The 57,671-nt window shown below is 37.9% G+C and carries 47 protein-coding genes (2 of these 47 running past the window's edge); 26 read left to right on the forward strand and 21 right to left on the reverse strand.

Annotation, left to right across the window (positions count from 1 at the left end):
• The 4 genes from H5122_RS08385 to H5122_RS08400 form a co-directional block, all read right to left on the reverse strand.
• On the reverse strand, positions 1–405 hold the 5' portion of the coding sequence (locus tag H5122_RS08385; RefSeq protein ID WP_182681572.1) for a superoxide dismutase. The gene continues 207 nt to the left of window position 1, outside the view; 405 of the gene's 612 nt are visible here — the first part of the coding sequence; the start codon lies at positions 403–405; its stop codon lies off the left edge, out of view.
• A 22-nt stretch (positions 406–427) separates the two neighbouring features.
• Positions 428–934: a hypothetical protein gene (locus tag H5122_RS08390; RefSeq protein ID WP_182681571.1), complete on the reverse strand. Its 507-nt coding sequence runs from the start codon at positions 932–934 to the stop codon at positions 428–430.
• 79 nt (positions 935–1,013) lie between these two features.
• Positions 1,014–1,496, reverse strand: a complete 483-nt coding sequence (locus tag H5122_RS08395) for a GNAT family N-acetyltransferase (protein ID WP_002958990.1) — start codon at positions 1,494–1,496, stop codon at positions 1,014–1,016.
• Between the two features lie 12 nt (positions 1,497–1,508).
• Positions 1,509–6,272 (reverse strand): PAS domain-containing protein, encoded by a 4,764-nt coding sequence (locus tag H5122_RS08400; RefSeq protein ID WP_182681570.1) that lies wholly within the window; start codon positions 6,270–6,272, stop codon positions 1,509–1,511.
• 251 nt (positions 6,273–6,523) lie between these two features.
• Between H5122_RS08400 and H5122_RS08405 the strand changes: the two genes are divergently transcribed.
• From H5122_RS08405 to bfr (H5122_RS08425), 5 genes are all read left to right on the forward strand, one after another.
• Positions 6,524–7,402, forward strand: a complete 879-nt coding sequence (locus tag H5122_RS08405) for a cation diffusion facilitator family transporter (RefSeq protein WP_182671091.1) — start codon at positions 6,524–6,526, stop codon at positions 7,400–7,402.
• Positions 7,403–7,504: 102 nt separating this feature from the next.
• Positions 7,505–8,575 (forward strand): PepSY domain-containing protein, encoded by a 1,071-nt coding sequence (locus H5122_RS08410; RefSeq protein WP_182681569.1) that lies wholly within the window; start codon positions 7,505–7,507, stop codon positions 8,573–8,575.
• A 72-nt stretch (positions 8,576–8,647) separates the two neighbouring features.
• Positions 8,648–10,783 carry a TonB-dependent receptor gene (locus H5122_RS08415; RefSeq protein ID WP_182681568.1) on the forward strand — a complete coding sequence of 712 codons (2,136 nt, stop codon included), beginning with the start codon at positions 8,648–8,650 and terminating at the stop codon, positions 10,781–10,783.
• A gap of 272 nt (positions 10,784–11,055) precedes the next feature.
• Entirely contained in the window at positions 11,056–11,526 is a 471-nt protein-coding gene (bfr, locus tag H5122_RS08420) for a bacterioferritin (RefSeq protein ID WP_002958985.1), read from the forward strand.
• Between the two features lie 12 nt (positions 11,527–11,538).
• Positions 11,539–12,003 carry a bacterioferritin gene (gene bfr / locus H5122_RS08425; protein WP_182681567.1) on the forward strand — a complete coding sequence of 155 codons (465 nt, stop codon included), beginning with the start codon at positions 11,539–11,541 and terminating at the stop codon, positions 12,001–12,003.
• 66 nt (positions 12,004–12,069) lie between these two features.
• Here the strand turns inward: bfr (H5122_RS08425) and H5122_RS08430 are convergent, their stop codons facing one another.
• The 3 genes from H5122_RS08430 to H5122_RS08440 all read right to left on the reverse strand — a co-directional run bounded on the left by H5122_RS08430 (position 12,070) and on the right by H5122_RS08440 (position 14,561).
• Positions 12,070–12,264, reverse strand: a complete 195-nt coding sequence (locus H5122_RS08430) for a (2Fe-2S)-binding protein (protein WP_002960627.1) — start codon at positions 12,262–12,264, stop codon at positions 12,070–12,072.
• A 573-nt stretch (positions 12,265–12,837) separates the two neighbouring features.
• The gene (locus tag H5122_RS08435; protein ID WP_182681566.1) at positions 12,838–13,611 is read right to left on the reverse strand and encodes a hypothetical protein; all 774 of its coding nucleotides are present in this window, start codon (positions 13,609–13,611) and stop codon (positions 12,838–12,840) included.
• 98 nt (positions 13,612–13,709) lie between these two features.
• A complete protein-coding gene (locus H5122_RS08440; RefSeq protein ID WP_182681565.1) occupies positions 13,710–14,561 on the reverse strand; it encodes a hypothetical protein in 852 nt (283 codons plus the stop codon).
• Positions 14,562–15,109: 548 nt separating this feature from the next.
• Here H5122_RS08440 and H5122_RS08445 point away from each other — a divergent pair.
• A complete protein-coding gene (locus H5122_RS08445; protein WP_182681564.1) occupies positions 15,110–15,667 on the forward strand; it encodes a TMEM165/GDT1 family protein in 558 nt (185 codons plus the stop codon).
• Positions 15,668–15,727: 60 nt separating this feature from the next.
• Here H5122_RS08445 and H5122_RS08450 read toward each other — a convergent pair whose 3' ends face one another.
• The 3 genes from H5122_RS08450 to H5122_RS08460 form a co-directional block, all read right to left on the reverse strand.
• Positions 15,728–16,252 (reverse strand): DUF6436 domain-containing protein, encoded by a 525-nt coding sequence (locus H5122_RS08450; protein WP_182681563.1) that lies wholly within the window; start codon positions 16,250–16,252, stop codon positions 15,728–15,730.
• Positions 16,236–17,702, reverse strand: coding sequence for a methyl-accepting chemotaxis protein (locus H5122_RS08455; protein WP_182681562.1), 1,467 nt, complete (start codon positions 17,700–17,702; stop codon positions 16,236–16,238). Before H5122_RS08455 ends, H5122_RS08450 begins: the two co-directional genes overlap by 17 nt.
• 147 nt (positions 17,703–17,849) lie before the next feature.
• A complete protein-coding gene (locus H5122_RS08460; protein ID WP_182671085.1) occupies positions 17,850–18,401 on the reverse strand; it encodes an isochorismatase family protein in 552 nt (183 codons plus the stop codon).
• A 166-nt stretch (positions 18,402–18,567) separates the two neighbouring features.
• Here H5122_RS08460 and H5122_RS08465 point away from each other — a divergent pair, with 166 nt between their 5' ends.
• Complete coding sequence (locus H5122_RS08465; protein ID WP_182681561.1) at positions 18,568–23,067, forward strand: EAL domain-containing protein; 4,500 nt, start codon at positions 18,568–18,570, stop codon at positions 23,065–23,067.
• A gap of 64 nt (positions 23,068–23,131) precedes the next feature.
• Here the strand turns inward: H5122_RS08465 and H5122_RS08470 are convergent, their stop codons facing one another.
• Positions 23,132–24,025 carry a cation diffusion facilitator family transporter gene (locus H5122_RS08470; protein WP_182671083.1) on the reverse strand — a complete coding sequence of 298 codons (894 nt, stop codon included), beginning with the start codon at positions 24,023–24,025 and terminating at the stop codon, positions 23,132–23,134.
• A gap of 197 nt (positions 24,026–24,222) precedes the next feature.
• Between H5122_RS08470 and H5122_RS08475 the strand changes: the two genes are divergently transcribed.
• Positions 24,223–25,662, forward strand: a complete 1,440-nt coding sequence (locus H5122_RS08475; protein WP_182681560.1) for a diguanylate cyclase domain-containing protein — start codon at positions 24,223–24,225, stop codon at positions 25,660–25,662.
• Positions 25,663–25,900: 238 nt separating this feature from the next.
• Here H5122_RS08475 and H5122_RS08480 read toward each other — a convergent pair whose 3' ends face one another.
• Positions 25,901–26,773 (reverse strand): SMP-30/gluconolactonase/LRE family protein, encoded by an 873-nt coding sequence (locus tag H5122_RS08480; RefSeq protein ID WP_182681559.1) that lies wholly within the window; start codon positions 26,771–26,773, stop codon positions 25,901–25,903.
• 167 nt (positions 26,774–26,940) lie between these two features.
• Between H5122_RS08480 and H5122_RS08485 the strand changes: the two genes are divergently transcribed.
• A complete protein-coding gene (locus H5122_RS08485) occupies positions 26,941–27,777 on the forward strand; it encodes a patatin family protein (RefSeq protein ID WP_182671080.1) in 837 nt (278 codons plus the stop codon).
• A 9-nt stretch (positions 27,778–27,786) separates the two neighbouring features.
• On the opposite strand, the gene H5122_RS08490 is transcribed toward H5122_RS08485, so the two are convergent.
• Genes H5122_RS08490 through H5122_RS08500 form a run of 3 tightly spaced genes read right to left on the reverse strand, consistent with a single transcriptional unit; the run spans position 27,787 to position 29,908 of the window.
• On the reverse strand, positions 27,787–28,032 hold the full coding sequence (locus tag H5122_RS08490; RefSeq protein WP_024597364.1) for a hypothetical protein: 246 nt from the start codon (positions 28,030–28,032) through the stop codon (positions 27,787–27,789).
• On the reverse strand, positions 28,029–29,624 hold the full coding sequence (locus H5122_RS08495) for a PepSY domain-containing protein (RefSeq protein ID WP_182681558.1): 1,596 nt from the start codon (positions 29,622–29,624) through the stop codon (positions 28,029–28,031). Before H5122_RS08495 ends, H5122_RS08490 begins: the two co-directional genes overlap by 4 nt.
• Positions 29,621–29,908: a hypothetical protein gene (locus tag H5122_RS08500; RefSeq protein WP_182671078.1), complete on the reverse strand. Its 288-nt coding sequence runs from the start codon at positions 29,906–29,908 to the stop codon at positions 29,621–29,623. The genes H5122_RS08495 and H5122_RS08500 overlap by 4 nt, the downstream gene beginning before the upstream one ends.
• Before the next feature lie 236 nt (positions 29,909–30,144).
• On the opposite strand from H5122_RS08500, the gene H5122_RS08505 reads away from it, so the two are divergent.
• The 4 genes from H5122_RS08505 to H5122_RS08520 all read left to right on the forward strand — a co-directional run bounded on the left by H5122_RS08505 (position 30,145) and on the right by H5122_RS08520 (position 33,856).
• The gene (locus tag H5122_RS08505; protein ID WP_182681557.1) at positions 30,145–30,918 is read left to right on the forward strand and encodes an undecaprenyl-diphosphate phosphatase; all 774 of its coding nucleotides are present in this window, start codon (positions 30,145–30,147) and stop codon (positions 30,916–30,918) included.
• Between the two features lie 206 nt (positions 30,919–31,124).
• Positions 31,125–31,346, forward strand: a complete 222-nt coding sequence (locus tag H5122_RS08510) for a hypothetical protein (RefSeq protein ID WP_007375621.1) — start codon at positions 31,125–31,127, stop codon at positions 31,344–31,346.
• Between the two features lie 172 nt (positions 31,347–31,518).
• A complete protein-coding gene (locus H5122_RS08515; protein WP_182671076.1) occupies positions 31,519–33,537 on the forward strand; it encodes an ATP-binding protein in 2,019 nt (672 codons plus the stop codon).
• Between the two features lie 58 nt (positions 33,538–33,595).
• Positions 33,596–33,856 (forward strand): hypothetical protein, encoded by a 261-nt coding sequence (locus H5122_RS08520; RefSeq protein ID WP_182681556.1) that lies wholly within the window; start codon positions 33,596–33,598, stop codon positions 33,854–33,856.
• 117 nt (positions 33,857–33,973) lie between these two features.
• On the opposite strand, the gene ahpF is transcribed toward H5122_RS08520, so the two are convergent.
• Together ahpF and ahpC are read right to left on the reverse strand one after the other, a co-directional pair.
• A complete protein-coding gene (ahpF, locus tag H5122_RS08525) occupies positions 33,974–35,548 on the reverse strand; it encodes an alkyl hydroperoxide reductase subunit F (RefSeq protein ID WP_182671074.1) in 1,575 nt (524 codons plus the stop codon).
• A 154-nt stretch (positions 35,549–35,702) separates the two neighbouring features.
• Positions 35,703–36,272: an alkyl hydroperoxide reductase subunit C gene (ahpC, locus tag H5122_RS08530; protein WP_002960601.1), complete on the reverse strand. Its 570-nt coding sequence runs from the start codon at positions 36,270–36,272 to the stop codon at positions 35,703–35,705.
• Between the two features lie 281 nt (positions 36,273–36,553).
• On the opposite strand from ahpC, the gene H5122_RS08535 reads away from it, so the two are divergent.
• The 3 genes from H5122_RS08535 (at position 36,554) to H5122_RS08545 (ending at position 38,261) form a co-directional block, all read left to right on the forward strand.
• On the forward strand, positions 36,554–36,973 hold the full coding sequence (locus H5122_RS08535; protein WP_182681555.1) for a DUF3429 domain-containing protein: 420 nt from the start codon (positions 36,554–36,556) through the stop codon (positions 36,971–36,973).
• A gap of 67 nt (positions 36,974–37,040) precedes the next feature.
• Complete coding sequence (locus H5122_RS08540; protein WP_002960599.1) at positions 37,041–37,442, forward strand: hypothetical protein; 402 nt, start codon at positions 37,041–37,043, stop codon at positions 37,440–37,442.
• Positions 37,443–37,445: 3 nt separating this feature from the next.
• Positions 37,446–38,261, forward strand: a complete 816-nt coding sequence (locus H5122_RS08545; RefSeq protein ID WP_182671071.1) for a class I SAM-dependent methyltransferase — start codon at positions 37,446–37,448, stop codon at positions 38,259–38,261.
• Between the two features lie 27 nt (positions 38,262–38,288).
• Here the strand turns inward: H5122_RS08545 and H5122_RS08550 are convergent, their stop codons facing one another.
• On the reverse strand, positions 38,289–39,893 hold the full coding sequence (locus H5122_RS08550; RefSeq protein WP_182681554.1) for a GMC family oxidoreductase: 1,605 nt from the start codon (positions 39,891–39,893) through the stop codon (positions 38,289–38,291).
• A gap of 102 nt (positions 39,894–39,995) precedes the next feature.
• On the opposite strand from H5122_RS08550, the gene H5122_RS08555 reads away from it, so the two are divergent.
• From H5122_RS08555 to H5122_RS08570, 4 genes are all read left to right on the forward strand, one after another.
• Positions 39,996–41,006, forward strand: a complete 1,011-nt coding sequence (locus H5122_RS08555; RefSeq protein WP_182681553.1) for an AraC family transcriptional regulator — start codon at positions 39,996–39,998, stop codon at positions 41,004–41,006.
• Between the two features lie 37 nt (positions 41,007–41,043).
• Complete coding sequence (locus H5122_RS08560; RefSeq protein WP_182681552.1) at positions 41,044–42,030, forward strand: Gfo/Idh/MocA family protein; 987 nt, start codon at positions 41,044–41,046, stop codon at positions 42,028–42,030.
• A gap of 426 nt (positions 42,031–42,456) precedes the next feature.
• On the forward strand, positions 42,457–43,200 hold the full coding sequence (locus H5122_RS08565) for a FadR/GntR family transcriptional regulator (RefSeq protein ID WP_182671067.1): 744 nt from the start codon (positions 42,457–42,459) through the stop codon (positions 43,198–43,200).
• A 232-nt stretch (positions 43,201–43,432) separates the two neighbouring features.
• Positions 43,433–44,296, forward strand: a complete 864-nt coding sequence (locus H5122_RS08570) for a DMT family transporter (RefSeq protein WP_182681551.1) — start codon at positions 43,433–43,435, stop codon at positions 44,294–44,296.
• 81 nt (positions 44,297–44,377) lie between these two features.
• Here the strand turns inward: H5122_RS08570 and H5122_RS08575 are convergent, their stop codons facing one another.
• Positions 44,378–45,574 carry an MFS transporter gene (locus tag H5122_RS08575; RefSeq protein WP_182681550.1) on the reverse strand — a complete coding sequence of 399 codons (1,197 nt, stop codon included), beginning with the start codon at positions 45,572–45,574 and terminating at the stop codon, positions 44,378–44,380.
• Positions 45,575–45,649: 75 nt separating this feature from the next.
• Complete coding sequence (locus H5122_RS08580) at positions 45,650–46,744, reverse strand: NADH:flavin oxidoreductase/NADH oxidase (RefSeq protein WP_182681549.1); 1,095 nt, start codon at positions 46,742–46,744, stop codon at positions 45,650–45,652.
• A gap of 478 nt (positions 46,745–47,222) precedes the next feature.
• On the opposite strand from H5122_RS08580, the gene H5122_RS08585 reads away from it, so the two are divergent.
• From H5122_RS08585 to H5122_RS08600, 4 genes are all read left to right on the forward strand, one after another.
• Positions 47,223–49,640: a TonB-dependent receptor gene (locus H5122_RS08585; RefSeq protein ID WP_182681548.1), complete on the forward strand. Its 2,418-nt coding sequence runs from the start codon at positions 47,223–47,225 to the stop codon at positions 49,638–49,640.
• A gap of 85 nt (positions 49,641–49,725) precedes the next feature.
• Entirely contained in the window at positions 49,726–51,309 is a 1,584-nt protein-coding gene (locus tag H5122_RS08590; protein WP_182681547.1) for a sulfotransferase, read from the forward strand.
• 299 nt (positions 51,310–51,608) lie between these two features.
• Positions 51,609–52,316: an AraC family transcriptional regulator gene (locus H5122_RS08595; protein ID WP_182681660.1), complete on the forward strand. Its 708-nt coding sequence runs from the start codon at positions 51,609–51,611 to the stop codon at positions 52,314–52,316.
• A gap of 101 nt (positions 52,317–52,417) precedes the next feature.
• A complete protein-coding gene (locus tag H5122_RS08600) occupies positions 52,418–53,344 on the forward strand; it encodes a DMT family transporter (protein WP_182681546.1) in 927 nt (308 codons plus the stop codon).
• A 362-nt stretch (positions 53,345–53,706) separates the two neighbouring features.
• Here H5122_RS08600 and H5122_RS08605 read toward each other — a convergent pair whose 3' ends face one another.
• Positions 53,707–54,684: a helix-turn-helix domain-containing protein gene (locus H5122_RS08605; RefSeq protein ID WP_182681545.1), complete on the reverse strand. Its 978-nt coding sequence runs from the start codon at positions 54,682–54,684 to the stop codon at positions 53,707–53,709.
• A gap of 1,051 nt (positions 54,685–55,735) precedes the next feature.
• Between H5122_RS08605 and H5122_RS08610 the strand changes: the two genes are divergently transcribed.
• Positions 55,736–57,400 (forward strand): CIA30 family protein, encoded by a 1,665-nt coding sequence (locus H5122_RS08610; protein ID WP_259395763.1) that lies wholly within the window; start codon positions 55,736–55,738, stop codon positions 57,398–57,400.
• Between the two features lie 217 nt (positions 57,401–57,617).
• A protein-coding gene (locus H5122_RS08615) for a sensor histidine kinase (protein WP_182681544.1) crosses the window boundary here: on the forward strand, positions 57,618–57,671 show its 5' portion. 987 nt of this gene lie beyond the right edge of the window; 54 of the gene's 1,041 nt are visible here — the first part of the coding sequence; it begins with the start codon at positions 57,618–57,620; its stop codon lies beyond the right edge, outside the window.

Consider the following 57,671-nt stretch of genomic DNA (forward strand, 5'->3'; position numbering starts at 1 on the left):
CACACATAGCCACGCCCAACCACTGCCAAATTGACTAATTGCAGCAGCAGTAAATTGGTCTTTAAACTTATCAAAACTGCCAAACTGTTCATTTATTGCCTGGGCTACACTACCTTCAGGTTCACCTCCTCCTTGAGGGCTCATTACTTGCCAAAATAAGCTGTGATTAAAATGCCCTCCTACATGCTCTTGTACTGCTTTTTGTAAATTACTAGGCAGGCTGTTTATTCCCTTAAGTAATTTTTCAGCATTTGCGGTTGCATAAACAGTATCTGCTAAAGCAGCATTGGCTTTATTGATATACGTTTGATGATGCAATGTGTGGTGAATATGCATTGTTTTACCATCAATATGAGGCTCAAGCGCATCGTACTCATAGTTAAGTGCAGGCAAAGTAAAAGCCATAAATACTCCTTTTTCTTTTAAATTAGTGCAGTTGATTGTTTGTAGTGCTCTCTGAGCATAAGCAAAAATTCACTTGCTCTATTAGCTCAGGTAAAAAATGATAGCGTCTTGCAAATAATACAAGTTCAGAGGATGTTTTAGTGTAATGATGCTTACTCACTATTTGTATATCGTAATGAGTATGCTTAATTAGCGAACAGAGTGTTAAGTGTACTTCGCATAGCCATTTGCATGCATTTTCAGGCTGTTGCATAGCTATATAGGTATCAGCTAAATTATGCGACGCAACAACAAGTGCGGGTATGCAATGCTCAATAGCATGGATGACATTGTTATTAATCTGAGCATATAAAAACTGCTGAAGAAGATGATCTGCAAGTGTTTTAGCTAATAAGTATTTATCGCGGGCTTCGAGAAGTGCACCTTGTTCAAATGCATAATTACCTTGCATTATATTCGACTGCCAAGGGCTTAATGCTTGATCAAGACAAAGTAAATCTGAGTGGGATTGTTTTTGATTTGAGATCATATAATCATCTGCACGTTTATTTATGGGCGTGTAGTTAACTTACACACCCATAAACCTAAATGCAAATGATTTTCATTAACTATTTAGCAAAATCTAGTAATTCCTGCCCCGTTAAGCGATATATTATCCATTCGTTTTGAGGCTTTGCACCAATGCTATTGTAAAAATCGATAGCGGGTTTATTCCAATCAAGCACTACCCATTCAAAACGACCACAGTCATTACTAATCGCCTTATTAGCTAAGTGCTTCATAATGGCTTTACCTGCACCATTGCCACGGCTATCTGGGCTTACGTATAAATCTTCAAGGTATAGGCCATTTTTACCTAACCATGTAGAGTAATTATAAAAATAGACCGCAAAACCAATTGGCTCATCACCTTCTAAACAAATTATGCTGTGCGCAGTAGCACCGTCGCTAAACAGCGTATCTAAAATAGCCTGTTCGTCTGTTTTAACTGCATCCGGTTCTTTTTCATATATGGCAAGTTCAGTAATAAAGTGCAAAATTGTTTTCGCATCACTTGGTTTTGCATCACGTATTATAACGGGTTGGCTCATTGTATTTTTACCTTAAATATACTGCTCTAATTTATCTTTTAAAATATCTAATTGAATCGGTTTGCTCAAGTAGTCATCCATTCCAGCGGTTATACAACGCTCTTTATCAGAGTCCATTGCGTTAGCCGTAATAGCAATGATCCTAATGTTTTTGTGTTGTATACCCGCCATACCTTTACGTATAGCTGCAGTTGCAGCAAAGCCATCCATAACAGGCATCTGGCAATCCATAAGAACGAGCTTAAAGAAACCAGAATCGTGAGACTCCAATATATCTATCGCTAATTGACCATTTTCGGCAATTGTAACGTCACAATTAAGCTTTTTGAGCATTAATGTAGCCACTTGCCGATTAATTGGATTATCTTCTACAAGTAATATTTGGGTAGGTTCCTGCACCTTTTCTTTTTTAAGAGAGGAAATATAGCCTGAAGTAACAAGTGGGAGTGTCTCATCTGAATCATTACTTGTTATGACTGACAGTGCAGAAATTAAATCGGCAGTAGTTACAGGTTTGGGGAAATATGCCTGAAAGCCTGCATTAGAATAGCGCTGCGCACCTTCCATACCAGCAATACTGGTCATCATTACAAGTGGCATTGATTTATAATGTTCATGTGCTTTTAGTGCTTTACACAGCTCTATACCATCCATTCCTGGCATTTGCATATCAAGCACTGCAATATCATACATACAATTGTTACTTTTATACTGCTGCGCGCACATATCAAGAGCTTCGCGTGCGTCACATGCAAGCGCAACCTTAGCGCCCCAGTGCTCAAGCTGCTGTGAAATTACAATTCGATTTGTCTCGTTATCATCAACAACCAAAACGGTTAGCTCTTCCATATTAATATTAGGAATATAACGTTCTTTTTGATCTCCCGGAGTCAGCATTATAGTGGCAGTAAAAGTACTCCCTTTACCGGCTTCGCTAGTGAGAGAGATAGCTCCCCCCATTAGTTCACAAAGCTGCTTACAAATAGCCAGCCCTAAGCCACTGCCTCCATATTCACGCGTTGTTGATGCATCGACTTGAGAGAAAGGGGTAAATAATTGCTCTTGTTTTTCTAAACTAATTCCTATGCCTGAGTCCTTTATACTTACAACAAACTCTATACCTTGAGCTACTTTATTAATTTTCGCGCTTACAACAACCTCGCCTTGACTCGTAAACTTAACGGCGTTGCTTAATAAATTAGTAATAACTTGGCGAATGCGCCCAGGATCGCCGCATAACTGCGAAGGCTCTAGCGCTACCAGATCCAAAATAATTTCAATACCTTTGTCTTGAGCTGTAAATGCTTGTGCGGCAGCAACTTCACCAATTAAATCACGTCCATTAAAGTTAATCTCTTCAAGCTCGATTTTACCTGCTTCAGCTTTAGAGAAATCTAAAATATCATTAATTACACCCAATAAAGAATGTGCACTTTTTTTGGCTATATCTACTTTTGTTTCTATTGGTTTAGATAACGATTCTAATTGAACAAGCTCTAGCATACCGAGTACGCCATTCATTGGCGTTCTAATTTCATGGCTCATGGTTGCTAAAAATTGGCTCTTAGCAATGGCTGCATCTTCAGCTTTTACAAGTGCTACTTTTAGCTCCTCACTAATTACTTTTCGTTTTTGAGAAACTAAAGTGCTTCCCACTAAAGTAGCTAATGAGCGAAGATACGTTTCTTCACTTTGCGTCCAGTTGTGATGCTCGCCTACTGTTTCAGCGCACAAAATACCTAAATTACCATCGCCTGTTGCAATTACAGCATCAAGCATCGATTTAATATTTAGTGGTGTTACATATACTTTAATAAAATCAACAGTTGCTGAGTGAGTATAAACATCATCAATAGCCACTAAATTATGTTTATAAATAGCATTAAAATAAGCTGGGTAGTCTTTAGCAGTTAAAATAGCGTCGGTATCTACAAACCCTTGACCATTTATATATAAGCAATGACACGTCATCACATCTCGTTTTTCGTTAAAGATCCATATCGAAGCTCGTGTAACATTTAGCACTTCACACATAGATTTAACGGCTAGCTTTTTAACCTGTTCTACATCACTATTTTGCACCTCAGGTGCGACTGTAAGCGCGGCTAAATTTTTGTTATAACGATTTGCTTTTTCGCTCTCAAGTTCAAGTCGTTTATGTGCATCAATACTTTGAAATGAACCAAACACACGTACACATTTACCGTCTTTAAGCTCAGCTTGGCCCATCGATTTAACCCAACGCTCTTGCCCAGAATAGGTCAAAATAATAAGCTCTACACTCCAGCTTTCACCTAAAGTCACTGCGCACTCAAATAAGGTACTTATAGTATCTCGGTGTATGCCTGGTTTATAAAAGTTAATAGCGGTATCTATGCTCGGTTCAAAGTCCTCTGGTACTTCGTGAATAACTTTAACTTCATCAGACCAATAAAGTGTATGCGCATCTAAGTCCATCTCCCATGCGCCAATCTGCCCTTGCTTACTCATTGATTCAAGTAGGCTTTGCTGACGATTTATTTTTAACTGTGTATTGTAACGCTCTGTAATATCAAAAATAAATCCATCTAAATACAATATGCTGCCATCATCTGCGTAAATGGCTTGGCCTTTTTCATTTACCCAATGTAAGGAGCCATCGCGGGCTGTAATCCTATACTCAACAGACCATGACTGCTTAGCGCTAACACAACGTAGAATTTCATCTTTTATTTTTTTAGAATCGTCTTCGCATATCAAATCAAAAAAGCTGGGGGGTTCATCATGTATCAACTCATCAGGTGAATAACCTGTTATTCCACTCGCTTGCTCGCTCATATAAAGCATGCTTAATTTATTATCAAACTTACATCGATAAATAATGCCAGGGATATTTGATACCAAAGATGCAAACCTATCGCGGCTTCCTTGTAGCTCAAGCTCTGTAGATTTTCGTTCTGATATATCTAAATGCGTACCTATCATACGTTTTGGAGAGCCATCGGTATTCCACTCAACTACTTTTGCAGTATCGAGTACCCATATCCAATGTCCATTTTTATGCTTCATGCGGGCTTCACTAACAAAATAGTCAGTCTCACCGGCAAAGTGCTCTTGAAGTTTTTTATTTGATATCACTAAGTCGTCTGGGTGAGCATATGTATACCAAGTATCTATAGTACAAGGCTCAATCTCACTGAGTTTGTAACCTATTATCTCGGCCCAGCGGTTATTAAACGTCACTTTATTAGTATCAATATACCAATCCCAAATACCCACGGCTGTTGAGTCTATCACTAGCTGTAACTGTGTTTTGTGTTGCTCAAGCTCTAGCTCTTGTACTTTCAGGGCTGTAATGTCATTACGAATAGCAATATAGTTTTGCGGTTTTCCATTTTCATCTAAAAATGGTGCAATTGTCGTATCTACCCAATATATGCCACCATGCTTAGTTTTATTGCATATTTGCCCGTTCCATATATCACCACGTTTAAGCGTTTTATACATATTTTTAAAAAATGCTTTTTCGTGTTTTCCTGAATTTAAAAGGCGATGGTTTTGACCTATTAATTCGTGTTCATCGTAGCCACTAATCTCACAAAATTTCTTATTTACAAAAGTGATGGTGCCATGCAAATCAGTTACAGCAACAATAGCGTGTTCATCTAATGCACTTTTTTGCTCGGCTAATTGTTTTAATGCAATTTGAAGTGCAGAGCGTTGCTTTTGTAATATACTTTGTTGCTCTTCTTTTACGGCTACTAAATTACGTAAACCCAATGAAAGCTGGTTAAACTCAATACTGTCGTTTATTACAGGGACTTTTACCTTGTCTCCTTTTGTAATACTTTCAACAATTTTAGCTAAGTTAATTAAAGGTCTAAAAAGTCGACGCCCAAACCACCACGATGACGTTAATATAAGCAGTAATGCCCCCGCATTTGTTAATAAAGCAAGCTGTTTATAAAAATTAGCACCTTGTAGTGCAACTTCTTTTGGTTTTGTTACAAGTAACTGCCATCCAGATTCATTTAAAAACTCTAGAGAATCAATATACCCGTATAAAGTCTCTTCATTTTTATTACTGTAAGAAAAGACACGTTGCATTGGGGAGCCGTTTTGAGAGAAAAATAATGGTTGAGAATCTTCTGAATTATTATTTTTTTGAATTTTATTATTATGCATAACATAAAATGTTATGTCTTTATTTGCAGCGTGTATTTTACTTAGATTATTTAATAAGCCGTTTAAATTTATATCTGCGAGCAATATGGCTTGTAGCTTATTTTCGGTATTTACTAACGGTAAGCCAATAATATGATACTCACGCCCTGAGACTGTCATTGACTGAAATTGGATTTTACCTGTATTTTTAATACCAGAGAGTATGTTATTAAAACGTTGATCTTTAATAATATTAATAAAGGGAGATGAAGGTAGTGATTTAACGAGGTTTACATCAATAAGTTCTACATTATTAACAAAGTCGTACTGCTCAACAAATTGCGCTATTAATTGTTGTTTTTTAGTCGGGCTAATATCAAACTGCGCCCTAAGCAAATATAGATCCTTAACATGCTCTGCAAACCAAATATCAGCAAATTGCTTACCTATATTATTAAGCTCGTTAAGTTCAGCGTCTGCATTTTGCTTAAGCGTGCTATTTACATGTCCAAGGCTAAACCAAGTAAGTATACAAAGTGGCCCTAAGGCTATAATTATAAAGGTTATAATTAACTTACTTCGAACAGACTGTCCTTTACCTGTTAATTCACCAAAGTTTAAACCTTTGTGCATGCTTAATATCCAGCAACTTATAATCATTTAATATTACTTACATTAATGCACTAAATATATAAAGACGCAAGTTTTGAGCGGTAAACTCCTTAAAAAATGGGTGTTTAGCGTTACAATATTAAATTCACACTTTTTAAAATATACGCCTTTATTACTAACTTATAATTAGATTTATTGACGCTACCACATCTGTAGCGGTTTTAAACCAGCCATGATATAAGCAATATTCAATTAATACATTTGAGGTCATTATGGCGCACGATCACTCACATAGTCATGTAGACGAAAACCAGAGCGATAAACAGCTAACCGTCGCTGTGGTTATTAATGTATTGCTAACCGTAGCCCAAGTTATTGGCGGGGTATTTTCGGGCAGTTTGTCACTTATAGCCGATGCACTTCATAATTTAAGTGATGCTGCCGCTATATTTATCGCGCTCGTTGCACGTAAAATTGGTAATAAACCTGCTGACACCACTCATCATTTTGGCTATAAACGCGCTGAAATACTTGCCACACTTTTTAATAGCAGTACATTGATATTAATTGGTGTGTATTTAATTTTTGAAGCCATTTCGAGCTATTTAAACCCTCAACTAATCAATGGTTGGATAGTTGTGTGGGTGGCAGCAATAGCATTGATTATTGATTTAGCAACCGCATATTTAACCTACCGAGCTGGCGCAAATCACAGTATAAATATAAAAGCGGCCTTTATTCATAACGTATCAGATGCAATGGCATCTATTGTTGTTATTATTGCGGGCACCTTAATTATTTTATACCAGTGGTATATCGTTGACTTAATTGCCACTGTGCTTATTTCTCTTTATGTAATTTATCATGGCATTTTACTATTAAAGCAAAGCTGCAAAATTTTAATGCAAGCAGCGCCTAGCAATATTGATACAGATGCAATATCACATGCTATTAGTAATGAATTTAATATCGAATCGGTAATGAGCATCAAGCTTTGGCAACTAGACGATAAAGAAAATTATTGCGAGCTTATTATTAGCACTCAGCACGTAATTGATTTAGCCGCAGTTAAAAGTTTTTTACACAACAATTTTAATATCGAAAATTGCATAATAGAAATCCGACCAATCGCGAATAAAAGCCTAATTTAATGTTCTTAATAACAAGCTAAACCAAATACATAACTATTTAATTGAAAACAGCTCGTATTATCATTTACAATATTGTCATTAACTCATAATGAGATACCGTTTTTGAAACTTTGGTTACGTAGAATTCATTTAGGCCTTGCCCTAATTAGCGGACTATTTTTATTAATAGTGAGCCTAACCGGTGCTGTTATGATTTATGCAAAAGACATACAGCACCTAATAGAGCCTGCAAAATGGCAAGTAACACCCCAAAAAAACTTAATGCATTACGATGAACTTATACAAAATGTACAAGCTCAAACTAAGCAAAAAATCACCTTTTTTATGCCCGAACAAGCGCCAAACGCAGCATGGCAATTTCGGTTAGCCAATAAACACTACGCCAGTGTTAACCCCTACTCTGGGAGTGTACTAAACATCTATGAATCAACCGATACGATTTATGGGTTTGCTATGGGATTACATCGTTGGCTGTTATTTGAAAACAGTAAAGGTGAAAAAACCTTTCGAAATTGGATGTCAGTATGTGCATTGCTACTTTTAATAAATGTATTACTGGGCTTTTATTTATGGGTAAAGCCCAAAAACAGAGTTAAACGTTTAGCTATAAAACCAAAAGCCAAATTTAGAGTGCTCATGTATCAATTACATACAGTGCTTGGTGTTTACTTTTTTATACCGCTTATGCTGATTGCCTTTACTGGTATGGCATTTAACTGGAAAACACAAACTCAATCGGTATTAGAATTTGTGACCTTAAACAAGGTAGAACAAAGACCTAAAGCACCAAAAGTAATAACCCCTTCTCAAGCTGCTTTAAACTACAATGAAGCAATTAAAAATGCAGAGGACGTATTTCCAGACGGTAAATTATATAGAGTTTACTTACCTAAAAAGGATGACGAAGCAATTGCACTGAGAATGCAAAACCCTGGCGAAAGTCACGCTTACAGCTGGGTTTGGACTAACCCATTTACGGGTAAAGTATTAAACTCATTTGACGCCAGTAAAACAAACTTCACAACACAAGCATGGAACTTCAAATATAAGTTTCACATTGGTGATTTTGCAGGTCCTATCGTGCAGTTTTTATGGTTATTAATAGCCCTTTCACTCGCATTATTTATTGTAAGCGGTATATATTTTTGGTTAAAACGCCATAAATGGAAATAAATCTCATTAACACTTGCGTCATTAGTTGATAATAATTACCATTACGTAAATTATTATCGACTAAGACACCCCATGTTAAAAACTTCGCTTTGCCTTATTGCTGTTGCAATAAGTACTAACACGTTAGCAAATGAAAATAATAAAAATGAATACAATTCTGATCAATTTGAGCATGTCATTGTTTCAGGCAGCCGCATATCAGAAAGCATTGACGAAGTACCTGCATCTATTACCGTTATTAATCAGCAAAAAATACAACAGCATTTAAAAGTAAGCTCAGAATTGGGGAGCTTACTCGCGCAAATGGTTCCAGGGCTTGCCCCAGATACAGGCAGTTCAAGTAATTCAGGACAAACACTACGCGGCCGTGCGCCATTAATAATGATTGATGGTGTACCGCAATCAACCCCTCTTCGTAATGGCTCTTTAGGCGTAAAAACACTTGATGCAAGTGCCATAGCGCGCATTGAAGTAATAAAAGGCGCAACGTCTATTTATGGTAATGGGGCCTCAGGTGGCATTATTAACTACATAACAAAACAAGCGCGTAGTGATGGTAAACCGGAAGGTGAAATAAGTATTTCAAGCCGCTTTAGCGCTGTTAAATTAGCAGAAAGTGGTGGCGGTAGAGTATCCGCCGCAGTAAACGGTAAGCTCGACCAACTAAGCTACCTGTTAACGGCAAGCTATGAAGAAAACGGCGTACAACGCGATGCACAGGGCGATATTTTAGGCTTGCAATATGGTTTATCAGACTCTGAAACTCAAAACTATTTTACCAAACTAACTTATGATTTTGACGACGAAAAGCAACTGCAGTTTAGCTATAACTATTTCAGCTCACAGCAAAAAACTGATTTAGGCGATGTTACTGGCGATGGCAATATAGGAGAAAAAACATACGCTATACATGTCCCCTTAGAGCTTCAAAAACAAGGTAAGCCGCAAGGCCCAGAAGGCAACAAAAATATAACCCTAAAATATGTTGATTACGCGTTGTTTGAAAACACACAAATGACCCTCGATCTTTATAAACAAGATATAGAAAACGTATTCTTTTTCTCCACTAACCTAGCTAACCTCGATGAAGGCTATACCGGTGGCCAATCCGTTATTAAATCAGACAAGCAAGGTGCAAGGGCTACATTTAATAGTCAGTTTGATTTTGAAAACGTAACAGCAACCTTAATCTACGGTATTGATGCCTTAAACGATAAAACATCGCAACCTTTAGTAGATGGCCGTGTATGGGTGCCCGAAATGGACATGGAAAGTGTGGCTGGCTTTTTACAAACCAAATGGGTAATAAAGGACGATATTATTGTAAAAGCAGGTGTAAGAAACGAAAGTATTGATTTGAGCGTAAGTGATTACCAAACATTAAAACTGTGTAGAACACCTTCGCAATGCTCAGTCCCATTAAATGTGCGTGGTGATACCATAAACTATGACGCTACAACGTATAATGCAGGCATAAAATACAATTTAACAGATGCATTCAGCCCATTTTTTAGTTATTCACAGGGATCTGATATTTCTGATATTGGCCGCTTACTTCGCGCTGCAACCGTTGACGATATTGCACTTATTCAGACACAAGCATCTATAATTGACAACTACGAAGTTGGTTTTACTTCACAGTTTGAAAACGTTCGTTTTGAATTTGCACTGTACAGAAGTACTTCAGAGCTTGGCACCAGTAATGAATTTAACGAAGTAACGGGTGTTTACGAACCCGTACGCGCACCGCAAGAAATATGGGGTTACGAAGGTTTAGTTAATTATACTATTAATCAAGATCTTAAATTAAGTGCTACATATAGCTACGTAGAAGGTAAAAACACCGAAGCGGATGAATATTTAGGGGCAAAACAAATCAGCCCGCCGAAATCCACTGCTAATTTAACATGGCAAACCAACGAAAATTTATCACTTGCAATGAGTTTTTTATATGTAGGCGACAGAAAGCGTTTTGATAAAAATGCACAGGGCCAATACTCTGGCGATCAAGGCCCTGTTAGTAGCTACAACACATTTAACTTAAGTGGCCAATACAATGTTAACGCCAGCTGGAGTGGCTATTTTGGTATCGAAAACCTGTTCAATAGCGATTACTACCCTGCCCGCGCACAATCTTACACTTACGGCGGCTATAACATCAAAGGATTAGGCACAACGGCTACCCTAGGTGCTAAATACCAGTTTTAATTAGTAATAGACTCAATAAATAGGCATCAGCATGCCTATTTATTTAAAAAGATAATATGAAAAGCAGTATCTCTACTTATTGTTTATAAATACCTCTAGTAATCATTCTCAGATACTAATACAAATAAAAAACTGTCCATAAACCAAGCAGTAACGCAAACTTAAATAAGAATCAAAACCAATAGTAACGCAATGATTTTTATAGAGAAAACTTGCAATATAGGCTATATGTACTACACTGCATACAATTGAAATAGTTGAGGCGATTTATCATGAAAGGTAATCAAAAAGTAATCGATGCGTTTAATACATTGTTAGCTAACGAATTAGCAGCAATCGATCAGTATTTTATACACTCGCGCATGTATGACGACTGGGGTTTAAACAAACTATACGAGCGCCTTAACCACGAAATGGAAGAAGAAAAAGATCACGCAGACTGGCTTATTAAGCGCATCTTGTTTTTAGAAGGTGTACCAAATATGACTAAGCGCCGTGATTTACTTATCGGTAACGATGTAAAAAGCATGATGCAAAACGATTTAACACTAGAGCTTGAAGTAGTTGCGTGTGTTAAAGACGTAATCGCAATATGTGAAGAACAACAAGATTATCAATCTCGTAGCATTTTAGAAAAGCTGTTATTTGATACCGAAGAAGATCATGTTTACTGGTTAGAGCAACAACTTGGTCTAATTGATAAAATTGGTTCTGAAAATTATCATCAAGCACAAATGGCTTAGTAGGAGCATATTATGAAAGGCGATAAAGACGTTATTGCAGCGCTTAATAAAGTACTCGCTAATGAGCTTGTTGGTATTAATCAATACTTTTTACATGCACGCATGTTTAAAGATTTTGGTTTCACTCAATTAGACAAAGCAGATTACAAAGTATCAATTCAAAAAATGAAAAACGCCGATCGTTTAATCGAGCGTATTTTGTTTTTAGAAGGCTTACCAAATCTTCAAGACCTAGGCCGATTACGTATTGGTGAAAACAGCGAAGAAATGATTGCTGCTAACATGAATTTTGAACTCGATACTATTGACGAGTTACGAAGCGCTGTAAAACTAGCTGAAAGCAAAAAAGATTACATTACCCGCGAAGCCCTTGATCACATTTTAAATGAGCAAGAAGAGCAAATTGATTGGTTAGAAACTCAACAATTGCTTATTAAAAATACGGGTATTAAAAACTACTTGCAGTCTCAACTGTAAATAGTAACAAGCATAAAAAAAGCAGCTAAAAAGCTGCTTTTTTTATATCTAAATTTTTATATGTAATTAAGCAACTTGATCCGTTACATCCGCAATTTGAATAAGTCTGCGATTAAGGATCTTTTTAGTACAACCACAACACTTACCGCATTGGCTGCCTACTTTAAGCTCTTTGGTTAATTCACGCATGGTCGTTGCACCATCGTCAATTGTTTGCTCAATTTTTTTATCAGTCACACCGTGACATAGACAAATATACATGAATACAAACCACTCTCAATTTCATTTAGTGCGTACATACTAATCTAAACGAAAATGGTTATCAATTGTTATTTAGCTAATATGTATTATTTAAAAATTTTTTTGGCCAGCGCCACTTAAGTTGAGAATTCGCGGCAGCTTGAGAATAGTTTTAATTTTAAGCAAGGTGTGGCACTCAGATTGAGATTTATTAATGAAAGTTCACCTTAAATCTAAGTAAGGTTAGGTTTAGGCAAATATTTGAATGGTTGAAAATTAATTACATTAAGGCTTTAAAAACCTTAATGTATAAATACGGAATTTACGGGTCGGTTATTTCCGGTTTATGCCAGTGTAGGTCGGATAAGCGAAGCGCCATCCGACACAGTAAAATACCTTGCCAATTATTATCAACATTTTATGTTGTCGAGTGGCTGGAGAGTGCCAATTGCGGACATTGATAGCAACGCTCAATTAAGGTGTAAGACACACGATACTGATGCTGTCACATACCCCTTAATCATTAAAACCGACGCATAGTAAAAATGCCATGCGTGCCGACCCCCTCTTAAATTGTGTTAGGTGTGTTCTAAATTAGTACTTTTTGAAGTTATCTAAGCTTCTTCCACCTTCACTGGATATATTTAAAATACGGCAAACAACTTCAAAATACTGAGGCTCAATACCTTCAATTTCTTTGTATTCGCCATGATCGTTAAGTGACCGAATCGTCGGGTAGTTTCCCCACAAGTTATTGCTAGTTATATAATCATTTACTTGTGTGTGTTTTGAGAACCCATTTGCCTTAAAGATACCTATATATTTTTGAATTTCTGAATTCTCGCCTTGGCTTAAACTCATCCCTTTCAAAACGCTATTTGCTCTATACTTTGTACTGTACTCCTTATAAAGTAAATACTGTTTCTCGAACTTAGTGTTACCACATGAGACTAACAGTTGGAGTTGGTGCCAGCTCAATTTCACTATATTTGTAATGTGTATTGTTGAACTGTGCCCCTTTCGATTCGTCATCTGAACGATTTCATTTACCTTAAAGAGCGCAATTTGGCGGTAGACCACCGGGTCATAGTTGAATTTTCTTTCAGCTGCTACCGCTGTAGGGAAAAGAGCTTTATGTTGCTTAGTCGATGAAACTTGAGGTGTCACAAGTCGAGCAGTCACTCGTTCAGGCTTGGGGGCTGGGTCAGGTTTTAATGCTTCTTCAATCGTTTTTCCAATCTGCAATTTTCCGAGTACTTTTTCTGCAGCCGTCCGACTAAATTCTTGATGGGTTAACTCTCCATTTTGAAAAATGCCATAATGTGTCCCAAGACTGTTACTGCTAATTCTATTAATTTTAAAACTCATTCTTTAACTGACCTCATGAACACTTAATGCCGCCAGCACGCACGGTTTTGTAATGGTGGCGAAGCCGCAACGAAAAGTAGTCGCTGTGCCTGGCCTTGTTAGCTTTGTCCCGAAAGCAAATCATATAAATGCGCTTTGAATTCATCTGTATGAAAGCATTGTGTCGTAATGTCTAAATACTTATATGCTGCCTCTGATTTTTTTAGAAGCCGTTTATCCCTCGATACTACACACTTAAAATAGGACCCGTTAAATGCGTGACGACTATCAGCTAAGCGTGAACCTTTTTTGTACGTCCTCTTTGAGTCACTCCAGAAGCCGAATGTATCGATAAATGAAAACAAACTAACTAATTTACAGTTCCGTAGATGAGATTCTATATTTGCGCCCATTGACTCCCATACCTGGGAGAAATGCTCTCGCATATTCTGCTCAGAGTAATCCAACATATCGTTAAGCGTTCTCGGAGGATCTATTTGTCCTTCTTCACGCTCATACTCGTAATTTGATAGCGCCGAGTTTATCTTGGTAATCGCTTCTTCAGCTGATAGGTTATTTAGGTCATCCGTTGACAGGCCATAAGCAGTTCTAGCCTCTAACTGCTGCTCGAAAGAAATAAAATTAGCAAAATCAGCTTCCCAATTTTGAGATAATGAAACTTCGTTTATTGTTTCATAAACCTGAGTAGTAGACTCAGTACGAAATTGAAGACTATTGATACTGTGTTCAAAATAAACATTACGGCTTAAGTCAGATAACAGCATCAGCCTAGATTCGTTTCTAGCTTGCCTTTCGTTGTCTGTAATTTCAGAAATTTGCTCTGCGGAAAATGGATAACAGTATGGTCCTTCATAAATGCTCCTCATGACTAGCCCAAGAAGATCGTTCTCGCGCCCATCGGCCATATCAATGATGACATTACTATCCAAGTAAACGGGAACTCTTTCCACGAAACCTCCTGGGGCTAACCAATTTAATAGTGCGCTCATCGCGCATATTTCCGACGACTTAACGCTCATTTATCTACTTTATATAGTTTTAACAAATTACTTAAGGTATTACTATCACTAAGTTTTCTAAAACTTTAAAGTAAGTTTAATAGAATAATACGCGTGCATTGTTCATATATTATTAGCATATGAGCAAAGAACAATTTGAACAATCAATTTACTTATATTTAGCCAACCTCAATGACAGGTTTTCGCTCTTCCCTGACTATCAACTAATTGCCAAAAGCTAACTTTATTACTCCCGAATAAATTAACTATATTCGATTCTTAATATTTACCACGCAAAAGTTTTATGGAATAATGCCCGCCTCTTAGGGGAGTAGCCCGCTCAGTAATGAGTAAACTTATCAACATAATTGCACCTCATGTGCATGGTAAGTTTGTAATGTTGTAGCAAGCGTTATCGGCGAGACCTAGGTAGACACTATCCTCATGGCGGGAGATAGTTGTTTGCCTTGGTTTAGTATTCCCGCCTGTAAGAATCAATAATGGAAGTTTTTTTAACCTCAACCGTCACTGTTACACTTGCCGAAATTGGCGATAAAACCCAGCTTTTATCACTCCTGTTAGCTGCCCGTTTTCGTAATAAAAGCGCGCTTATTCTTGGTATTTTAGCCGCAACCTTACTCAATCATGGCCTATCAGCGTGGTTTGGGCAGTGGTTAAGTAATAGTTTTTCTTCTGAATATTTACCTTGGCTTGTAAACATCAGCTTTATTGTTGTTGGTCTTTGGCTATTAGTTCCAGACAAAGACGAAGCTGTGAGTAGTAAATACGATAGCTACGGGGCTTTTTTAGTCGCTTTTGTATTATTTTTCATTGCAGAAATTGGTGATAAAACACAAATAGCGACGGTGTTGTTAGGTGCACAATATCAGTCTGTGTTTTGGGTTACGGTAGGAACCACGTTAGGTATGTTAATTGCTAACGTGCCTGTTATATACGCCGGAAATGCACTACTAAAAAGAATATCGCTAAACACCGTACGTGCTATTGCTGCTTTTGTGTTTGTGTCATTAGGTATTTATGGCTTAGTTACAATTTAATCAATATTAAAGCTCGCAACTGTTGATTTAAGTGCGAGCTTTAGTTTATCGATACGTTATTTATGCATTATTTACACAGTAACATCCCTTGGTTTGTGTAATTAAGAGATTTGAGTTAAAACCAACAGCTAAATTAGTGACCGCAGTTTCAACAAAGCCACTTCCCTGGGCACACGCTAACCCTTCGGAGAGCGGACCGGCATAAACAAAATCACCGTTTTTATTAATAATAACGGCGGCAGGCGTTGCCGGAATAACAAGTTTAAGCTTTGGTGTTAATTCAACTTGTACAACCTTCATAGCTTTATTGGCAGCAAAGGAGCTTAACGATGAAATATGCGGCTTGGCTTGTATGGTGCACCCACAATTTTTTTCAGTTATAAGCACTAACGACGCTTCATTAGTGTCAACCCAGTCCAATTGCTTTTTAAAGTTATTAAACCAGTGCTTTTGCAATAAAACTTTTGAGCTATCAAACGGTTTAAGCTGCTCTAACTGAAAATAAACTAACCCTGCAACAACACAAACAAGCCATATAGTTATAAGCGAAAATACAAAAGAGTTAGATTTATTTAAACTTGGCAATGCTTTGCTCTAATACATCAATACTTACATCGATTAACTGCACCTTAGCGGTTAACTGCTGCACTATTTGCGTATCTTGGTACTGATTTTGGCGCATAGTATCAGTACTGCTTGCTATTAACTCGGTATTACCTGCTTGCTCCGCTACCACTTGTGCAACTGAGTCAGAGCTTGAAGATACTGCGGCTATTTGCTCGCTCATTGCTGAAATATTCTCTTTCATTGCAGCACTAATACTTGTTAAATCAACTACAAAACTCACACACTGACTCATTGATTGCGTTGACGTTTTACTATTATTAACAAGATCTTTTAATGTAAGACTAATTTTATCTGTTGTTGCTTTACTGTGGTTAGCCAAAGATCTTACCTCATCAGCAACAACAGCAAAACCTCGACCGTGTTCGCCTGCGCGGGCAGCTTCAATAGCTGCATTTAAAGCAAGTAGGTTTGTTTGCTCAGCAATGCCTGATATTTCATTAAGAAGTCCTGAAATAACATCGCCCGCTGCCACTAAGTGATTTATTTTTTCTTCGGTATGGTTAAGCAGTGTTAACAACTCTCTACTTTTAGCGTCTGTTTGAAGCACCTCTTTTAATGCATCACCTGCAGATTGTGTAATATGGTCAACTTGGCGCTTAAGCACCTCACTTTCTTCTTCTACAAGTTTAAAGCCATTGGCAACTTGAGCGCCAGAATTAGCAATATCATCGGTTTGTCGCGTACGTTGAACCGCTCCACTCGCTAACTGATCGTGAACATCAATAAGCTCTTGTGAGTTTTTTTGCAATGACTCTGATTGAGTTTGTACCTGTTTAATAACATCAGATAAGTAATCTAGTAATGTGTTAAATCCTGCTACAGCCTCGCTTTTAGTGTCATCCGCGCGAAGAGAGAGTTTAATGTTTTCAGGATCTTTCATTATTTGTTCTGTCGCATAACTTAAAGATAAGCCCGCACGACGTTCCCGTTGCAGCGTTTTTGCAATATAGCCTGCAACTAATACTTCAACTATTGCGTATCCAGCATGAATTAGCACCGTAGTAAAAGCGAGTCTATCAGGGTCAAATACGTAAAAACCCGTATTTTGAGTTTGTAAATAATAAAAAGATAAATGATGAACCGCTACAAAAATAATAGCGGTAATAAACACTCGCCACTGTACAAAAACAATTAAAATGGGCATTAAAATAAATATTTCAAAATGGACTTCAATCAACCCAAAAGTTTGTTGAATGTGCAAAAAAGAAAACATCATTATAGCGGCAGCTACCACATGCGGGGTAACAGGACTATCCCCTTGTGTGTTTAAAAGCCATATAGGTAATAAACACAATGGCAAACCTATCATAAAGGCCTGCGCTAATGTGTCGAAATACAAGCCAATAGCGATAGATTCGACAAACAAAAGACTAAAAATAATTGTAAATAACCGGCCAATACTAGACATAAGAACCTTAAAATTGTTGTTTGCATTGTTGTTTTATAAAGCAGTCTGCAATATACGTATTAAAACGAGTTTCAGTTTACTGAACACAATAATAAACTACCGACACATCAAAAATAATACATTTAATTTACATTATATACATGCAGTCTACTTAATTATAGGCAGTATTTTTTTAAACGTAGGCGTAGCAGCTTTTTTTGTCCATTGAAAAATTACTATTTCAGCGCATGAAATTACAGCTCCAGCTTGACGTAGCTGCTCAATCGCCAAATTTTTATGTTGCGGGTTTCTCGAACCAACTCCGTCGTAAACAATAATAACTTCAAAGTCATTTTCTATTAAATCTAAGCATGTTTGTAAAACACACACATGTGCTTCAGTTCCCACAACAACAACTTGCTTTTTACCATGGCTTTTTAACGTATCAACAAAACCAGGCTCTGCACACGCACTAAAGTACGTTTTATGAAAATACGCGGCATTAGGTAACGTATTTTTAATTTGCTGATTAGTCTCGCCCAAACCTTTCACATATTGCTCCGTTACTAAACATGGAACGCCATGAATAATACCCGCTTGTGCTAACTGCAATGTGCTTTTTAAAATATTCGGAAAATCTTTAATTACAGGAGCAAGCAACTCTTGTAAGTCTATAACTAATAACACGCTATTTTTTGCATCAACATTAGAGAAAACCACTATACTCTCCTTATAAGCATTTACTATTATCTGTATAGAGTAGCTCACTATTTATAAATAGAACTTTTAGCGTTATGTATATTATTTGTAATTAAAAAATAAAAACTTATGCTATATTTACTATCTAGCTAAGCATCATCCTATCTTCCACTGAGAGTGTTTATAAGTGCGTTTGAGCAAATTTTTTTTTCATATCACCATTACTTTTTTACTATGCATCCAAAGCACTTTTGCATCACAAAACTATGCTCAGCAATTACAACGAATTTCTACTGACGAAGGCCTATCACAAAGTTACGTTTTGCAGACTCAAGAGGATGATATTGGTTATATTTGGATAGCAACCCAACAGGGTTTAAACCGTTTTGATGGATATAATGTAAAAACTTTTAGTGGCGGCTTTGGCCTGGATAAACACTATATTTATGCATTATTTAAAGCCGATGACGGAAAAATCATTGTCTCAACAGATCTTTCTGGTGCCTATATAATAGATCCCCTCACATTAAAAACCGAAAAAATCTATTCTGGTCAAATAGATAAAGAAAAAAAAATGTTCTCTCCGATCTCTGCAATGACTCAGCAACAAGGTACTTTTTACTTCGCCATAGATGCCCAAATATATACATTTGATGAGACGAGTAAACGCTTCACATTTAAGCTAACCCTGCCAAGTAAAGGTGACTACATTCGGTCATTAACAATATATAAAAACACTTTATATATTGGTACAAATGATGGTTTATACACTGCAAATATAGATAATTCAGAACTTGCAAAAATACCTCTTCATCCCCCTGAAAAAAATACGGTAGATAATGTAAACGTCAAATTCTTAAGTGTTGATAATGAATTAGGATTACTTGTTGGTACTGTTGAAGGCATGTATCAATTAGCATTCGATAATACCAAAAATATATCTGCAGCAAATATTACAACTTTAATTCCTAATTATAATATATGGGATTATGTCAATACTGTTTACGGGGAGTTTGTAGCAACCGAAAGTGGATTGTTCAGTTATCACCGCGAAACCAAAGAACTAGAATTCGTATTAAATTATGAAAAAAGTAAGTTTAATATTAATGAAAACTCAATAAACGATCTAATGGTTGATAAGTCCGGCGTACTTTGGCTCGCATCTAGAACCCAGGGCGTGTTTACATGGCCAATTAAAACCCGACGGTTTAAACACATTACTTTACCCGGTAACAATACTATTCATGCCACCTACCAAGACAAAAATAATATTATTTGGTTAGGAACAGAAGATGGAATTGCACGGTACGACAAAGCAACAAATAAAAGTGATGTATATCTGAGCTCAACCGACTCAAAAGCAATATACGGGGCATCTGCCGTTTATGATATTTTTGCGTCTTCAATTGGTGATAATCAATTCCTTTGGCTTGTTACTTTCGATGGTTTTAAACTGTTTGATAAACAAACGGGTAAAATTATTGAAAATAAAGACACAGAAAAAGATGTAATTAACCAATCCAACTTATTTGGCTTTGCCCAGTTATCTGCAGACACATATGCATTTATGTCGGATGATAATTTTTATGTTTTTAATGAAACAACAGGAAAAACAAGAATTATTAAGGGGCTCAAAGAGCAAGTCGATCCTTTATTTTCTTACGCTTTTTATAAACACCTCGACACACATCCTGAAGAGTTTGTACTTGGCACATCAAAAAGCTTCCTTAGGTACAACGAAAAAACAAAAACTTTAACGACTATATTTCAGTCTTTTAATCCTAAAGAAGATATTTTTTACACTGTAGAGAACTTTTACTTAGACTCAGAACGAAACATTTTATGGTTAGCAACCACTCACGAAGGTTTGCTCGGCGTTGACCCCGTTACGTATGAAAGAAAGCACTATATAGGATTAAAAAATTCGTTTAATACTGATTCTATCTATTCACTACTTCCTGATGAAAACGGCTTTTTATGGGCAAGTACCGACAATGGTCTATATCAAATAGACCTAGATACTCTCAATGTAGTGAGTTTTTCAGTAAAAGACGGTTTGAATATAAACCAATTTACACCAATAGCGGCAGCAACACTAAGCGATGGCAGGCTTATGTTCGGTAGCAATGCTGGAGCCTTACTTCTTGACCCGATAGACTTTAATGAAAAAGAACAACTACAAAAAAGTAATCTAGCCATTACTGATATTAGCCTCCTTACTAGCGAACTCAATTACAATCCTCATAAATACCTTAGCAAACCACTTGAATTAAATTATGAAGACATGGGATTGACGGTTAGCTTTTCTAACTTCTCTTACCCTAATATTGATAAAGCATATTATAAAGTAATCCTTTCAGGGCCTACGTCTCTTACATATGAAGATTTACAATCTAATCAAGTGTTTTTCACAAAGCTTCAACCTGGTAATTACTCACTAAAAATATCAGCACATAATCGCGATGGTATTGTTACAAGCGAACCTGCAACACTTAATATCAACGTGGCCTACGCACCATGGAAGTCGCCCTTTGCTATTGTCGCCTATGTAGTTTTAATAATTGCCGTGTTGTTTTTCATTTTTTGGCAATACCGCAGCCGCCAAGTTGCAATTGAACAAGCCCATAGAGCGACTATTCATTCGCAAAAGCAAACAGAACTCGCGCTTAAAAATAATAAAAGCGGCGTATGGGATTATAACTTTAAAGACGCTTCCGTAAATACGCTCAGAGGAAGTGAATTAGGCTATACAGACTTACCTGAACGCGTGCATATAGATCAATTTTTAGCGCTTATACACCCAGACGATCGACGTCGTTTTGAAAACCAATGGGAAAACTACTTCAAGTACAAAAAACAACAAAACTGGCAAGCAACTTACCGTTTACAGCATAAAAATGGCCATTGGCTCTGGTATCAAGATACAGGGCAAGTTATATACGATCCTCAAACAAATGAGCCTCTATATGTTTCTGGCATATATACCAATATCACCGAGCAACGAGCTAATGAGCAACAAGCAAAAATTTTAGGTGAAGCGTTTAGCCAAATAAACGATTGGTTACTTATACTCGATAAGCGTTTAATGCCATTTTCTGCGAACAATAGTTTTATTGAAACATTTTCAAACGAGCAAACGACCACCAAAATTAGCCCTAAATTGTTTATTAAAGCAATTGGTAAAGATAAGTGCAGAGAGTTTGCTAGTATTTTAAAAAAATTAAAACCAACTGAAAACTGGCAAAGTGATGTTTATATAAGAACAGCAAGAAATAACGAACACCCAATACATATAAGTGCCACAGCTGTAACAAAAGACACTGCAAGTTACTATGTGATTGTTATTACAGATTTAACTGAACAAAAACGTGCTGAAAACGAACTGCGCTATTTGGCTAATTTTGACCCTCTTACACATCTACCTAATCGTAGTTTAATGTATCAAAACATTGAAAAGGCGATTAAATATGCCGATAAAAACAATACCCAATGCGCATTATTATTTATTGATTTAGATAAGTTCAAACCTGTTAATGACTCTTTTGGTCATGCAGTAGGTGACAAGTTGTTATGTAATATTACCCAAAGAGTAAGCGGCATGCTTAGCGAAGACGCTATACTTGGCCGCCAAAGTGGTGATGAATTTTTAGTGCTGATTCAAAATATAAAATCACTCCAATCTCTTCGCGATACCGTAAGAAAAATTAGTAATGAATTAGCTAATAAAGTAATTATTGAAGACTTTTCTATTAATATTTCAGCAAGTATTGGCGTAGCTCTGTACCCATTCGATGCTATAACCACAGATATACTCATCCGTAATGCCGATGTTGCAATGATGCACGCTAAGCAAGGCGGGAGAAACGACTTTAAGTTTTTTAGCGATGAAATGAATGAGCTAATAAAACAAAAGTTACTGCTTGAAAATGATTTAAAAGATGCAGTAAAAGACAACCGATTTTTTAATCACTACCAGCCTATTATCGACATAAAAGAGAAAACAATAAATGGCGTGGAGTTACTCATGCGCTGGAAAAATGAAGGCCAGTTAATATCTCCAGCTCTTTTTATTCCTGTAGCTGAGGAAACCGGTTTAATAGAACTTCTTACTGAGCAAGCCTTGCACCGTTCACTAATTGAACTTACGCCTATACTCAGCGAAAACCCGTTGTTTTATATATCTTTAAACTTATCGCCTAAACACATTTTAAAAACAAACATAACACAGCGGTTAATGGCTATATTAGCGGACTCTCAAGTTCATCCAAGACAATTAAGGCTCGAAATAACAGAAAGTATTTTATTAGAAGATAAGCTTAAAGCAGCCAAACAGCTGCAAAACCTAAAAGCTGCTGGATTTAAATTACTACTTGACGATTTTGGTACAGGATACTCATCACTCACTTACTTAAGCCAATTCCCTATTAATGTTATTAAGATAGATCAAAGCTTTGTAAATAGTATTGGTATAGATAAGGGAGATGAATCAATTATTAAAACTATTTTTTCATTGGCAGAAAACTTAGATCTATACTGCATTGCAGAAGGAGTAGAAACGCGTGAACAGATGCTCTTTTTAGCTGAGGTTGGCTGCCATGTATTACAGGGTTATTACTTTGCAAAACCAATGAATGCTAAAGACTTACGTAAAAGCGATTGTTTTAGCAATATCATTGATTTGATTTGATTTGATTTGAAACATTAAAAGCGTGCTAATCATTATTACACGCTTTTATATTAATTAGATGCTATTAATGGATATGATGGCATTCATGGCTTTCGATTTGTAATACACTATTACGTACATTAAATTTTTCGGCTAATAATTGCTCTACCTTCATACGACACGCTTCATCATGTTTTTCAATCGTACAATGTTGTTTAAGGACAACGTGTGCGCCTACTACAATACCATTATATTTGCGCGTTACTGTGACGTTATGGACATTATGAACATGTTCCATATCTGTAATTTTACTTTCAATATCAGTAACTTTAGGAAGTTTCGCTTTATTTAGGCGTAAACCTTTTATACAACTAATTATGACCTTAATACCGGTGAATAATACGAAAGAAGCAATTAACATACTCGATAAAATATCGATTACAACCCAGCCTGTGAAATATATAAGAATACCGGCAACAAATGTCGATACGGTAGAAATCAGATCAAAGAATGAATGTAAAAATACCGCGTACACATTAATACTCGCTTTGCGGCCTTTATATAAAACCCATGCAGCAGCCCCATGAAATAAAAAACCAATAGCAGCAATAACCGACATTAAATAACTATTGATAGCCAGCTCATTTCCTTCATGTTGGTGTATATAGCGCTCACCACCTTCATACAAAATAATTAAACTGATTGCTAGGTATAAAAACCCGTTCACTAGGCCACCAAAAAGCTCTGCTCGTTGATGGCCATCGTTATAGGTTTTGGCAAAATGAATAGCGAGACTTGATGCTATCAGTGCGATGAATAACGAGCTATTGTGAACAAACAAATGCCCCGCATCAGCAAGAACAGCAAGCGAATTAGAATAATAAGCACCTATAACCTGAATTATCATAAACGAACACGTAATTGCTAGCGCAATGAGTAACCGACGACGAGAAGCTTGGTGTGTAGTGATTTCTGTCATGAAATGCTTGAATAACCTATACTTAAAGTGCAAATAAGCCAAAGATGGCTTAGAGTAGAAATGGGTAATGATATACAGTATCAATTATAATACGTACTGCCCGCAAACGCACTAAAAACTTAGTAAATCAAAAAAAATGTGCTAATAGTTAGTAAAGAAAAAGAATTTAATTATGGCTTGGACACATGGAGAGTTGAGTGAGTAATAACCTATCAGAAGAAGCATGGCAAAACTTGGAGTTATTGCCGTTTTGTGTATTACTTTATGATGCAAATGAAGATATATTTAAAGTTAACAGCCAGGCACAGGAGTTGTTTGACTTAAAAGACCAATCACATTTTTATAAAACTGATTTTTCACACATCACTTTAACCAATCATCACAGTAAAAAAAATCTGTTGATCGAGGAGCTATTCTTTGATTATTTTACGGCAAATAACCAATGCCAGTTTATTTTATCGAAACAATCATCCAAATTGCTACTCAACGTAAAATTTGCAAATTTACCTAATTCAAACTCCATTATTATTATCGATATATTAAATAACAACGTGGATGAACAATATGATTTTGATAATATTATATCGAACATCTCAACTGACTTAATTGATATTCAAAATGACGATGTTGATAAGCATATCAACTATGCATTAAAAGCAGTCGGTACGGTTTGCAATGCCGATAGGAGTTATCTTTTTAAGTTTGCCGAAGATGGTAAAACTATTAATAACACTCACGAATGGGTCAATGATGGTATCAAAGCTTTTAAAGACGACTTACAAAACCTTTTAAAAAGCGACCTCCCTTATTTTTTTAGTTCGATGGCCCGTACCCACTTATTCAGAGTGAATGATGTAACGTTGCTCCCCATTCAAGCAATGAGCGAAAAAACGATTTTCCAGCAACAAGAAATAAAATCGGTACTTTGCATTGGATTACGCTATGACAAAGAATTGGTTGGCTTTATTGGCTGTGATTGTGTTGTTCAAAAGCGAGATTGGACAGATTTAGACCTTATTCGCCTAAGGTTAGTAGGTGAAATGCTTGCTAATGCTTTCAAAAATTTAAATTATAAGCAAGAGCTTCAACAAACTCAGCAGCAACTCATTAACGCCAACCAAAAACTCAATAAACAAGTCAATACTGATGGCCTTACAAACATTGCTAATAGACGCTGTTTTGATCAGACTTTAAAATGCGAAATTAAGCGCTGTGCACGTAATAAGGAACCCATTAGTTTAATTATGTGTGATATTGATTTTTTTAAGCGTTATAACGATAACTATGGACATCAGCTTGGCGATGAAGTGCTAAAGCGAGTGGCCAAAGCGCTACACAATATTTGTAAACGGGAAGGTGATCTTGCAGCTCGTTTCGGGGGGGAAGAATTTGCGATAGTTTTACCTGCAGTCGACACAGATCACTGTCAAAGGTTTGCTGTTCTTATTCAGGAAAAAATCGCAGAACTCGCAATTGAACATAACTTTTCAACTGTCAGTAAATACCTCACTTTAAGCATTGGGTTTTATAGTTTCATACCCAATCACAAAACAAAACCCAAAGAGGTTATAACTAACGCCGACATAGCCCTTTATAACGCAAAAGAAACAGGCAGAAATAAAATAGCTAGTTTTTAAAAACCGACTAAGGTGGCGCACTGCAGTGAGTTTTAGTGGTTTAAAGTTTGCTGTAGTGATAATCCATACACCTGAAATTATAAACAATACAACTACTTAGTGATTTACGCGTAGTAAGCTAAGTAAGGCGTTGAAAGTGAGCAACCAATTATCGCCGGTACTGAGGTTTTAGTAACCAAAAAAGAAGTGGGTGTTATGGGGGTACGCCTAAAAGCTAATCATCACTGAAAAGTACAAGTTACAGTAAAACTGGCGGCTCAAACTGCCCGTTTTTTATACCGGAGATCTGAAATACAGCGCCTTGTTCACCAACAGTATTATTAATCGCTTCATCAAATGCCGATGTAACAAGTAGTAACTCAGCATTTTCACCACCGAAGGCGGTGCACGTCGGTTTTAATGCACAAAGCTTTATTGTTTTAATTAACTCACCGCTTGGGGATAAACACATAACACATCCCATTCCCCAAACAGCTAGCCACAAATTACCTAATTTATCGGTTACGCAGCCATCGGGGTCAACATCAGTATTATTAAATTGATAAAAAACACGTGGCTCAGCGCAAGCCTCACCAGTTTTCTCATCCAAATCTAATACATAAATGCAACTCGTTAAAGAGTCGCAGTAATAACCGCGTAAACGGGACTTATCAAAACACAATCCATTTGGGATACTCAAACCACTTACAACGGCTTTAAGCTGGTTTTTATAATAACGGTATATTTTACCATCCCCTTTTTTAGCATTTACATCCATTGTACTTAACCAAAAGCCACCCCATGGATCAGCACGGCCGTCGTTTGAACGTCGATTTAGCTGTGTATTTTCAATATTAAGAATAAGATGGCGAGTGCTTGAATTAATATGGTATTTGTATATACCAGTACTTGTCCCTAGCAATAAGTGCTGCTCATCAATCCACGCTATTGCACTGAGCGTATCGGGCATATTCACGGTTTTTAGTTGGCTTTTGCTGTGTATATTTTTGCTTAAAAGTAATTTTTTATTTATATCGACCCAAAAAAAAGTGTTCAGCATAGGATGCCAAAGAGGACTTTCTGCAAGCTGACTCTGTGTGCTTTCAAAAATGGTTACGCTAGGATCAAACATAAGTAGTTATTCTTTATTATTAACAAAGCCTTGTAATACTAAACCTTACCAGAAAACAGTGAATTTCGCGATGTGTACCCGGCTTTAATTTTTTATCATCTTCAGTAATCTCTATCGCATTTTTTAGACTGAGTTGATAACATCAAATTTCATAAAAAGGATTGGCCATGAACAACAATAATAAAAACACACTCGTCGTTGAAGGCGGTGCAATGCGCGGTATATTTGCCGCAGGTGTGCTTGATGAGTTTTTAAAACAGCAATACCAGCCATTTGAACGCTATTTTGGTGTTTCAGCTGGAGCAACTAATATAGCCGCATTTTTATGCAAACAACCAATGCGAAATTATAAAGTAATTACCGACTATTCATGTCGTCCTGAATTCATTAATTTAGCGCGCTTTATTAAAGGTGGTCATTTATTTGATTTAGACTGGTTATGGCAAGAAACTATTCGCGAAATACGCCTTCATACAGAGGTATTTGAACAAACTCCACACGAATTTTATATTGTATCTACGGCAATCGAGTCGGGCAAAGCACACTATTTAAAAGCCACCAGCGACGATATGGTGGATCAATTAAAAGCATCGTGCGCTATACCTATTGCATACCGTGACTACCCTATTATTAATGGCATAGCGATGACAGACGGCGGGGTTGCGGATTCTATTCCGGTAATAAAAGCGTACGAAATGGGCGCTCGCGAAATAACTGTTATTTTGTCTCAATGTTTAGGCTATCGTAAAAAGCCAAGTAAGGCACCTTGGCTTACTAAAAAAATGTATAAAAACTATCCTGCATTAGTTCAAGCGACCTTAGATAGGGCTAATTTTTATAATAAGTCTATCGATTTTATTATGAATCCACCAAATGACTGCAAAATCAATATTATTGCTCCACCAGCTAATTTTAAAGTTGGCCGAACCACTAAAAAGTTTGAAATACTTAATAGTGGTTACAATATGGGGATTGATGCTGCTAAGGCCTTTTTAGCTAAATAACTGCATTTTTCACCCTAATAATTGCGGCGCTTTACCCGCAATAACTGCAGTTAGTAACCCTGCTAACATAGCTCCTACAACGGTGCATATTGCACCGCCTAAAATACCATAAACACTCATAAAGCATATCAGCGCTAAACTAAATAGCAGTGTACTTAAAAAAGCTTTAGTAGGTATTGTGAGTGTGTTTTTGCGTATATTGAGCATCATTAATAATAGACTTACCATGGCAATTATAATTAGTAGTTCGTTCATGCGGGTTGTACCTCTGCTTGTAATTTTTGTGTGTTTTTTATTTTTAAGGCACCAAAAATACACGCGATACCCACCACCATAAAGCTTATATCTACTATCGCGGCAAGCGAGCTATTAAGGTTAATAACATTGCTCACGCCAAATATAATATTGAGCGGCAGCACCAAAGCAAGCGAAGCGCCGCATAGCAAAAGAGTCAGCTTAAAATAGTTTTTATAACCTACAGGCAATACACTTAAGAGTAACCATGCCAACCACGTATAAAAAAACACGGGTCCAAAAAAGCTATTTTGCGCCACACCAATAACGGTATAATTAAGTACAACTTGCAAAGGAAATAACACAAAGCTTGCTAATACCAAGCCTCCACAACTACCAATAATAAAACGATTCCAGCGTGCATATGCCTGCACACTCAGCGACGGGCTACTGCCACGTGTACGCTTTGCTAGCCACATCATCATGCCCGAAATAGGTAAAAGCGCAGTACTTAAGCCAAGCAATACCCAAAGTAATTTTACAAACACCCCTGCAAAGTTCCCAAAATGCAGCGGAAACATCAACTCAATTACTTTTATCGAAACACCGGAAATATCACCAAAACGACTCATCGACTGCACAAACTCACCATTGCCTTTATAATGCAGTAATTGAGAAACAACAGCCTCGCCACCTAACAAACGCAAATACACCTGCGCATTCGCATCGTTATGCGCCATTATTGTGACATCCCTAATTATTGCTTCAGGGTAACGACTATGCACATTGTATAAAATAGTGTCTATTTTTGTAGGTTGCTTAATGTGGCTAACTACCGGCTCAGGAATTGCGGTAAACGTTTCTATTAACTTATCTTGATCGCCACCAAAGCTCACAAACGCAGCAGCTGGTAATAAAATAACGGTCGCAAGCCCTAAAAATGATCCTGTAAAACCAATTACAATATTAAATACGCTGCCCCAAATACCTATGACCTTATGAGCATCGCTCACTGCAATATCTAATCCTTTATCTCGCCTAAACGTAAAGAGCTCTTTTATCAATTTACGATGAATAAACAAGCCTGTAACTGCACTTACTAAAAGTGTTAAACCTAAAAAACCAGTGAGAATTAACCCAATTGGTCGCCCTAAATGCAAATCTGCATGAAACTCACCTATGTAGGTTGGCGCATCTGTTTTTTTATTAGCGTAAAACTCTTTACTAGGCCCATAGTAAGTATTTTCCAGCGCCAAAGTATCCGGATGAAACTGGAATACTCTGGCCACCTCTTGGTCATAGTTTTCATCGCCATGATGGGATTCAAATACCAACGTTAATAAATGAAAGTTATGTCCACTTGGTAAAAACACATGAATGTTTTCGCCAAATTCACTAGGCACCTGTTTATGGTATTCGTTTACTAGTCGATTAATTTGCGCGCTGGCAACGTGTTGGCTAGATTGTAGCTCTGGATTTGCCCATATTTTTAACTCAGGTCGCGACAGCACTGCTAACGCCCCACTAAATGCAACAATAAATAGCAGTACAGCAGTAATAATTCCTACCCAGCTATGTAATAAAAATAGCTTTTTTAAAGTAATCGACTTCATCCCTGCCCCTGCGTTAACGCCCAAAAACTCAATAAACCATGTAATACACACAGTGCAATCATTACAACAAACGGTTGCCATACCTTTTGCGCCAAATACGCATAAATAAACAACGCAGTCCAAATAACAGGAAAGAGTAAAATAGGCAGTAATATTTGTTCATTCATTTGAAACGGTAAATAAGTTGTCATACCCGGAATCATTATTACCGCAGTAATTAGCGCTAACACACATGCAATTAGGTGCCTTCGCCGTGTAGCTGTAAACGTTTTTTTATTATGCATTATTCGCTCATTAAATTTGCCCAAACATATACAAAACAGTATATGCAAATGATAACAATTGTTATTATATTGTGCATTTAACACTTAATGCAATTTATTAAACACATTAATTCTAAAAATACTGTTGGTTTGCTTTAAGAGCTTTTATGCTACGCCTCGCAATTTAGGTACGCAGTAATGCGTCATTTCAGTTAAGCCGAGTTCGGGCTTTTTAATTTTTCAGGAAGCAGTAAACCGTGGATATAATTAACGCGATTATTTTAGGTATTATTGAAGGAATAACAGAGTTTTTACCCATATCATCAACTGGGCACTTAATTGTAGCGTCAAAGTGGTTAGGCATTGAATCAACAGACACTAACCTCGCCTTCGAAGTCATTATCCAACTTGCCGCCATTTTAGCGGTACTAGCTAACTATAAAGATAAGTTCAGCCCTAAACATTTTAATTTATGGATTAAAGTTGCCATTGCATTTATTCCTTTGGGCATTATTGGTTTTATATTTAGTGATGTAATAAAAACACTGTTTAGCGTACAGGTAGTAGGTGTTATGTTTATTGTAGGCGGTGTGATTTTTTTACTATTAGAGCGCAGTTATAAAGAGGCTCACTGCTCAACTACCGATGTAACCCAAGTTACTTATAAACAAGCACTTTGGATTGGCGTAGCACAAGTATTTGCGTTAATTCCGGGGACTAGTCGTGCTGGGAGCTCTATTGTTGGTGCCATGTTGTGTGGTTTAAACCGAAAAACCAGCGCTGAATTTTCATTTTTACTTGGTTTACCTGTACTTGCAGCAGCCTCAGGGTACGACTTACTTAAACATTACCAACTGTTTAGCTTAGATGACCTAACTGCCCTTGCTGTAGGTTTTTTAACGTCTTTTATAGTGGCTTATTTTACTATTAAACTATTCATACGCTTTCTAGAAAATTTCACTTTTGTTAGTTTTGGTCTTTACCGAATCGTATTTGGTGTTATTTTATTAACTAACCTAAATTCTGGTTAAGAGATTTAAAAACACTATAAATAATAACGATATTTAAGTCTGTTTCTCTCTAGCTAGAAATTTTTGGTGAAAACAAGGTGAATTTACGCGTAAATAGCTGGTCTATTGCAAGGAAATTCAACGCAGTTAGCGCTAAAAATAGCTGCTTGAGATAGATTTATTATTCAGAACTCAGGTTAGCCATAGCCTACACATAAGAGAACATTATGAGCGAAAAAATAAACGAAGAAGCACTCCACGCCCTAAAAATAGCTTTTACTTACATGCCTAAAGCGATTGAAGTGACAAAGTATGAATATGGCGAGCGCTACCAAAGCGTACTTGATCACATTGAAGCTGTACGTGAAACACTGCTTATTAACGATGTTGACCCAGAGGAAGTAGGCGGCGATATCAACCCTGAGTACACACCAAACTCAACGTACTAATATACACAATAAGCTGCGAGCAACTTACTCGCAGTTTGTGTTTAAATCAGTTGTGCTTAATTAGAGAAAGTTTATATAAAGTTATAATTAACTAAATATATTTAATTTTTTTGTTAAACTAGTGCTTTATCAAGCTATAGACTCAGTTCTAAAACCAACAGGATGTTTACTATTGAATTTTCTTAGGCAATTTCACGACATAGTATCTAACCAAAGCTTAGACTTTGATGAAAAAAACCATCAGCTACTAGCATTTGGACTTAAAGTGTTTAACCTTGATTTAGCTATTATTAGTAAGGTCGAGAAAAACTGCTATACCGTGCTACATGCCATTACGCCAGATAATGCATTAGAAATAGGTACTCAATTTGATTTAGATGGCACCTATTGTGTACACACTCTTAGTGCGGGTTCTGCACTTGCATTTCATAACGTCTCACAAAGCGCAATTGCTGACCATCCTTGCTATGCAAACTTTAAACTTGAGTCATATATTGGGGCACCTATTAAAATAGGTACCGATATATTTGGAACTGTAAATTTTTCTTCTGCCAATCAATCTCCAGTATTTACAGATGCCGCCTACGACTATATTGAGCTATTTGCGCAGTGGTTAGGGGCAGAACTAGCTCGCAGCATCACTAAAGAAAAATTAATAAAAAACAGCAATAGCTTATTAAAACTAGAAAGCATAGCAAATATAGGCACGTGGGAAGTTGACCTTACTAATAATAAAATTTATTGGAGTCAGCAAACTAAACAAATCCATCAAGTTGATGAAAACTATCAGCCTGAAATGGAATCTGCAGTTAACTTTTATAAAGAAGGTACAAGCAGAGACGAAATAAGTAAAGCAGTTGAGCTTGCTATACAACACGGCGAAAAGTGGCATCTAGAGCTTGAAATTATTACAGCCAAAAATCAGACCATTTGGGTATCTACATTTGGTGAAGCCGAATTTGACGGTGATACCTGTGTACGTTTGTTTGGTACCTTTCAAAATATTACCGAAGCAGTGGCTTTAAGAGAAGAGCTTAAAAATAAACAAGAACAAGCCGAGCGATTACTCGAAGATAGAAGCATGCTTTTTGCAAAAATAAGCCACGAACTTAGAACACCGCTAAATGGCATTACGGGCATGCTTACTACGTTAATAGATGAACATAACGAACAAAAGAGAACCGAAAAAATAAAAGTCGCGCTGCGTAGCGCAGATATACTCTTGAGCATAATAAACGAAGTACTCGATTTTTCTAAAATTAACCACGGTGAGTTAAAACTAGAACCCACGGATGTTTTATTAAATACAACATTTACTGATCTCATTTCTTTGTACACCCCGTTATTTAAAAACAGCAATGTAGAACTAGAAGTAAAAAATGAAATTTCTGATAGCTGCTGGGCATATTGTGATAACACACGCCTAAGTCAAATTACCTCCAACTTATTAAGTAATGCGTTAAAATTTACTGAGCGTGGTTGTGTAAAACTGCACACGTCTGTGATTAATAACAATAATAAATTAACGCTAAACATTAAAGTCGCCGATACGGGAAGAGGCATGACTAGCCAATTTCTTGAATCTTTATTCTCCCCTTTTACTCAAGAAGTAGATGCTAAAAACAGTAAAGGAGGCACAGGACTTGGCCTCGCAATAGTTAAAGAACTTGTTGAGTACATGGGCGGAACAATCAAGGTAAGTAGTAAAGTAAATCAAGGAACTACTTTTTCGCTAAGTATCCCTATAGAGCTCGGTAAAGAGCAAAAAGTAGAGCTAAATCCACTATCAAAAATAAACATTAACGCTTCTAAGCTTTCTGTTTTAGTGGTGGATGACAACGACATAAACAGACTCGTTCTTGATGCGTCGCTTAATAAACTCAATATAAAGCCAGACTTTGCAGTAGATGGGCAAGATGCCATATTTAAATGCGAGCAAAAGCATTACGACCTTATTTTTATGGATTGTATTATGCCTATACTCGATGGTTTTGAGGCTACAAAACAACTGCGTTCAAAAGGTATCTGTCCGCACGATTCAACCTATATTGTTGCCCTTACAGCTAATACTTCATCGCAAGATAAATTAGCATGCAAACAAGCAGGTATGGATATGTTTATTTCAAAACCGTTTAAAATGCATTCTTTAGAAGTCGCTATTGCGTCAGCGGCGCAATTACTAAAGATTTAAAAATATTAGCTTTGCACACTTAACCGCGTGCTAAATATAGTTAGATAAGGCATTAACAATGAAAAACATAATTAGAACTATATTACTAACTGTCCTTATTGTTGCAGTATTTAAAGGCGTTTCCACTGGACAATGGAGCTCATCAATAACAATAGTTATCGTATCAAGCGTATTGCTGTTAGTTACATTTATCAGTGCTAAGTCATCACGTGGATCATCTGCTTATACTGGCAGTGACTCAGCAGTTTACTCTAGCAGTAGCTCATCGCATTCTCATACAAATTGTAGCGGCGGTGATTCTGGCGGTGGGTGCGATTAAATCGTGAGCTAATTCTTAAGCATTAAAAAAGCCGCCTTTGGAGAAGGGCGGCTTGGGTTAACAAACAGCTATGGGTGTAGCCTTGCTGTTATATCAAGAGAGTTTTTACTAATTACATTAAGCAGCGCTTTGATCAGCTTCTTCAGAGTGACGAATTAAATAATCAAATGCACCTAAACTTGCTGTTGCACCGCTGCCCATTGCAATAATAATTTGTTTAAACGGAGTATTGGTTGCATCCCCCGCGCCGTAAATTCCTGGTAATGAAGTTGCGCCTTTAGCATCAATCAGTATTTCACCAAATTTACTTAATTCAAGGTCGCTGTCTTTTAACCACTCAGTATTTGGTATTAAGCCTATTTGTACAAATATACCGGCAAGTTCAAGCTCTTTGCTCTCTCCCGACACTCTATCTGTGTACATTAAGCCAGTTACTTTTTTACCATCACCAAGTACTTCGGTTGTTTGTGCACTTTTGATAATGGTAATATTAGCCATGCTTTTAGCTTTACGAATAAGCACTTCATCGGCTCGTAGTGTGTCTGCAAATTCAAGTACCGTAACGCTTTGCACAATATTAGCTAAATCGATTGCCGCTTCTATACCTGAATTACCACCACCAATTACAGCAACAGGTTTGCCTTTAAATAAAGGGCCGTCGCAATGTGGGCAATATGCCACACCATGGCCGCGATATTCTTGCTCCCCTGGTACGTTCATTTCGCGCCAGCGTGCACCAGTTGCAAGTACGAGCGACTTAGCTTTAAGTACTGCGCCATTTTCTAGTGTAATTTCATAACCATTGTTATAACCAAGTGCCGCTGCACGCTGATTATGCATTACATCTACATCGTATTCTTTAACGTGCTCTTCAAGCTGAGCAACCAATTTAGGCCCTTCAGTCGCTTTAATCGAAATAAAGTTTTCTATTGCTAATGTATCTGCAACTTGTCCACCAAATCTATCAGCCACAATGCCTGTATTTAACCCTTTTCGTGCTGAGTAAATTGCAGCCGACGCGCCCGCTGGGCCGCCACCAACTACAAGTACATCAAACTCGCCTTTTTCGCTTAGTGCTGCTGCTTGTTTAGCAGCCCCTTTGCTATCTACTTTATTAAGTATGTCAGTAAGGCTTAGTGCACCTTGGCTAAATAGTTCGCCATTTAAATATACAGCCGGTACAGCTAAAATATTTCGCTCTTCTACTTCATCTTGAAATAATGCACCGTCAATCATGGTGGCTTTAATATTACTGTTTGTCGCTGCCATAGTGTTAAGTGCTTGCACTACTTGCGGGCACGTTTGGCAACTTAAACTTATGTATACTTCAAAGTTCAGCTCTTGAGTAAGCGATTGTATTTGCTCAATGTCTTCGCTTTTAGCTTTACTTGCGTGTCCGCCAGTATGCAAAAGTGCTAACACTAAACTTGTGAATTCATGACCCATAGGTACGCCTGCAAACGTAACATGAGTGTTTTTAATAGGCGAATGTACAACCATTGATGGGCGACGTGCGCTTGTATCAGGGTTGCTTATTACAGTAAATTTATCGCTTAGTGAGGCTAAATCGTTTGCTAAGCTTTCTACTTCTGCTGATTTTTTGCTGTCATCCAAGGCAATAAGCAGCTCAACAGGTTGAGTAAGCGATTCGAAATGGCTTTTTAATTGATTTTTTATGTTGTTATCTAACATGGCTTAACCCTTTTAGGAAAATTTAAACAGCAAGCCTCCCATGCCAAATAATGCATGTGCTTAAACAAGTATATTGATATAGGAGGCACCAACAAACGAATGTTCGTTGATTTAAGGGCAGTTACCTGCCCTTATAAAAGTGGTAAACCTATATTTAGATTTTACCAACTAAATCTAGTGAAGGTGCAAGTGTGTCTTCACCTGGCTGCCAAGATGCAGGGCAAACTTCACCATCGTGAGTTGCAATGTATTGTGCAGCTTGTACTTTACGAACTAGTTCTTTAGCGCTTCGGCCAATTCCTAAATCGTGAGTTTCGATTACTTTAATTTCGCCTTCTGGGTTCATTACAAATGTACCGCGAAGTGCTAAACCTTCTTCTTCAATCATTACACCAAAGCTACGTGTAATACGCCCTGTTGGGTCGCCAATCATTGGGTAAGTAATTTTACCGATAGTGTCTGACGTGTCGTGCCATGCTTTATGAGTAAAATGAGTGTCAGTAGATACTGAGTAAACTTCTACGCCCATTTCTTGAAGTTGTGCATAGTAATCTGCAAGGTCACCTAATTCGGTAGGACATACAAATGTAAAGTCTGCTGGGTAAAAGAAGAAGATAGACCATTTACCTAGAACATCTTTTTCAGACAATTCTACAAAGTCACCGTTGTGGTAAGCGGTTGCATTGAATGGTTGTAATTTTGTATTGATTAATGAAGTGCTCATGGTATTTCCTCATCTGTGTTTATGTATTTTAAAAGTAATCAACGCTTTCGTTTTAAACGACCTTCTGCGTTGGCTTGATTAATACAATAAGGCCAATGGAAAATTAAATAAAATTGATTGTTTAGATTAAAACAATCGATTTTTTGGGTTGAACTATATAATCATTGTCATCGTAAGCATTAGTTGAATTGTAAACGCTGGCGAATTATTAAGACCGCTAATCGCAATACTGCTACAATAGCCCCGCTTCAAATAAGTCATTAAATATAAGGCACACCGTAATGGAAAAATTTGTTAACCATATACAGCTAGGTTACCTAGGCTTAATCCCGTTTTTAGGGTGTGTAGGTTGGCCACTCATGTTTGGCAGTAATAGCCTTAACTTGGAGTTTTTTACTTTTTACAGTATCGCCATTTTAGCATTTATGGCGGGTAACTTATGGCGCGCCGGAGAGCAAACTTATAGCAATGCTATAAAAGCTGTTGCGCCTGTAATATCTATACCATTTTTATCATTTTTACCTGTTGAGTGGGCACTCGCTTGGTTAGGTGCTAGTTTTTGGCTAGTACTTTTATTTGAAAAAGCCACGCCGCAATGGCAAACCTATCATAAAGATTATCAAAAAATGCGCTTTGTACTTACCTCTGTTGTATTTGTTTGTCACATTTTGACTATTGGTATGGGTATTTACCCTAAATAGCAGCTGTAAACTTAAATATTGCGTGGTAATAAGGTAATATCCGCGCACTGCTATTTGAGGACACACCATGATTGACCAACTACGCCAACAACTCGACGAACTTGGCGAAAACTACGTAGAAAAAAACGCTGCATTTAAAATCAAAGTGATCCCATTTTTTTGTGCTATTCGCATTAAAAAAGATCATAAAAGCGAAGGTCGTTTAAGCTTTTATTCAAGTCAATTACTCGAAATATTTTTAGTCGTCTTATTTTTGCTATTCGGTTTAACACTGTACGATACAGATGCAGGATTTACTCACGGCCCTATTCATATTGCCTTTGCCATTTTAATTACCTTTAATCTTATTATTAAACAAATCGCTATTGAAGGGTTAAAAACCAGACTTGCGTTTCATCGTTTACTAGCAAAAGACTCACAAACAAATAGCGATATAAATAATACTGCTACAAACATAAACGCTAAATAAAATATGTATTTAAATCCTCAATGGCGAATACTCACCGTAGGCGATGGCGATTTATCGTTTTCGAATGCTATTTACACTCATCTATCGCCAAAAGCTTTGGTTGCATCCACTTACGATGACCAAACTACTATTGAGCAAAAATACCAGCACAATGCACTTAGCAACTTAAAAGCGCATAACGTTGAGGTACTTAATAGTTTTGATGTAACAAACCATGCATGTTGGCAAGCTCTAAGTGAAAACCAGCACAGCTTTGATGTGGTTATTTTTCAGTTTCCGCTTATACCTGCATTTGTTGGCCGTGAAGCGTTTGAAAACAACACGCGCCAAACCAGCATGAACGTATTAAACCGCGCTTTACTGCACCAATTTATTAAATACGCTAACGAATACGCGCTTGATAAAAATGGGCCAATGCTTTGTTACATCACCTCAAAGGATGTAAAACCTTATCGAGAATGGAATATAGAGGGGAGTTTAAATAACGGTTTAACCGCAGATTATTTAGGCCAAATCCCATTTGATATTAGCCATTTTGAAGGTTATAAAATTCGTAATGTTGACCGCGACAAACACGTTAAAGACACAAGCGGCATAACTTACGTTTTCAGCCCAAAAAGTCTCGATAAACATACTAGCGAATTAAGCTCACGCCTTACAAAGCCTGCATACTTAACATCTAACCATTGCCCCCTATGCCGCGTTGGGCCTTATGTGGCAAGCGAGGACGAAGCCAAGCATCTAAACGCTAAAAAGCATCAGCAAATGCTACATCTTGAAAGCGATTGGCAACAATGGCTAAATGAGTTTTATCGCTAATTAATAGCCCTGCTATTGTTAATTCAATTATACGTTTTCGTGTTTAATTAAATCAGCCGCTTTTTCAGCAATCGCAATTACCGGCGCATTTGTGTTGCCGGTAATAATAGTAGGCATAATCGACGCATCAACTACGCGTAAGTTACTTACCCCGTGTACTCGTAAATTAGTATCTACTACTGCCATTGAGTCTTGCCCCATTTTACATGTCCCTACTGGGTGATATTCGGTATCTGCAGTTTGGCGTATAAACTCAATTAGCTGCTCATCATTATTTATATCAAGCGGGTAGAGCATTTTACCGCGTATGTTATCAAAAGCGTTGCTTTGCATAATAGCGAGTGTTTTTTTAAGACCAGCAAGCATTACAGTTAAATCATCTGGATGGCTTAAATAATTAGGGTCAATAAGCGGTGCACTACGCGGATTGTTATCAGCTAATGTAATAGTACCTCGGCTTTTGGGGCGCATAATACTGCTGTGTATACTGTAACCATGCCCAGTGTGTAATTTACGACTATGATCGTCCACCAACCCAATTACAAATTCTAGCTGCACATCTGGCGCTGGCGAGCCTTCAAACAATTTAATAAACGCGTGCGACTCTGCAAAATTACTGGTTAATCGCCCTTCTCGTTTACTAAACCAATTAACGCACCCTTTAAAAATACTGGCAATGCCAAGCGGGCTTATACCAAATGTGCCTTTATTTGTTTTTGATTTATAAAGTGGCACTACCGTTAAGTGATCTTGTAAATTAGCGCCAACACCTTCAAGTACGTGCTGAACCTTAATGTTATGTGCGCTTAACTGCTCTTTTGGGCCAATACCTGAAAGCATTAATATTTGCGGCGAATTAATAGAGCCAGCACTAAGTATTACCTCTTTTTTAGCACGTAAATTAATAACCTCTTTATTACGCTCTATTTGCACGCCTTGCGCTATCTTATTGGTTATATTTATTTTATTAACGTGGCTATGGGTTAATACCGTTAAATTTGGGCGGTTTAAATGCGGTGTTAAATATGCTTTTGCTGCACTACAACGCTCGCCATTGTGCTGAGTTACCTGCGATAAACGTGCGCCGCTTTGCTCTTCACCATTTATATCGTCGCTTAAATTAACGCCCTGCTCAGCACAGGCATTTAAAAAATATTGGTTTACATTGCTTGGGTTACTTAGCTCTTGTATATGTAGCGGGCCTTTTATTCCGTGCAGCTCATTATTTATAAACGCTTTATTGTTCTCAGCTTTAATAAAGTACGGGAGTAAACTCTCAAAATCCCATCCCGTGTTGCCATTAGCAGCCCATTGGTCGTAATCGTATTTGTTACCGCGAATATAAACCATTGCATTGGTAGAGCTTGACCCACCCAATACTTTGCCGCGCGGCACAAAACCACAGCGGTTATTAAGCTCTTTTTGTGGCACCGTATTGTAATGCCAGCTATTTATGCCATAAGGCACACTCGCTGCTATGCCAGCTGGCATTTGCACAAATGCACTTTTATCGCTGCCGCCAGCTTCAATTAAACACACACTGACATTTTTATCCTCAGACAATCGCGATGCCATAACGCAGCCGCCACTGCCTGCGCCAATCACAATGTAATCAAATGTTGTATTGTTCATGGTGTACCTTAATAAAAGTTTTAAACGGCCTTAACAGTAATAGTGCATAGAAAAACCCAATAAAACTTGATATTTTTAGACATCACTTATTTGGGGTTAACCATGAGCAGCCTAATCAGAGCCACGTCATTACAAGGTATAGACACGCTAATTAGCGAATTTGGCGGCGATCCGCATGAAATAATGCAAAGCTGTAATATTAGTAACGTTGACTTTAAAAATCTCGACAACCAATATTTACCTTATCGAGATTACGCTGAGCTTTTAGAATACTGTGCTTGTAAGTTCAATTGCTCTAGTTTTGGCCTTAAGCTCGCAAATAGACAAAACTTTGATATTTTAGGACATATTGCAATAGCTGCCAAAAGTAGTACTAATTTAGATGATGCACTTAATTGGGTTATTAAATACCTTCACTTACACAGCCCTGCACTTAGCTTAAATTCGCACCCTTTAGAGAATGATAAAAGCTTGTTTTTATCATTCGAAATTAATTTAAAACCATTACCGCACATTAACCAAGTGATTGAGCTAACCATTGGTTTGGCATTGGCTGTTATTAAAAAGCTGAGTAATAACCGCTGCAAACCAATTAATATATTTTTGCCAAAAAAGTTAAGTACTAATACTCGTGCCTATAACACTTACTTTGGTTGTAACGTTGTAGAGCATCGCAACAGCGCTGGCATTGTAATCTCAAAAAGTGATTTAACTCTTGAGCTTGATCACCCTAAACTAAATAAAGTACAAGCAGCGCTAAACTTCTTGGCAAAAAACAAAGAACACACACAACCGTTGCCCAACCAAGTTAGTGCGCTAATTAGGCCTATGCTTCCTATTTATCAATGTAGTAACCAAACTATTTCAGCTGCGCTGGGTATGCACCCGCGTACTCTGCATCGAGAACTTATCAAACATAATACGAGTTTTGTAAAACTAAAAGATGCCACTCGCCGCGCTTTAGCTGCACACTATTTAGCGCAAAACCAATTTACAATCTCAACCATATCTGAGCTTTTAGGATATCAGGAACAAGCAACACTAAGTGTTAATGTTAAACGCTGGTTTGGATGTTCTCCTCGAGCATATAGAACTAAAAAAATGTTAAACTAAATACTCTTATTATTTTTATTTAAGCTAAGGAGTGAGCATGAACTTTGTTATTGTTGGCACCAATTTTATTAGCGACACATTGTTAGCCGCTGCAAATACGTTAAACGATTTTAATTTATATGGGGTGTGCTCGCGCGCAGTATCTAGCGGCGAAGCATTTTTAGCCAAACACCCACAAAATGCACAAGCAAAAATTTTCACCTCAATCGAGCAAGTTTGCCAAGATAAACATGTCGATGCTGTCTACATAGCCGCCCCTAATAGCTTACACAAACAATATGCCGTTATGTGTCTAGAAGCGGGTAAACATGTCCTTGGCGAAAAACCATCAGCTGCCAATTCTAAAGAGCTTGCAAGCATTATAGCTACAGCAAAAAAGCATCAGCGCCTTTACATGGAAGCCATGATGACCACTCACTTGCCTAACTTTGAACAGCTGCAACAGGCAATGGTAAAAATTGGCACACCACGTAAATATATTGGCCAGTACAGTCAATACTCATCGCGTTACGATAAGTATAAAAATGGCGAACGCCCAAACACATTTTTACCCGAGTTTGCAAATGGTGCTTTAGTTGATTTAGGGATTTACCCACTGTATTTATTAATTGCACTTTGGGGGGCACCAAAAAGCGTGAGTGCCAGTGGCGTATTGCTTAATACTGGTGTAGATGGTGCGGGCGATGTATTACTAAACTATGCAGATAAACAAGCCGTTATTAGTTACTCCAAAATATCGCAAGGCGACAACATAACCGAAATACAAGGCGAGCTTGGGCGCATACGTATAGAAGCGGTATCGCAACTTAAAAAGGTGGAGTTTATTGCTGATAATGGTGATGTAGAGGTTATATCCCAGCCGTTTGATGAGCACTTTATGAAATACGAAGTTGAGCATTTTATGTCATTAGTGAAGCAAAATATCCTTGAGTCACCAGTAAATACGCACATTTTAGCCAGTAACGTAATGAGCGTTCTTGATGAAGCGCGCAAACAGCTTGGGGTTGTGTACCCTAACGACTAATTAAATAAAATATGGGCGTTAACCAACGACAGCTAACGCCCAGAAGAAAGCTTAAATAGCTCTCGTACAACGACACATTTTACAAAACACTTTAAAATAGCGATCCCCATCCATGGGCAATCAAATACTTCTACAACAAACTTAACACTGACAACCCAACTCGGTTTATTACCAATATTTATTACTCCATAACCTAAATCTAACCTAACACATAAAAACATTACCAATCAAGCTGGCCAATTACATTATTTTAAACTAAATTGGTAATACAAGAATACAACCGTTGGTGTATAGTGGTTTTTAACCCTAACATCGCGTTAGAATTTTGACATAATAGTGAATTTTAAGGTAACCTCTGATATTAACAGTTGGTTTTGACTTATAGGCCCCAGAGGCCATTATTCCTTAAGGTAATGAAGGTAAAGTATGGGTAATCGTCGCTTATTTTGGCGCATAGTTGATAAAATTGAGTCTTTAATAAATCAAGGCGAATTTTCTGCTGGGAGTCGTTTACCACCTGAACGTGAACTTGCAGAAATGTTTGATGTAAGCCGCCCTACCATTAGAGAAGCTATTATCGCATTAGAAGTACGTGGCCGAGTTGAAGTTAAAACTGGCTCTGGTGTTTACGTAGTAGAACAAAAAAATGCATCTATAAAATCAAAAGAGATCAGTGCATTTGAACTTACTCAAGCTCGCGCATTAATTGAAGGCGAAATTGCCGCTTTAGCTGCTCAAAGCATTACAGAAGAAGAACTAGAGCAACTAAATAAAACATTAATTGCCATGCAAAAAGGCCTTTATGTTGAGCAAGCCGACCGTGAGTTCCACGAAATTATAGCTAGAGCAACGCGCAATAAAGCACTTGAATTTGCAGTGTCTAACTTGTGGGATTTACGTTTAACAAACCCACAAATTGTTGCTGACTATGGCAGTGTGTGTAAAAACAATGACGAGTGCGTTATGGATGAACACACCGCTATTTATACAGCCCTAAAGTCGCATGATGCAAATGCAGCACGTACTGCAATGCATAAACATTTTAACCGCTTAATTAATGCTTTATTTGACGCTGTAGAATCGCGCGCACTTGAAGAAATTAAACGCAAAAATGATGAAAAACGAGGTCTTTACTCGCTTGATGGCTTAGTTAATAAAAGTGCCCACTAAGGCCTTTTAACCAACTGATTAAAGTTAGCAAACGCCTGTTTGCTAACTTTACCTCTTACTTTATTTACCTGCCCTATTTAATATACTTTTAATTGCGCTATTTTTGGTCGCAAACACTTACCTATAAATTAAAAAAAAGATACTATGCCGCCATTAATATCGGGCGGGTTTAGCTTTTATACTCCCTGCATTACATAACTAATTGATAGAGTTACTCAACTCAAGGATTAAAATGCAAGCATCTTCAAAAAGTTATTTACTGGCTATCGTGTGTGTACTGCTTGCCATGATGACCATTCAAACGGGCGCGTCATTTGCAAAGCAGCTTTTTCCTATTGTTGGCCCTGAGGGTACGACGGCCCTTAGGCTTGGTTTTTCTGCCTTTATACTTTGCTTAGTGTTTAAACCTTGGAAACACTTACCCACTACGGGTAATCGTATTCCTATAATTGTGTATGGTTTAAGTTTAGGCGGCATGAACATTTTGTTTTATTACGCTATTGAACGCATTCCACTAGGCATTGGTGTAGCACTTGAATTTACAGGCCCGCTTGCTGTTGCCTTATTTTCATCTCGCCGCAAACGTGATTTATTTTGGGTTGCCTGTGCTATTGCTGGTATTTTGCTTCTGCTTCCTGATATGAGCGGCCAAGATAGCCTTGATCCATTAGGTGTAGCGCTTGCGCTTGGTGCTGGCGCGTGTTGGGCAGGTTATATATTATTTGGTAAAAAAACCGGCACACAAAGTTCTGGTGGAGCCACTGTCGCATTGGGCATGACTGTTGCCGCTATAGTGCTAGTGCCTTACGGCGGTATTATGCAAAGCCCCGCGTTTACATGGGAAATTATCCCACTGGGTATTGGTATTGCTATTTTATCAAGCGCACTGCCTTACACACTTGAAATGGTTGCACTGCGTAACATGCCTTCACAAGGGTTTAGCGTAATGATGAGTTTAGAGCCTGCAATAGCTTCGCTCGCAGGGTTTATTATACTGGGTGAATTGCTTACTTTGTGGCAGTGGCTCGCTATTTTGCTTGTAATTATTGCATCTGTTGGTAGCTCGTTTTCAAACGCAAAAAAACAGGCTACTTAGTTAACTACCAAACTAACCTAAACAACACAATAAAGTCACCATACAACATGGTGACTTTATTGTGTTGTATCCGGTAATTTTTTAACTCACAGCCTTACTTTGCTTTTTAGTTGTAACCAAATAACCAATCAACGAAATAAGCGGCATACCCGTAGCCACCAGTGCAATACCAGTCCAACCACCCACTTCATATAATGGGCTGGCAATAAGCGAGCCTACTGCGCCACCTACAAATATACTCGTCATGTAAATAGCGTTTAAACGCGCACGGCTTTGTGGTTCTAGTGCGTACACTGCACGTTGACCCAATACCATATTGGCCTGCACAGAAAAATCAATAAACACACCGGTTAATGCCAATACTATAATGCCGTAAGGTAACTCAAATAAGCTTGGTAAAAAGCACAATGCTGCAATGAGTTTGGCCAGTAACGATAACTGATGCGTATAGCCCTTATCAGCCAAACGCCCAACAATGGGAGCTGCTACAGCACCTGCGGCGCCCACTAGTGCAAACAATGCTATTTCTGATTGGGATAAACCATACTCACGGGCAAGCACAACCGGTACACTCGTCCAAAATAAGCTGAACGATGCAAACATTAACGCTTGAAAAAGTGAACGTTGGCGTAGCACTGGCTGGCTTATCATTAATTGTTTCAGCGATTTTAATAACTTAAAATACGTTGTTTTATGGGTTGGTTGCCTACTTGGAATAGCAAAATAAATTACAGCAGCAATAAACACCATACACCCTGCTGCAAAGTAAAATACAGCGCGCCAACCAAAGTGATCGGCTATTAAGCTCGATATAGGTCTTGCTAGCAAAATACCTAACAACAAACCCGCCATAATATTACCAAGAACTTGTCCGCGTTTTTCGTCAGACGATAAATGCGCAGCAAGTGGAATAAGCACCTGAACAGAAACCGAACTTATACCTATCATCAAACACAAAATAAGCATTACATTAGGTGAATCAGCAAGTGCCGTACCCACTAAACTCAAAAACGACACACCAAGAGTGACCAACATAAGCTTTTTATTTTCAACTAAATCAGCTAGTGGTACTAAAAAAAACAACCCCAAAGCGTAGCCTATTTGTGTAAGCGATACGATAAGGCTAGCACTGCGTGAACTTAATCCAACTTCTGGGGCAAGTAACTCAATAATAGGTTGAGCGTAATAAATATTGGCAACAATAAGACCGCAACACAAAGCAATAATAGTAACGAGTGTATTGCTAAGAGGTTGCGCTGAAACGCCTGTTTGGGTCATGTGTGTCTCTACTTTATAAAAATAATAAAACCCAACCCGCAAACGCGGGTTGGGTTTCTACAAAAAAACTAAACTTTATTTTATTGGTGATGGCTGCCCATGTGGGCTTGAGCGTAAATACTGTTTAGGTGCAGTTACTGTAGCGCCAAGCTCTGCAGCTGCATGCCACGGCCAGTGCGGGTTATATAAAATACCACGAGCTAGTGCTACGCCATCGGCTTGCTGCTCGCTAATAATATCTTCGGCTTGTTGCGCCTGTGTAATTAAACCCACCGCTATAACAGGCATATTCACAGCTTCTTTAATGGCTGTTGCAAACGGTACCTGAAAATTAGGTTTTACTGGTATTTGTTGCTCTGGGCTTAGGCCCGCCGTACTTACATGAATAAAATCACAACCTAGTTCATCAAGCGCTTTACTAAGCACTATCGATTGATCTAAATCCCAGCCACCTTCAACCCAATCGGTTGCCGAAATACGCACACCCACTGCTTTATTACTGGGGAATACCGCTCTTACCGCTTTAAACACATCAAGTAATAAGCTCATTCTGTTTTCTAGGCTGCCACCGTAGTTGTCATCGCGCTTGTTTGAAAGTGGCGACAAAAATTGATGTAACAGGTAACCGTGCGCACCATGTAGCTCGATTAAATCAAGGCCGAGTTCATCAGCGCGTTTAGCTGCACTTACAAAGTCTTTAATTAGTGAATCTATATCAGATTGGCTCATTGCTTTTGGCACTGGGCTGTTAGCGTCGTACGCAATTGCCGAAGGTGCGAGCGTTTGCCAGCCATTTACATCATCAGGTGCAATGGCATCGCCACCGTCCCATGGTTTTTCAGTTGATGCTTTGCGCCCAGCATGCGCTAACTGAATACCAATAGGCATAGGGCTGTATTGCCTTACTGCTTTTAGGCTTTTGTCTAGTGCTTGTTGAGTTTCGTTATTCCAAAGCCCTAAATCGCCGTAGCTAATACGCCCTTCTGGGTTAACAGCTGTTGCTTCTAAAATAAGTAATCCTGCACCACTTAAACTCAATTGGCCCAAATGAATAGTATGCCAATCGCTAGCAGCGCCATTGTTTGCTGAATACTGGCACATGGGTGCAATAATAATACGGTTATCTAACGTTACTTTCCCAAGTGATAAAGGCGAAAATAGTTGGCTCATTGTTAATCCTTAAAAACACGCACAAAAAAGTGCGGACAAAACAAAAAAAAGAATACGAAGCGGCAATCAAACACGCTCACTCAATAACTTACACAGTTATTTATAATTCCGACTTAACACTCTTAATGGGGATAAAAACATACTTTAATAGTGCTGATAAAAGCATAACTAATGACATTATAAACTATCAATTTTAATGTAATAATTTGTTTAACGAGCACATCATAAAGCCATTTTTAAAAAATGAATGACTATTTACCTTTAAACAAGGGTGTATTTTTTAACCTAACTGTACCTAATTACACTAAGCCATTGCCTGTATTGCCTATTAACCAAATAAAACCCCCACAAATAATCCATATTTATTCTATATAAGTGAATTAAAATTCAATTTAAATATTCCAAGCTACTTCACTCCCTGATAAACTGCTTAACTTAATTTACTAATGTAAAACATTTGAACTGGGGATCACTTTTTATGTTTAAACCAAGCTTGTTAACCTTGGCTATTTCGAGCGCTGTTTCCAGCGTATTTTTATTGCCTAATGCCGCACTTGCTCAAGAAGAAGTTGCAGCTAAAAACAAATCACTCGAAGTAATCGAAGTTACAGCAACAAGGCGCAGCGGCTCGGTGCAAAATGCACCGCTAAATATTACAGCCCTTGATGCAGATATTATGAAAGATCAAAATATCAATGAGCTTGCCGATGTAGCGCGCTGGGTGCCTGGTTTAACAATTACCGATCAAGGTGGTCGCTCAGGCTCGCCTATAATTGTTCGTGGTTTAAATACAAACTCGTCTGGTCCATCATCAGATGGCGGCACGGTATCTACTTACATTAACGAAATTCCGGTTTCGGTAGATATGCGCCTAGTAGATATTGAGCGTGTTGAAGTATTAATTGGGCCACAAGGCACCCTTTATGGTGCAGGCACATTAGGCGGTGCAATTCGTTACATGCTTAAACAACCTGAGCTCGATTTTACATCGCTTGAAATTTACGGCGACCTGTTTCAAACAAAAGAAAGTGACTCTCTAGGTGGCGAAGGCGGCTTTATATTTAACCTTCCACTCATTGAAGACAAACTTGCAGTACGCGCCAGCTTAAACGTATATGAAGACCCTGGTTTTATCGATTACGGTTACGTAGTGCGCGAGCCTGGCGTATCGTTACCAGATCCTGATTGGAGCGACAGCTCAGCAGTTAGTAACAACCTTAAAAATGTAAAAGACGCCAACGGCGAAACCACCACTACAGGTCGTATTTCTGTTCGCTTTAAACCAAATGAATCGTTTGAAGGTACGCTTAACTACTTTTACCAAAACCAAGACAGCGAAGGCCGCTCGATTGTTCATTACAACAGCCTTAATGCAAACAACGGTTTAAGCGATGTAATAGGTAAATACGAATCAGCTTATCGCTTTGAAGAACCGCGCGAGAAAAAAGATCAATTACTAAGCCTTGAACTAAAAGCCGACCTAGGTTTTGCAGAGCTAGTATCGGCTACTGGTATTTCGAGCTTTGATGCCGACGGTCAACGCGATCAAACAGATTTACTTATTCGCCTTGATTACGGCTATGAAGAATTCCCTTCGTTTTCAACATTTACCCGTGAAATAGACGAAGAAGATACCTTCACTCAAGAGCTGCGTTTAGTATCGCAAAGCGACAGCGACTTTAACTGGATTGTGGGTGGTTTTTACAACAAAACAGAAACCGAAGCGTCAAGCAGAGAGTTTACCCCTGGGTTTGACCAATTCGCTATTGATAACTTTGGTGGCGAGCAGCTAAGACCTGACTCATTAGAATACTTAGAGCTTACAAAAAGTAAAGTCACTGAGTCTGCACTATTTGGTGAAGTTGGCTACCAAGTAACCGACAAATTAGATATTACCATTGGTGCCCGTTTTTACAAGTACGATATAGAGTCGCAAGCGGCTTTTGACTTCCCGCTAGCAAATACATTGTATGGTGGAGTAGATCCTGACAAAATCACCGTTGCATACGAAAAAGACGAAGCAGGCGATAACGGTAACTTATTTAAATTTAATGCTAAATACCAGTTCACTGACTCAGTAATGGGTTATGTAACAGTAAGTGAAGGCTTTAGAATTGGTGGTTCAAACGGTTTAGTGTCTTGTCCTGATCCAATTATTGAGGATCAACAAACAGGTTGTGGTAAACCTGACGAATTATTATATGAAGCCGACACCACAACAAACTACGAGCTAGGCTTTAAAAGTACATGGTTTAGAAGCCAGCTACACTTTAACGCCGCGTTATTTAACGTAGATTGGGATGATGCGCAAATCACTGGCGCTACAGATATAGGTCAATTAACGTACCTTTCAAACGCAGGCAGCGCTAATGCAAAAGGGGTCGAAATTTCGACCCGTGCCATTTTATCTGACTCGTTTTCAGTTTACGCAACTTATGCCTACACAAAAGCAGAGCTAACATCAGACGCACCATTTTTGTTTAATGCCGATGGTACCGATGGCGCAGAAGACGGCGACCGTTTACCAGGCTCACCTGAAAATCAATTTTCGATGGGTGTAAACTATCAAACAGACGTGTTTAACGACAAAACGCTTGATATTAACTACGGTTTAACTGCGCAAAGCGACGTGCTTTCAAGAGTAGGGCTTCGTGATAACGGTGAAACACTACCAGGTTACAGCTTAAGTAATATATCAGCTAAATTAACAGCTGATGCATGGTCAACTACCCTATATGTTGATAATCTATTCAACAAATACGCGGTTACATCCGTTCGTCGTTCAGATGCCGATATAACATCAGCAAATGGTGCCGACATACAACGTAACTACGGCCATTACATTAATCGCCCGCTTACGGTAGGTGTTAAATTTAACTACAAATTTGAAATATAATTTATAGTAATTTTTAAACAATGTTTTAAGGCTCAAATTTATTTGAGCCTTTTTATTTTCTTTCACAAAATAATTACCAAAAACCATGCAGCCAAATTTAAAGCAACTTCATCAAAGCGCAATACACTCCCTAAACCAAGGTAAAATAGAGCAAGCACACAAAGCCCTAGTGGAGTTAGTTACACTCAAACCAGACTTTGCTGATGGGTATTTTTTGCTGGCAATGGTTAATTTAACTGTTGGGCAAATACACAAAGCAATAAAGCTCATCGAAAAAGCCCTCACCCTTGGCCAAAGTATTGAATACACCGCGCAACTTGCTAAATGTTACGCACTTACTGGCGAATTACAAAAATCAAAAAACACCGCACTATCGGTGCCATTAAAGCAAATAACTAAAGCACTTGATGCCGACACACTCGGCGTTGCACTTACTCAAGCAGGTATTCACGAGCAAGCACTTAACTACTTTGAGCACGCTATTACACTGTCTACAGCAGCTAACAAAGCTCAACCTCAGTTTTATTATAACTACGGTGTAAGCGCTAAGTTTTTAGGGCTATTTGATAAAGCCCAACACGCTTTTGAAAATGCCATAGCGCTTAACCCGCTGCACCACCAAAGTCATTTTGCATTAAGTGATTTAACTAAAGTAAGTACACAAAACAATCATATTGAGGGCTTAAAAAATGTATTTGAGCAAGTAACACACCCCGATGCAAAACTGCATATTGGCCATGCACTCGCAAAAGAGTATCAAGATATTGGTGAATATTCAGAGGCTTTTAACGCGTTAGAGCAAGGTAAAGTAGTAAAACGTGCTGTGCAGCCGTTTGATCATAAAAGCTCAACTGAGTTATTTGAATACATTAAACTCTTAAGTGAGCAGCACACACAAGCGCTAACACAAGGTAACCCAACGGCCGAACCTATTTTTGTATTAGGTATGCCCCGCTCTGGCACCACATTAGTTGAGCGTATTTTATCGAGCCACAGCGACGTGCAGTCAGCCGGTGAATTACAAGACTTTGGCCTAAGTGTTAAAAAGCTAAGCCAAACACAAACACCTCACGTGCTCGACACTCAAACGCTCAGTAAAGCCTACGAGCTTGATTTTAATCAGCTTGGGTCAACCTATTTAAACGCAACACGCGTAATAACAGGCAGCCATAAACACTTTATTGATAAGCTCCCGTTTAACTTTTTTTATATCGATTTAATAACCAAAGCACTGCCAAACGCCAAAATAATTTGTATGCTGCGCGATCCAATGGACACCTGTATTGGCAACTATCGCCAATTATTTACCATTAATAACCCCTACTACGCGTACTCGCTCGATTTACTCGACACAGCAAAATTTTACAGCCGTTTTTACAAACTAATGCAGCACTTTAGTACCCTGCACAGCAATATAAAATTAGTAAAATACGAAGAATTAGTCGCACAGCCCGAGCAACAAATTAAAGAGTTAGTCAGCTTTTGTAACCTAGAGTGGCAGGAGCAATGTATAGATTTTCACTTAAACACCGCACCAGTTTCTACTGCAAGTAAAATGCAAGTACGCCAACCACTTAACAATAAAGCAATCGGCCGTTGGAAAGCATTTAAGCCACATACTAATAAAGCAGTGGAGTACCTTTTAAAGCAAGGTATAAATATTGAGTAAACGCTTTATTTTACCGGTAAGAGACGCCAAATAAGAGGCTTTGTGTAAGTGTAGGTCGGATCATCCGACACAGTAAAATACCTTGTCAATTATTATCAACATTTTATGTTGTGGAGTGGCGGAGAATGCCAACAGCAGATATTACCTTTCAAAGCCTTTAGTGGGACTGCTAAGCCACCATTGCAGTCATTGAGGTTTAAGTTAAAGAGCCAATAAAACTAACACTTCACTTTGTCATCCATTGCTCTACTATGTATAACCAAAATCAGGATGAAATAAGGCCATACATTTCTGTTATTATGAAATATCTATTATCCATTCGTTCTTATAGCACAAAACCAACCCGTCACTCACATCACTTTAACCAATTGGTTTTACCTTTACGTGGTGTCATAAATATATGCGTTGGTGATTTCAATGGTAAAATTGCGCCAAGTGAATGTGTTGTAGTTAAAGCCAATGAAGAGCACTTGTTCACTGCAGATACTGAAGCTAGATTTGTAGTTGTGGACATGAAAAACCTACCCCTAAATATTTCATCTTCTCACTGTATTGTTTTTGCAATTAACTCATCCCTTAAAAGTTACTTAACCTTTATCGAAAACCAATTAGAAAATAAAGTTAATGCTCAATTAGAACAGGCGATGTTTGAAATGTTCAGTTTACTGCTTGCAGAGCAACCTTTATTGCCAAAAGTAGATAACCGTATTGGTACAGCAATATCCTTCATAGAGCAAAATATTGCAGAGCAACTTCACATTAAACGCCTGGCTGAATCTGCTTTTCTAAGCGAAACGCAGTTTAAGAAACTATTTAAGCAACAAACAAATATGACTGTGATGAAATACGTAACCAAACTTCGTATGGAAAAAGCGCAAGCTTTACTAACACACACAGATTATCCACTATCAATCATTGGTGAAAAAGTAGGCTACAAAGAGCCGTCAGCCTTTAGCCGAAAGTTTTCACAATACTTTGGCCTACCACCTAATAAATTCAAAAAGTAAACTTAGTCTTTATTGTCAACGATAGCGTCTTAATTGTTAAAAACTCCTTTCATCACTAGCATACAATTTCTGTATTGAAATAATAAAAAACAGGTTTCACAATGGAAAGTCATCACGGAAGTTTTAAAGGTGTAATTGCTATCATTATTGCTAGTTTTTTGTGGGGAACAACAGGCACCGCAGCAAGCTATTCCCCTGATGTGAGTTCGTTTGCAATTGGTGCATTCTCTATGGGAATAGGGGGAGTGCTACTTGTTATTACAGCACGAAAAACGTTGTTTATAGATTATAAGCTCATGATTTCACAGCCTAAGGTATTACTTTTAGGTGCCGCTTCTGTCGCTATTTATCCATTAGCATTTTATACTTCAATGCGTTTATCAGGTGTTGCAATTGGCACTGTAGTTTCAATTGCTACGGCACCTTTTTTTGCTGCAATCCTTGAAAGCCTAATTAGTAAAAAAAATATATCACTGGAATGGGTACTGAGTTTTGTTATTGGAGCTATAGGTATTACTTTATTAACGTTAGGCAGAGATCAGAGTAACGATCCTTCATACAGTATTAATCAACAGAGCCTGGGTATTCTTTTGGGGTGTATTGCAGGATTAACCTATGCAGGTTATTCATGGGCAGCAAGGAGTTTAATTGAAAGTGGAGTTCATTCGAAATCGTCAATGTCAGGACTGTTTGGTTGTGCTGCTTTATTGTTACTCCCTTCATTATGGTTTACAGGTGATAACTTATTTTCAAGCGCAACCAATGCATTGGTATCTTTGTATATGGCAGTAATTCCAATGTTTTTAGGATACTTATTATTTGGTTTTGGCTTGAATTATATAAATGCAAGTAAAGCGACATTAATTACCTTAATAGAACCATTAGTTGCAACTGTTTTAGCCGTTTTCGTTATTGGTGAAAGGTTTAAGATAATTGGTTGGATAGGTGTGGCTTTGGTATCACTATGCCTATTAATGCAAACCATCAAACCTCAAAAGCAATTAAGAGTACCTATTAAATCTATGTAGCTTAAGAGCATTGACAATGCTTTTAAAAGCTTACCATAGGGTATAGTTCATTTATATAAAGTAAAAAACATGAACGCTCGTAACGAACGTTCATAAAATGTAATAACCAAGGAGACGAGTATTGACTTCATACATCATAATTTCTCACAGTCTGCCTCACGCTCACAGCCGAACTTCGCTAAAGTGCCATTTATAGTATTTGAATTTAGGTCTAGATTGATGATCGTAAATGCCAGCATAGCGGTTGTTCAAGTATTTATATTTAGATGACTTATTTGTATCCCCCTAATCTCTGCCATATTAGAAAGTTACTGGTTAAGATTAGGTTTTTGTATCGCTGATAAAGATGCATATCATGTTCATCACTCTTCTTTATCCAGCAACTCCATTAATCCAACCAGTGCAGCGAAAAGTACAGCCCCTACAGGCCAAATTATCCAAGTTACGCCCCAATCCATAGTCCATAAGCTCCAACCAAGAAAGATAGCGATTAGCAAAGGCCAGTAGAATGCAGCGAGTTTTTCAGCACGTTTTACACGTCTACTCTTTACGGTATCTAGAGGCTCATCTTTTAGAATATTGTTATAAGCCTCGTATTTAGCCGCAACAGGAGACACAATGTATATCCCAGCGGCTATGATGAGCATAAGTACAATTAGCATCATTAGAGTTATACTTGGGCCTCTGAAAAGCATACTAGCAAACATAAGAGGTGCAAAACTGATAATGAACATAAATATACCCAACGATAATCTTCGATTATAGGTAGGTCTGAACTTTGTTAATTTTTCATTGAAAACACCATGTACACCATAGGCTAATTCAAATGCTTCATTATCTATTACCGCTATATCGCTTTCATATTGGTTGGCTCTGAGAAAAAAATTTATTCCCATAGAGACCATAACTACAATACACACAACTCCTATCGCTGCTGCGATATTGCCTGTCAGGTTCAATCGATTGGTTTCAGCCATTGCCAAGAAGAAAAACAAAGGTACTACTGAGCATAAACAAAGTATAACTCCTTTAGTGATTAAGGCTGACACTTCCATCTTATTTTCAATATATTTTGCTGCTTGTTCTAAACTAATTTGAATGATACCAGGCTTTTTATTTTCATCATGAGAATCAAAAGCTTCATTCTCATCTCTTAGTAGAAAGTCAGTAGACACGTCAAAAAGCTCCGCCAACATAATTATCCTATTTAAATCAGGTATGCTATTAGTGCTTTCCCACTTAGACACTGACTGCCTAGAAACATTCATCTTTTCAGCCAATTCTTCCTGCGACCAACCAACTTGTTTTCTTAATCTGACAATCTTTTCTGCTAAAATCATAAAGTTCATTCCTTCATTTGTTGTTGAGCGGTAAGCATAGAAAGTCAGGTAGTTGCAGACCAGCAAGTCAAGTTGTTAGTTTGTCAACCAGCGGTTGCAATTAGGCTAAACAGCTAAATTTAAACATTTTATTTGGTGCTAGCAAGTTAGTTTTTCATTTTGAGAGTCCAACCAAATTAGACATCCTAAATATAACTAAGCTGTCAATCTATGGCAAAATTTCCCCATCAGGCAGGTCTTCCAGCTCAAAAGCTTTAAAGGTGCCCGTTTGATCCAATTTTGTCACTCGCTTAGGGAAGAGTTTAGTGTTTAATTGCTAAAATCACCTATAGCATAACTAGGGCATCCATAGTTAAACCACCTCAAAAAAAGAATGTTAGTAATGGGTCAATTTTGTTGACTAACGGTTGCTCTATTTAAGTTGTTAATTTACATTATTATTAATAATTTTCAGTAATTTGACATGATTAATTCATTAGAAATCTGTGTAAAAATTAAATGCTAGCGTCTTCTATACTCACAAAGTGATCTTGAAACCGAATTCATTACTGACTGCTTTAGGCTCAAATGAGCATCAAGTGATGGAAGTTCAAAGGCAGCAACGAGCCTACACTAGCCCTTAAACATGCAGTATATATTGGTTTGAATTACCAATAATCTGTTTATTCTTTTACAAAAACTAATGTCAGCTTTCGGCTAATAGTTAGCATTAGTAAAGCAGGTTCGAACGTCAGCTATAGAGAAAAATGGATTCCAATTACAAGATGCTTGAGCGGCTGTTAATCGCTCCTAGCCGCCTTTAAAAGTCATTCAAACAAGATTAAATTTTAAAACCCTGTCTTAAAATAGGCATACCCGCCGAAGGGATCTATCGCTAATTCATAATATTTAGTTCAGTTAGTCTGAGCGCACCACTACGTTTATTTACTTTAGTGTCGGTTCAACGGCAAATAATATCGATTCAGATAAACATTAATGAAGCAGGTTAAAAAATTCGCTAAATTCCTTATTAACAAAGCGCCAAATACCTATTTTGATAAGGAATATAGTCATGAACATTATTACAAAAACAGTTATAGCACTGAGTTTAACAAGCCACTTTAGTGCGCATGCCATTGACCTGCGAGTCGACAACATTCGTGTATACCAAAGTAATTCGCAAAGCTTTTCTGCGCCGAGTTCGCTTTATATTGACGATGGTAAAATTGTAAACGTTGCTAAAGCGACCGATCCACTACAAAACGCCGATAAAACTATTGATGCCAACAACCAATATGCAATACCTGGTTTAATTGATTTACATGTACATTTGGGTTCATCAGGCAGTAACTTTACTGAGTTTCAGTATTTGCCGGTTAAATCGCACTTTAATTCTAATTTGTATTTAGGCGTAACTAACATTGTTGATTTATTTTCGTTTGAGCAAACCCTAAACGAAGCCGCTCAATTAGAAGAAGCACAACTAACCCCTAACCTTTTTTATGCAGGTACATTGTTTACTAACCCTGGCGGGCATGGCACGCAGTTTGGTGGCAACGCTTACGAAATTGCCAAAAATGAAGACATAGCAGCGCTATGGGAAAAACATATAAGCACCCAGCCCCATGTAACTAAAGCGGTTATTGAAACCTTTGGCGGTGTGGGTAAATCGTTAACTGATAGCCAATTAAGCGATCTTGGTAAGCGCTCTAAAGCGGCTAATTTACCGTATTTTGTGCATGTTTCTACACTAGATGATGGCAAACGCGCTATTAAGGCCGGTGCAACGGCTTTAGCCCACGGTATTAATAGCGAAGCGATAGATGATGAGTTTATTACGCTAATGAAACAGCATAATGTAACCTACATTCCTACCCTTGCGGTGTACCACAACCATAGCGATGAAAAGCATAACCATACTATTAGCTCACAAAACGAGTTACTAAAAACCATTCCCGAAAAGCTTCAAGAGTGCTTGTTTGAAAATGTGCCTGCGCCTTCAAAATGGAAAGAACACGCATGGAGTGAACGTAAAACCGCTTATGCAAATATTCAAAAGTTATATAAAGCTAATATCACTATAGGCACCGGCTCTGATGCCGGAAACCCATACACAATCCATGGTACAGGGTTACATAACGAGTTAGATGCACTTAAAAAAGCGGGCCTAACTAATGGTGCAATAATTAATGCGGCAACGGTTAACGGCGCACAAGCGATTAATAAAGCAGATAGTATTGGTAAGCTTGCTAAAGGCTTTGAGGCAAGCTTTATACTGCTTAAGCAAAACCCACTTGATGATATAAACCATATTCACACTATCTCAGAGGTTTATAAAGCAGGTATACAAGTAGACCGCCCAGCGCTTATTGCTCAAAACAAAGCCATAAAGCCACAAGGCCCCACTTGTAATGAAGTAATTAAAAGCAGCCAAGCGCAGCATGTTATTGATGATTTTACCGGTGATACACCATGGCAAGCCTTAAGCGACTCGGTAATGGGTGGTCAGTCTGTGGCAACGCTTACCACGCATAAAAATAGCTTAACTATAGATACAACCATTACAAAGCTAACAAGCTTTGGCGCGTGGGCAGGCGCTGAAATAAAATTTACATCACCGGCTGATGCTTCTGCATTTAAAGGCGTGCGCTTAACGTATAAAGGGTCTCCCACGCCTTTTGCTTTGTCTGTTTATCATAGTGATGTAAAAGATTGGGATCACTTTAGTGTACTTTAAAAGCCGCGCGATGAATGGACCACGCTTGATATTCCCTTCACTACACTTAAACAATTTGGTTTTGGTAGCCCAGTTACGTGGTCAGCAACAGAATTAACTGGGGTTAACTTAATGTGGCGTAAAATGTCAGGCGCAAGCAATGAGCCATTAAAAAACACATTACAAATCAAAGAGCTAACTTACTTTTAAATGAGTAGCAGTCAAAACACAAAATCATTTGGGTTTTGACTATTTTTTGATATGGTTTAATCACTTACAAAAAGAAGCACCT

Origin of the sequence: Pseudoalteromonas sp. SG43-8 (assembly GCF_014164245.1) — a bacterium.
Taxonomy (GTDB): domain Bacteria; phylum Pseudomonadota; class Gammaproteobacteria; order Enterobacterales; family Alteromonadaceae; genus Pseudoalteromonas; species Pseudoalteromonas distincta.

Coding starts and splice junctions, on each gene's coding strand:
- H5122_RS08430 (WP_002960627.1), bottom strand. CDS start 12,264: ATGTATATTTGTCTATGTCACGGTGTGACTGATAAAAAAATTGAGCAA.
- H5122_RS08400 (WP_182681570.1), bottom strand. CDS start 6,272: ATGCACAAAGGTTTAAACTTTGGTGAATTAACAGGTAAAGGACAGTCT.
- H5122_RS08540 (WP_002960599.1), top strand. CDS start 37,041: ATGATTGACCAACTACGCCAACAACTCGACGAACTTGGCGAAAACTAC.
- H5122_RS08455 (WP_182681562.1), bottom strand. CDS start 17,702: ATGTCTAGTATTGGCCGGTTATTTACAATTATTTTTAGTCTTTTGTTT.
- H5122_RS08600 (WP_182681546.1), top strand. CDS start 52,418: ATGGAAAGTCATCACGGAAGTTTTAAAGGTGTAATTGCTATCATTATT.
- H5122_RS08585 (WP_182681548.1), top strand. CDS start 47,223: ATGTTTAAACCAAGCTTGTTAACCTTGGCTATTTCGAGCGCTGTTTCC.
- H5122_RS08545 (WP_182671071.1), top strand. CDS start 37,446: ATGTATTTAAATCCTCAATGGCGAATACTCACCGTAGGCGATGGCGAT.
- H5122_RS08605 (WP_182681545.1), bottom strand. CDS start 54,684: ATGATTTTAGCAGAAAAGATTGTCAGATTAAGAAAACAAGTTGGTTGG.
- ahpC (WP_002960601.1), bottom strand. CDS start 36,272: ATGAGCACTTCATTAATCAATACAAAATTACAACCATTCAATGCAACC.
- H5122_RS08560 (WP_182681552.1), top strand. CDS start 41,044: ATGAACTTTGTTATTGTTGGCACCAATTTTATTAGCGACACATTGTTA.
- H5122_RS08415 (WP_182681568.1), top strand. CDS start 8,648: ATGTTAAAAACTTCGCTTTGCCTTATTGCTGTTGCAATAAGTACTAAC.
- H5122_RS08580 (WP_182681549.1), bottom strand. CDS start 46,744: ATGAGCCAACTATTTTCGCCTTTATCACTTGGGAAAGTAACGTTAGAT.
- H5122_RS08485 (WP_182671080.1), top strand. CDS start 26,941: ATGAACAACAATAATAAAAACACACTCGTCGTTGAAGGCGGTGCAATG.
- H5122_RS08610 (WP_259395763.1), top strand. CDS start 55,736: ATGAACATTATTACAAAAACAGTTATAGCACTGAGTTTAACAAGCCAC.
- H5122_RS08535 (WP_182681555.1), top strand. CDS start 36,554: ATGGAAAAATTTGTTAACCATATACAGCTAGGTTACCTAGGCTTAATC.
- H5122_RS08520 (WP_182681556.1), top strand. CDS start 33,596: ATGAAAAACATAATTAGAACTATATTACTAACTGTCCTTATTGTTGCA.
- ahpF (WP_182671074.1), bottom strand. CDS start 35,548: ATGTTAGATAACAACATAAAAAATCAATTAAAAAGCCATTTCGAATCG.
- H5122_RS08480 (WP_182681559.1), bottom strand. CDS start 26,773: ATGTTTGATCCTAGCGTAACCATTTTTGAAAGCACACAGAGTCAGCTT.
- H5122_RS08500 (WP_182671078.1), bottom strand. CDS start 29,908: ATGCATAATAAAAAAACGTTTACAGCTACACGGCGAAGGCACCTAATT.
- H5122_RS08550 (WP_182681554.1), bottom strand. CDS start 39,893: ATGAACAATACAACATTTGATTACATTGTGATTGGCGCAGGCAGTGGC.
- H5122_RS08595 (WP_182681660.1), top strand. CDS start 51,609: ATGAAATATCTATTATCCATTCGTTCTTATAGCACAAAACCAACCCGT.
- H5122_RS08555 (WP_182681553.1), top strand. CDS start 39,996: ATGAGCAGCCTAATCAGAGCCACGTCATTACAAGGTATAGACACGCTA.
- H5122_RS08575 (WP_182681550.1), bottom strand. CDS start 45,574: ATGACCCAAACAGGCGTTTCAGCGCAACCTCTTAGCAATACACTCGTT.
- bfr (WP_002958985.1), top strand. CDS start 11,056: ATGAAAGGTAATCAAAAAGTAATCGATGCGTTTAATACATTGTTAGCT.
- H5122_RS08390 (WP_182681571.1), bottom strand. CDS start 934: ATGATCTCAAATCAAAAACAATCCCACTCAGATTTACTTTGTCTTGAT.
- H5122_RS08495 (WP_182681558.1), bottom strand. CDS start 29,624: ATGAAGTCGATTACTTTAAAAAAGCTATTTTTATTACATAGCTGGGTA.
- H5122_RS08490 (WP_024597364.1), bottom strand. CDS start 28,032: ATGAACGAACTACTAATTATAATTGCCATGGTAAGTCTATTATTAATG.
- H5122_RS08570 (WP_182681551.1), top strand. CDS start 43,433: ATGCAAGCATCTTCAAAAAGTTATTTACTGGCTATCGTGTGTGTACTG.
- H5122_RS08510 (WP_007375621.1), top strand. CDS start 31,125: ATGAGCGAAAAAATAAACGAAGAAGCACTCCACGCCCTAAAAATAGCT.
- H5122_RS08565 (WP_182671067.1), top strand. CDS start 42,457: ATGGGTAATCGTCGCTTATTTTGGCGCATAGTTGATAAAATTGAGTCT.
- H5122_RS08395 (WP_002958990.1), bottom strand. CDS start 1,496: ATGAGCCAACCCGTTATAATACGTGATGCAAAACCAAGTGATGCGAAA.
- H5122_RS08590 (WP_182681547.1), top strand. CDS start 49,726: ATGCAGCCAAATTTAAAGCAACTTCATCAAAGCGCAATACACTCCCTA.
- H5122_RS08435 (WP_182681566.1), bottom strand. CDS start 13,611: ATGAGTTTTAAAATTAATAGAATTAGCAGTAACAGTCTTGGGACACAT.
- bfr (WP_182681567.1), top strand. CDS start 11,539: ATGAAAGGCGATAAAGACGTTATTGCAGCGCTTAATAAAGTACTCGCT.
- H5122_RS08445 (WP_182681564.1), top strand. CDS start 15,110: ATGGAAGTTTTTTTAACCTCAACCGTCACTGTTACACTTGCCGAAATT.
- H5122_RS08405 (WP_182671091.1), top strand. CDS start 6,524: ATGGCGCACGATCACTCACATAGTCATGTAGACGAAAACCAGAGCGAT.
- H5122_RS08470 (WP_182671083.1), bottom strand. CDS start 24,025: ATGACAGAAATCACTACACACCAAGCTTCTCGTCGTCGGTTACTCATT.